The organism is Thermoplasmata archaeon, assembly GCA_038851035.1.
Lineage (GTDB): Archaea > Thermoplasmatota > DTKX01 > VGTL01 > VGTL01 > JAWCLH01.
This window is the reverse complement of record JAWCLH010000019.1, coordinates 1-52948: the sequence shown is the minus strand read 5'-3', so window position 1 is coordinate 52948 and position 52948 is coordinate 1. Positions and strand designations below refer to the sequence as shown.

At 61.6% G+C, this 52948-nt stretch carries 38 protein-coding genes and 2 tRNA genes; 15 read left to right on the top strand and 25 right to left on the bottom strand.

Annotated elements, in window-relative coordinates; all coding sequences use genetic code 11:
• The coding region (locus QW379_07200; protein ID MEM2870188.1) for a DDE-type integrase/transposase/recombinase at positions 1 to 859 on the top strand (859 nt) is incomplete at its 5' end.
• A 408-nt stretch (positions 860 to 1267) separates the two neighbouring features.
• On the opposite strand, the gene QW379_07195 is transcribed toward QW379_07200, so the two are convergent.
• Both QW379_07195 and QW379_07190 read right to left on the bottom strand, forming a co-directional pair.
• Positions 1268 to 1481: transfer RNA gene (locus QW379_07195), tRNA-Trp, on the bottom strand.
• A gap of 340 nt (positions 1482 to 1821) precedes the next feature.
• Positions 1822 to 1923 (bottom strand) — tRNA-Arg (locus QW379_07190).
• 187 nt (positions 1924 to 2110) lie between these two features.
• Here QW379_07190 and QW379_07185 point away from each other — a divergent pair.
• The 4 genes from QW379_07185 to QW379_07170 all read left to right on the top strand — a co-directional run bounded on the left by QW379_07185 (position 2111) and on the right by QW379_07170 (position 5576).
• On the top strand, positions 2111 to 2380 hold the full coding sequence (locus QW379_07185) for a UPF0147 family protein (protein MEM2870187.1): 270 nt from the start codon (positions 2111 to 2113) through the stop codon (positions 2378 to 2380).
• Between the two features lie 11 nt (positions 2381 to 2391).
• Complete coding sequence (locus tag QW379_07180; protein ID MEM2870186.1) at positions 2392 to 3150, top strand: DUF92 domain-containing protein; 759 nt, start codon at positions 2392 to 2394, stop codon at positions 3148 to 3150.
• A 9-nt stretch (positions 3151 to 3159) separates the two neighbouring features.
• The gene (locus QW379_07175; protein ID MEM2870185.1) at positions 3160 to 4386 is read left to right on the top strand and encodes a 2,3-bisphosphoglycerate-independent phosphoglycerate mutase; all 1227 of its coding nucleotides are present in this window, start codon (positions 3160 to 3162) and stop codon (positions 4384 to 4386) included.
• A 158-nt stretch (positions 4387 to 4544) separates the two neighbouring features.
• A complete protein-coding gene (locus QW379_07170; GenBank protein MEM2870184.1) occupies positions 4545 to 5576 on the top strand; it encodes a PD-(D/E)XK nuclease family protein in 1032 nt (343 codons plus the stop codon).
• Positions 5577 to 5617: 41 nt separating this feature from the next.
• On the opposite strand, the gene gcvH is transcribed toward QW379_07170, so the two are convergent.
• On the bottom strand, positions 5618 to 6010 hold the full coding sequence (gene gcvH / locus QW379_07165; protein ID MEM2870183.1) for a glycine cleavage system protein GcvH: 393 nt from the start codon (positions 6008 to 6010) through the stop codon (positions 5618 to 5620).
• 128 nt (positions 6011 to 6138) lie between these two features.
• Between gcvH and QW379_07160 the strand changes: the two genes are divergently transcribed.
• The 3 genes from QW379_07160 (at position 6139) to QW379_07150 (ending at position 9092) form a co-directional block, all read left to right on the top strand.
• Entirely contained in the window at positions 6139 to 7053 is a 915-nt protein-coding gene (locus QW379_07160; GenBank protein ID MEM2870182.1) for a dihydroorotate dehydrogenase, read from the top strand.
• A gap of 1 nt (position 7054) precedes the next feature.
• On the top strand, positions 7055 to 7936 hold the full coding sequence (locus tag QW379_07155) for a dihydroorotate dehydrogenase electron transfer subunit (protein ID MEM2870181.1): 882 nt from the start codon (positions 7055 to 7057) through the stop codon (positions 7934 to 7936).
• Between the two features lie 67 nt (positions 7937 to 8003).
• The gene (locus QW379_07150) at positions 8004 to 9092 is read left to right on the top strand and encodes a DNA methyltransferase (protein ID MEM2870180.1); all 1089 of its coding nucleotides are present in this window, start codon (positions 8004 to 8006) and stop codon (positions 9090 to 9092) included.
• Between the two features lie 126 nt (positions 9093 to 9218).
• Here QW379_07150 and QW379_07145 read toward each other — a convergent pair whose 3' ends face one another.
• From QW379_07145 to QW379_07125, 5 genes are all read right to left on the bottom strand, one after another.
• Positions 9219 to 9575, bottom strand: a complete 357-nt coding sequence (locus QW379_07145; protein ID MEM2870179.1) for a hypothetical protein — start codon at positions 9573 to 9575, stop codon at positions 9219 to 9221.
• A 124-nt stretch (positions 9576 to 9699) separates the two neighbouring features.
• Positions 9700 to 13080, bottom strand: a complete 3381-nt coding sequence (locus tag QW379_07140; GenBank protein ID MEM2870178.1) for a PKD domain-containing protein — start codon at positions 13078 to 13080, stop codon at positions 9700 to 9702.
• 128 nt (positions 13081 to 13208) lie between these two features.
• A complete protein-coding gene (locus tag QW379_07135) occupies positions 13209 to 14612 on the bottom strand; it encodes an HD domain-containing protein (GenBank protein MEM2870177.1) in 1404 nt (467 codons plus the stop codon).
• A gap of 16 nt (positions 14613 to 14628) precedes the next feature.
• Complete coding sequence (locus QW379_07130) at positions 14629 to 16365, bottom strand: tetratricopeptide repeat protein (GenBank protein MEM2870176.1); 1737 nt, start codon at positions 16363 to 16365, stop codon at positions 14629 to 14631.
• Positions 16366 to 16557: 192 nt separating this feature from the next.
• Positions 16558 to 21807: a tetratricopeptide repeat protein gene (locus tag QW379_07125; GenBank protein ID MEM2870175.1), complete on the bottom strand. Its 5250-nt coding sequence runs from the start codon at positions 21805 to 21807 to the stop codon at positions 16558 to 16560.
• Positions 21808 to 21981: 174 nt separating this feature from the next.
• Between QW379_07125 and QW379_07120 the strand changes: the two genes are divergently transcribed.
• On the top strand, positions 21982 to 23463 hold the full coding sequence (locus QW379_07120) for a hypothetical protein (protein MEM2870174.1): 1482 nt from the start codon (positions 21982 to 21984) through the stop codon (positions 23461 to 23463).
• Positions 23464 to 23557: 94 nt separating this feature from the next.
• Here the strand turns inward: QW379_07120 and QW379_07115 are convergent, their stop codons facing one another.
• The 8 genes from QW379_07115 to QW379_07080 all read right to left on the bottom strand — a co-directional run bounded on the left by QW379_07115 (position 23558) and on the right by QW379_07080 (position 30980).
• A complete protein-coding gene (locus tag QW379_07115; protein ID MEM2870173.1) occupies positions 23558 to 24259 on the bottom strand; it encodes a winged helix-turn-helix domain-containing protein in 702 nt (233 codons plus the stop codon).
• A gap of 73 nt (positions 24260 to 24332) precedes the next feature.
• Positions 24333 to 25166, bottom strand: coding sequence for a transcription elongation factor Spt5 (locus QW379_07110; protein ID MEM2870172.1), 834 nt, complete (start codon positions 25164 to 25166; stop codon positions 24333 to 24335).
• A gap of 64 nt (positions 25167 to 25230) precedes the next feature.
• Positions 25231 to 26139: an ATPase domain-containing protein gene (locus QW379_07105; GenBank protein ID MEM2870171.1), complete on the bottom strand. Its 909-nt coding sequence runs from the start codon at positions 26137 to 26139 to the stop codon at positions 25231 to 25233.
• Positions 26140 to 26311: 172 nt separating this feature from the next.
• Positions 26312 to 26884: a PRC-barrel domain-containing protein gene (locus tag QW379_07100; protein MEM2870170.1), complete on the bottom strand. Its 573-nt coding sequence runs from the start codon at positions 26882 to 26884 to the stop codon at positions 26312 to 26314.
• Between the two features lie 395 nt (positions 26885 to 27279).
• On the bottom strand, positions 27280 to 28047 hold the full coding sequence (locus QW379_07095; protein MEM2870169.1) for a DUF2085 domain-containing protein: 768 nt from the start codon (positions 28045 to 28047) through the stop codon (positions 27280 to 27282).
• 85 nt (positions 28048 to 28132) lie between these two features.
• A complete protein-coding gene (locus QW379_07090; GenBank protein ID MEM2870168.1) occupies positions 28133 to 29275 on the bottom strand; it encodes a carboxypeptidase regulatory-like domain-containing protein in 1143 nt (380 codons plus the stop codon).
• Positions 29276 to 29313: 38 nt separating this feature from the next.
• Positions 29314 to 30234, bottom strand: a complete 921-nt coding sequence (locus QW379_07085; protein MEM2870167.1) for a carboxypeptidase-like regulatory domain-containing protein — start codon at positions 30232 to 30234, stop codon at positions 29314 to 29316.
• Between the two features lie 71 nt (positions 30235 to 30305).
• The gene (locus tag QW379_07080) at positions 30306 to 30980 is read right to left on the bottom strand and encodes a DUF120 domain-containing protein (GenBank protein MEM2870166.1); all 675 of its coding nucleotides are present in this window, start codon (positions 30978 to 30980) and stop codon (positions 30306 to 30308) included.
• Positions 30981 to 31079: 99 nt separating this feature from the next.
• Between QW379_07080 and QW379_07075 the strand changes: the two genes are divergently transcribed.
• Positions 31080 to 31847, top strand: coding sequence for a LysE family transporter (locus QW379_07075; GenBank protein MEM2870165.1), 768 nt, complete (start codon positions 31080 to 31082; stop codon positions 31845 to 31847).
• Positions 31848 to 31930: 83 nt separating this feature from the next.
• Here the strand turns inward: QW379_07075 and QW379_07070 are convergent, their stop codons facing one another.
• The 4 genes from QW379_07070 to QW379_07055 all read right to left on the bottom strand — a co-directional run bounded on the left by QW379_07070 (position 31931) and on the right by QW379_07055 (position 38215).
• The gene (locus tag QW379_07070; GenBank protein ID MEM2870164.1) at positions 31931 to 32422 is read right to left on the bottom strand and encodes an NUDIX domain-containing protein; all 492 of its coding nucleotides are present in this window, start codon (positions 32420 to 32422) and stop codon (positions 31931 to 31933) included.
• A 26-nt stretch (positions 32423 to 32448) separates the two neighbouring features.
• Positions 32449 to 33609 carry a hypothetical protein gene (locus QW379_07065; protein ID MEM2870163.1) on the bottom strand — a complete coding sequence of 387 codons (1161 nt, stop codon included), beginning with the start codon at positions 33607 to 33609 and terminating at the stop codon, positions 32449 to 32451.
• A gap of 41 nt (positions 33610 to 33650) precedes the next feature.
• The gene (gene smc / locus QW379_07060) at positions 33651 to 37370 is read right to left on the bottom strand and encodes a chromosome segregation protein SMC (protein ID MEM2870162.1); all 3720 of its coding nucleotides are present in this window, start codon (positions 37368 to 37370) and stop codon (positions 33651 to 33653) included.
• Between the two features lie 209 nt (positions 37371 to 37579).
• The gene (locus tag QW379_07055; protein ID MEM2870161.1) at positions 37580 to 38215 is read right to left on the bottom strand and encodes a hypothetical protein; all 636 of its coding nucleotides are present in this window, start codon (positions 38213 to 38215) and stop codon (positions 37580 to 37582) included.
• 55 nt (positions 38216 to 38270) lie between these two features.
• On the opposite strand from QW379_07055, the gene QW379_07050 reads away from it, so the two are divergent.
• From QW379_07050 to QW379_07040, 3 genes are all read left to right on the top strand, one after another.
• On the top strand, positions 38271 to 39212 hold the full coding sequence (locus QW379_07050; protein MEM2870160.1) for a hypothetical protein: 942 nt from the start codon (positions 38271 to 38273) through the stop codon (positions 39210 to 39212).
• A gap of 139 nt (positions 39213 to 39351) precedes the next feature.
• Positions 39352 to 40191, top strand: coding sequence for a hypothetical protein (locus QW379_07045; protein ID MEM2870159.1), 840 nt, complete (start codon positions 39352 to 39354; stop codon positions 40189 to 40191).
• A gap of 4 nt (positions 40192 to 40195) precedes the next feature.
• A complete protein-coding gene (locus QW379_07040; protein MEM2870158.1) occupies positions 40196 to 40957 on the top strand; it encodes an epoxyqueuosine reductase QueH in 762 nt (253 codons plus the stop codon).
• 83 nt (positions 40958 to 41040) lie between these two features.
• Here the strand turns inward: QW379_07040 and QW379_07035 are convergent, their stop codons facing one another.
• Positions 41041 to 45570, bottom strand: coding sequence for a S8 family serine peptidase (locus tag QW379_07035; GenBank protein ID MEM2870157.1), 4530 nt, complete (start codon positions 45568 to 45570; stop codon positions 41041 to 41043).
• Between the two features lie 255 nt (positions 45571 to 45825).
• Here QW379_07035 and QW379_07030 point away from each other — a divergent pair, with 255 nt between their 5' ends.
• Positions 45826 to 46059, top strand: coding sequence for a hypothetical protein (locus QW379_07030; GenBank protein MEM2870156.1), 234 nt, complete (start codon positions 45826 to 45828; stop codon positions 46057 to 46059).
• 28 nt (positions 46060 to 46087) lie between these two features.
• On the opposite strand, the gene QW379_07025 is transcribed toward QW379_07030, so the two are convergent.
• The 4 genes from QW379_07025 to QW379_07010 all read right to left on the bottom strand — a co-directional run bounded on the left by QW379_07025 (position 46088) and on the right by QW379_07010 (position 50842).
• Complete coding sequence (locus QW379_07025) at positions 46088 to 48328, bottom strand: tandem-95 repeat protein (protein MEM2870155.1); 2241 nt, start codon at positions 48326 to 48328, stop codon at positions 46088 to 46090.
• Between the two features lie 607 nt (positions 48329 to 48935).
• Positions 48936 to 49064, bottom strand: coding sequence for a hypothetical protein (locus QW379_07020; GenBank protein MEM2870154.1), 129 nt, complete (start codon positions 49062 to 49064; stop codon positions 48936 to 48938).
• 111 nt (positions 49065 to 49175) lie between these two features.
• On the bottom strand, positions 49176 to 50312 hold the full coding sequence (locus QW379_07015) for a hypothetical protein (GenBank protein ID MEM2870153.1): 1137 nt from the start codon (positions 50310 to 50312) through the stop codon (positions 49176 to 49178).
• 236 nt (positions 50313 to 50548) lie between these two features.
• Positions 50549 to 50842, bottom strand: a complete 294-nt coding sequence (locus QW379_07010; protein ID MEM2870152.1) for a winged helix-turn-helix domain-containing protein — start codon at positions 50840 to 50842, stop codon at positions 50549 to 50551.
• A 205-nt stretch (positions 50843 to 51047) separates the two neighbouring features.
• Between QW379_07010 and QW379_07005 the strand changes: the two genes are divergently transcribed.
• The coding region (locus tag QW379_07005; GenBank protein ID MEM2870151.1) for a right-handed parallel beta-helix repeat-containing protein at positions 51048 to 52948 on the top strand (1901 nt) is incomplete at its 3' end.

Sequence of the window (52948 nt, the reverse complement as noted above, 5' to 3'; positions counted from 1 at the left end):
CCGCAGGTATAGTGAGAGGGGCGAATATCCATATCCTAAAAAGCCCGGGGCATCCCCTAAGCCAATCACTGATGAAGAGAGGGAATATGTAATGAGGGCAAGAGCCAGGCATCCAGCATCCGGAGCATTCATCCTGGAGAAGGCAATTGAAAGTGAGGAGGGGATAAATATCCCACACAACCGCATTCACAGGATCCTTAAAGAGAATGGACTGGCAAAAGATGAACCCAGGAAGCAGAGACGCCGGAAGTGGGTCCGGTATGAGAGGAAGCACAGCAACTCTCTCTGGCACGCTGACTGGGTAGAGATTGGGGGTGTGTATGTAATTCTTATAGAGGACGACGCTTCAAGGCTGCTGGTGGGGGCCGGCTCATATAAAAATGCCACCGCTCAGAATAGTCTAAGAGCCCTCAAAAAGGCTGTGGCAGCTTATGGCAAGCCCAGGCAGCTCATGACCGACCATGGAACACAATTCACATCCTTACCAAGAGAGAGCTGTGCGGAACCGGGATTGAACATGTTCCAGAAATGGCTCGAGGAGAACGGGATAGAACATGTGAAGGCCAGGGTGAAGCATCCTCAATCCAACGGGAAAGTGGAGAAGGCGGCTGGAACTATTATGAGGCTCATCGGGCACTTCGGGGGGCTTGAGAGGGCAGTGAGCTACTATAACTACAGAAGGCCGCACTGGAGCCTCAGGCTCGAGGAGTGCGAGACGCCGTTCCAGGCGTTCATCAGGAAGATGTGGCCTGCAAAGAGAAGGGCGTTCATCAGGGAGAATATCAAGATGGTTGCCAGATATGCCCCTGCCTATCTATTGGAAGAGGGATTCACGGTAGAGAGGGGGTCCGGGACATGAACTCAAATCAACGAGAGGAACTTAATTCAGGACTCCACACCTCGAAAAGGAACTCCGGGACCGGCGCTATGACTTCCATCCAGAGCCATCGTCCTATGGACATGTGTGGGTGGGCGAACGGACCGGCGAGCCCTGTGGTCGCCAGTATCGCATCACGCTTCCATCGGGCTCAGCGCTAACGCTCCGTTTTCTCATCCGTGACGTGGGGAGAAGCTCCCAGCGCGACTGTGTGCTGGAAATTCTGAACATAGAATCCGGTAACTCCCCGCAAGCCCGCCAGATCGCCGCGGAGCTCAAAAGGCCACTGAAGCAGAAGGGCCTCGACCCCGATATGTACACCGGAGAATGATAGGAGGCCCGTTTTCCGCCCGCGCTTCCTTATCTCAGAAATCCAAGAAGAGAAAAGGGTGGGAGCACTGGGATTTGAACCCAGGTCGACGGGTATCCCCTGCCTCTGGCGGTTTGTCCGGGTCCTCGCTCCAGTTCTTCCGCAGGGGGATGGCCCGGTAGGGATGCATCCGCCCCGCAGCTTACCCGATTCCAGTCATCCCCGGACGCCGGAGGCGTTCGTTGGATTTGCTCTCAACTGGAGCCCGTAAGGATCCCACTACCCCATGCTCCCGCTGTTCGGACGCAATGCTTACTCCTGCTGCCTCTTCTTCTCCCTCTTGCGCCGGCGCATCTTCTTCTTGCGCCACTTCCATCTTTGCTTGCCTCGCTTTTTCCAAGCCCTTGAGCTCCGCTTCATTCGGCAGTCTCCATGCCCTTGCTCCCGTGTAAGGCTGAAGGGCTTTATTAGGCTTATTCACGGGTTGAATGGGCTGCGGAAGGCCATCGGCCAGTTGTTTCGATTCCTCAAATCCAGATACATTTAGGTTTGCTATGGGATGGCGGGCTATCCGGGACTGAGAAATGGGCGCTGCAACGAGAATTTTTGAACGGGCCCGCTACTAAGATATAGTCGGGCCCGTCGGGATTCGAACCCGAGACCCCTGGCTACCCGCGCCCTCCGGAATCCGGGGGCTTAGAAGGCCAGTGCTATATCCTGTCTAAGCTACGGGCCCTTCCTAGCAAGGAACCTCTTCGCCTGTATATATACTCTATCCGCGATGTTGGGGTGATTGGTCCAGAGGCGATGTTGGCGAGGTGCGAGAGGAAAGCGCGCCGGAGCTGTCAGCCCCTCGCACGAAAGGCTTAAAAAGGGGATGGACTCTTAAGGCGGACGAGTGAACGAAAAAGGGAGGGAGGACCTTGGAAGCGGAGCTGAAGGTCAAGCAGATTACGGAGGTGCTGGACCAGCTGGCAGAGGACACCTCCGTTCCGCGCAACATCAGGCGCGGAGCCAAAGAAGCGAAGGACCTCCTGGTCAACCCCAAGGACGCCCTTGATGTGCGGGCCGCGAGCGCCAGCTTCATTTTGGACGAGCTGGCTAATGACCCCAACATCCCCCTGCACGGCCGCACCCTCATCTGGAACATAATCAGCCAGCTCGAGACGGTGAGCAGCCAGAAAAAGACATGAGTGCGGCCTGAATGCCTGTCCCGGACCCGGTTTACCCCGCATTAGTGGTGGCGGTCTGCCTCCTTCTCGCGGGCCTGACCTACCGGAAGAGAGTCCTCGACCTTCACGGCTCCGCTCTCGGTTTTTTCCTCGCGCTCATTATCGGCCTATTCGGGCACCTTTACTGGCTCTTTCTACTTCTTATTTTCCTTATTACATCATTCGTGGCCACGCGGTATAAATATTCTTTAAAAGAGAAGCTTCAAGTGGCTGAGCCCAGAGGTGGAACAAGGGGCTTTGCATCAGTGCTTGCCAACGGCTGGGTCCCGATGGTCGTCGCCCTTCTTAGCTTCGAGAACCCATGGGTCAGCACTTTTCCCAAGGGCGTCGCAGCTATCCTGTTCCTGACCGCCCTTAGCGCTGCAGCCGCGGACACCATCGCCAGCGAGCTCGGGGTCCTCTCGGACAGGGCCTACCTCATAACAAACTTCAGCAGGGTGAAACCCGGGACAAACGGGGGCGTCTCCGCTCTTGGCACGGCCGCCGCACTTGGTGCGGCCGTTTATACATCCGCCATCGGGTGGGTAGTGATCTGGTTCACCGGCGAGCTGGCGGCATTCCCCGTCAGCTACATCCTGATTCCCATCTCCATGGGGTTCATTGGGTGCAACATCGACAGTTTGCTCGGTGCAACCCTCGAGAACCGGGGAAAGTTGAATAAGGACCGGGTCAATATCCTTTCAATTGGAGCCGCCACCCTGATGGCGCTAGCGGTGCTCATGCTGATATGAGGTGCTCCGATGCCGGGAAGAATTCTGATGGTCGTCTGCGACGGACTAGGGGACCGACCGGTGGAGAGCATGGGCAGGAGGACGCCTCTTCAGGCCGCGAGGAAACCCAACCTGAACTGGCTCGCCTCAAGAGGCGCCTGTGGAATTCTAGACATCATTGGACCCGGCGTCAGGCCCGGCAGTGACACTGCCCACCTCGCCCTCTTCGGTCACGATCCCTTCAGGGTTTACACGGGGAGGGGGCCCTTCGAGGCTCTAGGGGTGGGGCTTGAGGTGAGACCGGGCGATGTGGCCTTCCGCTGCAACTTCGCCACCGTCGACGAATCGATGACGGTTCTGGACAGGAGGGCGGGGAGAATACGCGAAGGGACGAAGGAGCTGGCGAGAGCACTGGACGGGTGGGAGCTGGATGGAATTCAGGTGTTTTTTAAAGAGGGTACAGAGCACAGGGGGGTTCTGCTTCTCAGGGGCTCCGGTCTCTCACCGAACGTGTCTGATGCAGACCCACACCGGGAGGGCCTGCGTGTCGAAGAATGTGTTCCAAAATCACCTGAGGCCGCCCTGACCGCGAGGGTTGTCGCCGAATTCGTCCGCCGCTCATACGAACTCCTCAAGAACCATCCCGTTAATAGAGCGAGAGTGGACTCAGGCCTTCCTCCCGCAAATATAGTCCTTCCAAGGGGTGCAGGTGTCGTGCCCCGCCTCCCAACCCTGCATGAGAGATATGGCTTCAGGAGCACTGCCATCGCGGGCGTGGCGCTCGTCAAGGGAATCTGCAGGTTCTCCGGGATGGATGTGTTGGACGTCGGAGGCGCAACGGGCGGGCTTGACACCGACGTCGAGGCCAAGATGAAGGCCGCCCTGAGGGCGATTGACAAAAATGAGCTGGTATTTGTCCACATAAAGGCTCCGGATCTATGCGGCCATGATGGCGACGCCCCAGGAAAGGCCCAGGTGGTCACGCGGATAGACGACGCGTTAGCACTGGTCAGGAGGGAGCTCCCCGGTGATACCGTGGTCGCGATAACCTCCGACCACTCGACGCCAGTTTCGGTCAGGGACCACTCGGCCGACCCCGTGCCCCTACTTATATACGGGCCTGGGGTGAGGAGGGACGCCGTGAGGACATTTGACGAGGTCTCTTGCGCGCGGGGAGGGCTGGGGCGGCTGCTGGGAAGGGATCTACTTCCAATTCTTCTGGATTTAACGGGAAGGGCGGAGAAGTTCGGGGCCTGATGGCGGTCCGGCTCTCGCGTAGGGTCGAAGCGCCGCCTGGACCTATGAGAAATTGATGAGCGGGGGGATTGAAGGGACTGAAATACATATCGCTTATTTTTCACGATGATGTGGGGCTGGGCATAATATTATAACCCCATATAGAAATCAGAAGGCGGATGGTGGAGGAGCCGGAGACCATTTCCGCCAGCGAGCTGGAGAAGTTTGCCTACTGCCACCTGAGTTGGTGGCTCGACAGGCAGGGCCAGAGGGCCGAGGGCGACAGCGTCTCGGTCGGTCAGGAGGAGCACAGGAGGGCGGGCGAGGCATTGGAGGGGGCGAGGAGGGACGAGGCGGAGGCCCGCTCTTCAGAGGTCACGGTGCTCTGGTTCGCGATTGTAGCGACGATTATTGCGATCGTCGGAGTTGCCCTGCTGCCCTTTTCCTATTCCGACGTCTTCGCCAGACTGATGGGGCTGGTAGCGCTGATATGGCTTCTCGCAGCCGCTTATTTTCTCTACCGCTTTGAATCGGTTGAAGTGAAGGAAGAGAGAGCTAGGTACGAGGCCCTAATCATTGTCTTCGCTATGGTCGCCACGGTGATTTCGGTCGCCTCAGTGCCGCTTGCGCTCGTTTCAGACCCCATGATGGGGAGGGTAGCGGAGGTTATTGCGGTCGCCTGGCTGATCGGCGCGTGCATCTTTTTCTACAGATCCCTCTCGCGCAGAACCCGGGCCGCGAGGGTCAGGGAGGCACAAGGCCTCCGCCAGAAAGGGGAGCTCGACTACGTTGACGCCGTATCCGCGGCCCCGGCCAAAGATAAGGATGAGGAGGGCCTACTGTATTCGAAAACCCACGGCCTGAGGGGACGGCCCGACTTGATTCTCATCCAGAATGGAAAAAGAGTTCCGGTGGAGCTGAAGACTGGCCGGACGCCTAGAGGACCGCTCTTCTCCCATATTCTGCAGCTCGGCGCCTACATGCTTCTCGTCGAAGAGACCTACGGCGAGCCCCCGCCGGCGGGTATCATTCGTTATCCCGAGAGGGACGAGAGAATCGAGTACAGCAACGAGCTCAGGATGCTCGTGATTTTCAAGCTTGGCGAGATGAGGGAGAAGCTGAGGACTGGTGAGGTCCACAGGAGCCACAAGAGACCCGGCAAGTGCCGGAGCTGCTCCAGGCGCAGCTGCTGCCCTGAGAGGCTCGTATAAACGTAAATCCACGGAAGCGGACCAGTGGGGGCTGGAGTGGCTCAGTGCTTTGATTCCTGTATTAGTTTTTCATAGGCCGCGGCGTCGAGGAGGCTCTCGAGCTCTTTCATATCCTTGGGCCTGACGACCACGAGCCAGCCGCTTCCATAGGGGGATTTGTTGATGAGTTCAGGAGTTTTGGTCAGCGCCTGGTTGACCTCGACCACCTGTCCGCTGACTGGGGCGTAAAGGTCCGAGGCCGACTTGACCGATTCGACAACTCCCATTTCTTTTCCTTTTACCAATTCCTGCCCAACCTTGGGCAGCTCGACAAAAACAATGTCGCTGAGCTCGCTTTGGGCGAAGTCGGTTATCCCCACCCTAATGAGCTCGCCTTCCAGACGGGCCCATTCGTGGGTAGCGGCGTACCTCAAGTCTCTCGGAACCTCGGACATTTTTCCACATCCGGCTGGGGGCTCTTGCAGCAGCCCGGGCAGGGGCAAAAGGATGGCGGAAGATAAAAGTTTCCTAGGTCTTAGGGATTAAGTCTTTAACCCGGCACGACCTATCTCGAGCGGTACTGATGCCGGAGCTGGATGTCGAAGTAGCCGGGGTGGAGCTTGAGAGCCCATTTGTTCTCGCGTCGGGCGTCTGGGGCGAGAGCGGAGCCTCGCTCGCCCGCGCCCTGAGGGCGGGGGCCGCCGCGGTCGTGACCAAGTCCGTTTGCCTCGAGCCCCGCCCGGGTTATCCAAACCCGACGGTGGTGGAGCTTCCCATTGGCCTCGTGAACGCCATGGGCCTCCCCAACCCGGGCGTTGAGGCGTACGGTGAGGAAATCGCCGAGGCCCTAAAGCCCGGAAAGCCGGTCATCGGCTCGATTTTCGGAAGGAGCCCCTCCGAGTTCTGCGCTGTCGCAAAAAAAATGGAGGGCTTCGGCGTCCATGCTCTCGAGCTGAACTTGAGCTGCCCTCATGTTCGAGGCGCCGGGGCCGAGCTCGGCCGAAGCCCCCTCCTGACCGAGAAGATAACTCGCGCCGTCAAAGGAGCCGTCGAGGTGCCGGTTTTCGTCAAATTGACTCCGAACACCGCCTCCATCGCCTCCCTCGCGAAGGCGGCGGAGCGGGGCGGGGCCGACGGCGTGACTGCAATAAACACCATCCGCGCCATGGTGATAAATCTGGAGCTGTCCCGGCCCGTATTGAGCAACGAATTCGGAGGCCTCAGCGGTCCTGCGATTAAGCCCGTTGGAATCCGCGCGGTCTACGAAATCTTCGAGGCTGTGAGGATACCTATATTCGGCGTTGGCGGGGTCTCTTCGGGCGAGGACGCTGCGGAGTACATCATGGCCGGTGCCCGCGCCGTCCAGGTGGGCACCGCGGTCTACAAGGAGAGGGAGCAGACGTTTAGACAGCTGCGGCGCCACCTATCGCGCCTTATGACCCGCCTCGGGTATGAATCAATAGAGGAGATGGTGGGCCGAGCCCACGGGGGCCGATGACATGTGGAGGACCGCCACTGGCTCGATTCAGGCCTCTCGCAGTGATGGCGGAAACGACAACGGGCGTGGAGTGGCCCGTGGAAAAGGACCGCTGCACGCCGGTAATAGAACAACTCTTAGGGTCGTGAGAATCACCGGAAAGCGCAGGGAGACTCCTCTTGTGACCGTTCTGCGCTACTTTGACTCCTCTCCCGCGTCCCCAGGTCAGTTCGTCATGGTCTGGGTGCCGGGTGTGGATGAGATTCCGATGAGCCTGTGCCACATTGGACCCCTAAAGGGGATTGCCGTCCACGTCAAGGGCGAGGCAACGGAGGCGCTCGCGGGACTCGAGCCTGGCGACAGGGTCGGGATAAGGGGACCCTTGGGCCGCGGGTTCGAGCCACTTCCCGGCAGGGCGCTCGTTATTGCCGGTGGCACGGGCATCGCAGCCCTCTCACCCCTTATAGAGCTTCTTCCGAAAAAGAGGCGACACACTGTTGTCATTGGCGCAAGGACCGCGAGCGAGCTCCTTTTCGTGAAGAGGGTATTGAGCGCGGGTGCAGAGGTCGTGCTCACGACCGAAGACGGCAGTGTGGGAATGAGGGGCATGGCCACGGACGCGGCCGAGGAGCTCCTCCAGAGAGGAGGCTACGCCCGGATATACACCTGCGGGCCCGAGCTGATGATGCGAAGGGTTGCCGAGCTCGGGGCCCAAATGGGAATTCCGGTCCAGCTCTCGCTAGAGCGGTACATGAAATGCGGCATTGGCCTCTGCGACGCGTGCGCTATCAGTGGCCTCCATGTTTGCACGGACGGACCTGTTGTCAGCGGGTGGACCGCTCTCACTCTATCCGAGTTCGGAAAGAGCAGGCGGGACGCTAGCGGCCGAAGGGAGAAGCTGTAGGGCCGGGTTGGGAGATTGGGGAGCGTGGGCGTTCCAATGGGAGGGGGAGGGGATAGTCGTAAAGGCATTGCCGGATGGTCTGGAGGTGTGTTGCCTGAGACTGCTTTTTGAGCTCTCCGGAGAGCATCCGGAGCTGCCGGCTGCGGAGGCGGAGGCGCTCGCGCTGACAGCGAACCCGAGTTGGGTCACTCTTGTGCGAGAGCCCGGCGTCCTCGTGCTCGGTTTCCCTGAGGGGACTAGCTACCCCTGCAGCCGTCTTGCCTACAGCCACGCGGTCCATAAACACCTCTTCAGCTGCGCCATCTCCGAGCTCAAGGAGTGCCTCGCTCGGGCTCTCGAGACGGGTCTCCCAGAGCTTCACGGGGGCGAGACCGTCGCGGTGAGGGTGAGACGGGCAAAAGGCACAAAGCTGGTGGTCCGGGCGCCGGAGATGGAGAGAGACCTAGGGGAGTTATTGCGGAGTCGCTATAGAATTCGCCTCGTGGCTCCTGACCTTTCGCTCCGGGTGCTCCTCTCCACCAGCGCCCACGTCGGGACAACGGTCTGGGAACAGGCGAAGGAGCCCCTGAGAAAAAGAAGGGCCCAGCACCGCTCCTTCTTCTCGCCCATATCCCTTCCCCCAAAGCTCGCGAGGGCAATGGTCAACCTCGCTGCGGTGGCTCCGGGCTCCACAGTCCTCGACCCCTTCTGCGGGACAGGCGGAATTCTGCTCGAAGCGGGCGAGATGGGGATGCGGCTCATTGGGGGAGACCTTGACCCGAGAATGGTCGAGGGGTGCAGGAGGAATCTGGCGCAATTCGGTCTCGGCGCGCTCCGGCTTCAAAATGCAGACGTCGGAGAGCTGGGGGACCTCCTTAGGGGAGAGAGGGTGGACGCTGTGGTAACGGATCCTCCCTATGGAAGGGCTTCCAGCACTCGCGGGGAGGGCCTCCGGGAGGTCTATTCAAGGCTCTTCAAGGTCTCTGAAGAGCTCCTCGCCCCTGGAGGGAGGCTTGTGCTTTCCCTCCCGGACCCATCCCTGGCTCAAACGAGGAGGGGGCTTCGCCTCCTTCATCAATTCCGGTACCCCGTGCATAAGAGTCTTACCAGACATCTGCTGGTATTCGAGAGATGCTGTAGAACAAACAGGCCCGACACGGAGAACGCCCATGACTGATGCTGCACACCCCCGCGCCCATGCGGCCATTGGCCTGATATGAACTGGTGGATAGAAAGCGCGGGCCATTTTAGTGAGGCTGGGGAAGAATTTCGGGGTTAGAGCCCGCCAAAGAGGGTGGAATGGTCATTCCGAAGAGCGCAACGCGCCATCCCCCAGCCCGCCTATTCCTTCGATGTAGGCGCGGGCCTTGTGACCCGCATACTCTGCGATAATCGGTATTCTGCCCTCAGCGGGCCGGAGTCCGACGATACGAACCTGGGAGCTTCTTCTGGGGGTAATGTGCACGAGGTCTCCTCTCTCTGAGCTCCAGCTCGCGTCCACCCACTCCTCGTTGCCGAATATGTCCCTAGCCCTCACACCGAAATAGATGCAGGCATTGACACCTTGAATGAAGCCCTCCTGCTTCTCGGAGAAGTTGAGCATGCCAATACTGTCTCTCTCGAGAACCCTAACTTTAAGCTCCTTGATCGGGCCGAGCATAGGGGCACCCGATTTCTTATCGCTGCGGGAGTTTATAAATCTATTGCAAAATAAATCTAAATGAAGCGTGTGGGGGGCGAAGCTCCCACCCGCCCCTACGGGCCCCGGCTGAAGCTCCTGGGGGCTACGGTCCACCCTTGCCGTGAGCCTTACCGTCCTCCAAGGACCCTTCTCTATTGCGGTCCATACCTCCCCCACCCCCCCCTTCGTCAACCGGTTCTGTCCGGGTCCCTGGGGGCTCCTCGACGAGCTCGGTCTCTGCCTCTGGAAGGCCGGCAAGAGCATCCGGCGTCAGCTCCCTGAATCCCGGCGCCTCATCGTCGTCGAGGAACCTGTCCCTCGGAGAGCTCCGGCGGCCGAGCGACTCATCCAGGAATTCCTCCAGCCCCAGGTCTATCCTGATGGGCTTCATTGCCTCGGCCCTGCGCCGCGCCTCTCTCCTCTCAATTAGCGCCCTACGGGCGAAATAGGCGCTCGCGGCCGAGAAGGTGGTCAGTGCCAGTAGCAGGAGCAGGGGCACGGCGAGACGGGATAGGTCCGCCGGTTCCTGCGCAATGGTCCTTGGCCTCTCCAGAACGGTGAGCTCCACCTCCGCCGTGGCCTCGGCTCTGCCGTCGGAAACTATCAGAATGACCCTGAACTCCCCGGCCCTGGTGTAGGCGTGCTGGACCGCGCGGCCCTCGAGGACCACGCCGTCGCCCAGCTCCCAGCGGAACGTGAGGTTGTCTCCCGGGTCTGGGTCGTAGCTCCTCGAGGCGTCGAAGAGAATTTGCCTGCCCGTCTCCAGCCTCTCGCGGCCCGTGGGCTCCGTGATTATCGCTACTGGGGGCCGGTTCACGTCGACCACCAATACGTTCCATTCGTGGCGCAGCGAGACGACGCCAGCGCTTAGGACGACGGTCACGGTGTGCGCGCCCGCGGATGTGTAGGAGGGCCTATAGAAGAACCTGTTCGTGGTCGCGGCCCTGACCTCGCCGTCCACGAACCATGTGTAGGTCACAGGGAGCGTGGCGTTTACGACCGAGAACTCGACGCTCTCGTTCTCCAATATCGTCACATTTCCGGGCGGCGAGAAATCGGCGCCAAGCTCGGGCATCGGGCCCTGATTGACCACGGTCACGTTAACACTGTGGAAAGCGAGCACACCACCCGTTATCAGGTCCTGCACGAGTCTGGCCTGAATAGTCTGGCTCCCATCAGCAAGGGAGGTTGTGTCGAGCGCGATGCTCCAGTTGCGGAGCCAGCCCTCGCCCGAGACTGTAGCGTACCTCCACAGAGCTTGTCCCGCTCTGACCTGAACGCGGGCCAGAGAACCCCAGCCGTCCCTATTCCAAGCTGTCCCGCAGACATCCACAGTGCCGCTCAGAACGCTGCCATCGGAAGGGGACTCTATCCTTATTCCGACCCTCTCCGCATCCGGCAGGTGGTATCGAATTCCGTTGGAGTAGGCCCACGCTGACCACAGACCGGCCCTGTTCCGGGCCCTTGCGTTGATGTAATAGATTGGGCCGTCCTCCAATGAGAGTCCATCAACAATCACTTCGGGAATACTGGAGCAGATGGTCGGCACAACATCCGTGGCCCCGGGCGATGTGCCGATGGAGACCTCGAATAGCTCGACGCCGGACTCTGGGTCGGAGAAATTGAGCTCGGCCCTGAGCTGGCTGGGGTCGTGGGTGATTTCCCCCTCGTCCCTCACCCACCCTTCGGGCGGAGTCGTGTCGAGCGTGAAGCGGCGGGATGGAGAATATGGGGACCAGTACGCACCGTCGAAGGATCTGGCCCTCCAGAGATATGTCGTTCCCTGGGCGAGGTGTCGGGGTATGACTAGGGTTGCATTCTCGCCCGAGGGATAGGGATGTTCCCCACCAGACCAGCCAGCTCCGGAAGTAGTCTGGTCGAAGCGCTGCCACACGCCGGAGCCCTCGGGCGTCAGCTCAACAGAGTACCAGAGGGGGTCTCCATCTGGGTCTGTGGAGCGGAGGGTGAGGTTCGGGGAGAGGGAAGGGAGGAAGGCACCATCGCCCGGAGAAATGAGGAGCGGCACTTCGGGAGGTGCTCCAATGAAGTACTCCACCGTCAGGTTGCGCAGCACCAAATATCCCTCGCTCGCTGAAGAGAGCCGGAGGGGCACGGTGACCATTCCCTCCCCGTCCGCCGGGGCGGCGGCAATGTAGTCTGCGAGAGCCCGCAAGAAATCGACAATGACCGCACCCCTGAGCTCGCCCCCGGCGCTCCAGAAGGGGGCTCCGCCCCCGAGGGCCAGAGAGACGCCCGACGGGTGCGACCCGGCTGTCAGCGTCAGCGTAACGCAATAGAGCTCGGGTGTCCTAAGGCCTAGGGACGTCATGTCCATACGGAACTGGGCCCTCGTACCCCTCTGCTGGAGCTCGACGCTTGAATTCCAGAGCATCGTCTCCCACGGAGCGCCCGGGTCCGCGCGGAGGCTGAAGACGAAGCCCGTATTGGTGGGAGAGACCGGTCCGTCCCAGCAAACGTGGGCGGAGAGCACGGGGCGGTCAGTGGCGTAGACTGGGGAGAGGAGGGTGCCGTTGAAGGCGTACTGGGTTACTCGGAAGTAGTCGAAGTCCGCCGTGTAGTTTGTGCCCGCGTTCCCGTCGGCCACGAAGAGACCCACCATAACCGGGTCGGCGATGGTTACGTACCACTGGAAGTGGGGGGTCCAGCTGTTGCCGTTGTTCGAGTAGGAGCTCGTGAATGTCCTGTTGTCCTTCTCGAGCCTGAGCCATATCGGGCTGGTGGCGGATATTGAGCGGGTCATGTCGTTCCACATGCTCCCCGCCTCCTTCACGGCCACCTGAACGGTTTTTCCGGTGTTGTTCTGGTACTTCAGGAGAACATAGTTCCCCGCGTCGTGCCTCACGACCAGTCCCGCTTTTTCGTAGTTCTTCGTCGGCGTCGAGACGAGCTTTGTCTCCAGCATGAAGCTGCCATTAAGAACCTGATATACGATGTGGCCGTTGTCCTCATCTCCGTGGAACTGGGTGTTCCGGGCCGAGACCATGTGCAGATGGCCCGCTCGGGTGGAATTGACGTCCCACTCCGGCGGCTCGTTAAACCAGCTCCATTTCGGGTCGAGGCTCGACGCAGAGAACTCGTCCCCCAGCCCCTCCCGCCTTAGAAGCCTGAGGCTGCCCTGGGTGGAGTTTATGTCGAGGTTCCGGAGCTCGCACGCCGCGAAGTCGTCGCGGGAATCAAGGACAATGGTCCGGTTTTCCAGACGGGGCCGGCCCTCGACCGTGACGCAGGCCCTCTGGAGGGAGGCGACCTTTGGAATTCTGATGGACGCGGCCTCGATTTCCCCCGCCGCTGGAAAGTAAGTCTCGACGGAGGAGTTGCCGCCGCTGAAGTTATTCAGTACAACCCTCCCGGCCTCTACAGTCATCCGGAATGGGGCGGAGGGTATGAGAAGCGCGCAAAGGAGCAGCGCTGCGGCCTTCGCCAAGGCGTTCGGGCCCGGCTCTGCCCCTCTCATCGCCCGCATCACAGAACTCACGCGGGCGCCAGTATATTAATCTATTGTCAGGGACGCCTCAAGGCACCCTCACCCCGACTGAGTCGGACCAGCCTCCCGAGAAGGGAGAGGTGCCATCTCGATTCCGAGGCGAGGAATCACTCAAGAGCTGCCCTCGCTGCCCTCGCCACCTCGGACCTAAAGCGCGCGTCGGTCGAGACCATCACTGCCCAGTCCGGAACCCTCCTGAGCTGCAATGCGCGGGCGAGGGGGCTGTGCTTCGAGAGTGGCCTCAAGCGCCCGGTCTCCTCGTCCAGAATCATGATGCCGGTTCTGTGCATCCTCGGCTCCGAGAGAAGTAGCTCTTTCGAGGGAAAGTCCACAATCACGTAGCCCTCGGGCGCTCCTGCCTTTCGGGCGAGCTCGTCCTCGAGCCGGCGCCTCTCGGCCGGTTTTTCGAGCTCCGCAAGGCGCTCCGCCCTCCTCTCGTCCAGCCCCTCGAGGGGGACCGTGTGGGCCCTCTTGAAGAGCCTCCGGTACTTCAACCTCAGGGCGATCTCCCTCTGGAAACCGCCGGAGGCCGCGAGGTGCTGGAGCAGCTCCCAGTCCACCATTCTGGGCACATCCAGCTCCTTCAAATCCTCCATCCTCTCGACCGCGCGGGCGAGCATCATCTCTGCTATTCTGACGGTGTGGTGGAAGTAGACGGATGAGTACATCAGGGCGCGGGCGACGAGAACGCTCTCGACAGCCGCCAGCCCGCTCTTCCTAACCGCGACCCCTCCCTGCCACGGTGCAATCGTCCTTAGGAGGCGTGGGAGGTCAATGACGCCATATGCGACGCCCGTGTAGTGCGAGTCCCTCAAGAGATAGTCGAGCTGGTCCGCGTCTATTGCGCCGTGGAGAATTCCGCCGAGCCAGCCGGGAGGGGCCCGCTTGCCCCTCCGCCCTCTGCCGGCGAATTCTTCCAGAAGGGCCTCGGGTCTGGAGCCGAATTCCGCGGACACCAGCTCCGCCACCAATTCCGCATCCACACCCCTCTCCTGCAGAATCTCGGAAACCCTCCTCCTTCCGGGGAGCTCCTCGCCATCCCTCAGCACGTCGGTCCTGCCGGTGATTATTTCGCGCGTCAGCCTGACGTGGTCGATTCCTGCCGCGTCGTGAAGGACGGTCTCGAGGGTGTGCGAGAAAGGATAGTGTCCCAGGTCGTGGAGCAGGCAGGCGGCTGAGAGCTCCTCGAGCCCCTCCTCCACCCCGAGCTCTTGCGCCATCCTCCTGCCGATGTACCAGCAGCCGAGGGAGTGCTCTAGCCGGGTGTGGTTGGCGCCCGGGAACACGAGGCTGGCGAGCCCTAGCTGGCGAATTCCGTGCAACCGCTGGAGCTCGGCCGACTCGAGGAGCTCGAGAAAGACCCCGCCGATGTCGAGGCTCCCGTGGACAGGGTCGTGGACGGTCTTCATCTCCTCGACACGGGGCTCGGGGTGGCCCTTGGCCCTGTGGCGTGCCCTTTCACGGCCGCCACCAGTGGCCGCTGTACTCCATTCAGCATTCCTGCGCACCATCCAAATTCACCAGTCCTCACCCGCCACCGGCGCCGGTACGACGGCCGGAGGCAGGGACGGAGGGCTCAATGCCATCGAATACCGACTCCGCTCCCCTAGCCCTCTCCCTCTCCTCCTCCGCCCTGCGCGCCGCCCTTATCGCCTCCGCCTTGAGCCTCATCGCGTCTGGGTGGCCGGGCGCTATCGCGAGGGCCCTGTCGCAGGCTCGCACCGCGGCGTCGAACTCGCCCATATCAGTCAGTATCTCGGCCTCGTTGAGCAGGGCGGTCAGGTTGGCGGGGTCCATCTCCAGAATCATGTCGAATATCGCCAGCGCCTTCTTCCGACTCCTGTAGTCCCCGATTCTGGCGAGCAGCCTGCCCTTCCTGAACCAGGGCTCGCTGTAGGCCGGCGGGACGCGCACCTGGGCGTAGGGGTTGTCCGGGTTGTAGATGAGGTGGGAGAAGAGGGTGTGCGCGACGTTTATCGCGGCGTCGTATTGCTGGAGGGCCTCATTGAGTTGCCCACGCGCGGCGTAGGCATCGCCCCAGCTCAGGGCCCTCTCTAGCTCCTCGAACTGTTTGTTCCTTTGGGATTTGACCAGAAAGGCGATGCCCATCACCGCGCCCCCGGTGAGGCCGACAGTCTGGTGGAACCATTCCGGAGCAATGAGCACCGGCGCGAAGAGCTGGACCAGCGCGAAAATCGGGGGAAGAACGAGAATTATTGTTCCGTTCCGCCAGATTCCGAAATAGCCCATCCTCTCCCTCGAGCCCTGAATTCCCCACGCCACAACCATCAGTCCGATTAGCATTATCATCGGGTTGATGAGGCCAGCCGGTCCGTAGGTCGTCCAGGAGGGTGAGTAGTAGCCCAGCGGGAATATGTTGAGGACCTCGTGAATCGGCACGAGGAGGAAGATGAAAAGCCCAATGAGCGTCCTGTCGACCCTCTTTCTTTCATAGTCCGACATCTCGCTCGAGCCCGCGCTGTAGTGCGCCTGCGCCCTGCCGAGGACATAAAGAATAATAACAAGGTTGGCGAGAGACATTCCGAGGTTGATGTAGAAATCCGTCCAGAGCTGGGGCACCGCCCAGACCACTACGTCTGCGATCCCGAGGCCGATAAGAATCTCGCTGCCGAGCACCATGAACCTCTCCCTCGCGGCCCTCTTCTCGTCGGGCGGGCGGGGCGCGGGAGGGACCACAGGAATGGTCTTCGCGGGCGGTGGCGCCGGCGCCGGCCGTGCGAGCGTCTGCGGCGGGGGCGCGGGGACAGGCGGCGGAGGAGGCCGGGACGCGGGGCCGGCGGGCGGGATAGGGGCCGGGGGGACGCGCTCCACCGGAGGCGCTGGCGGAGGCGTCGCGGGTGGAGGAGTGAGAGGGGCGGGCGGGGGAGGCGCTGGCTCTCGCGTAGGAGGGGGCGCGAGGGGGAGGGAGGCGAGCAGCTTCTGCGCGGCCGAAGGCGGCGGGGGGGTCCTTGCCTCGCCGGGGAATCTGAGCTCGAAGCCGCAGTGTGCGCATCGGACATCCTTCAATCCCACCGGAGCATCGCACCGCGGGCACCTCGGGACTGGCCCGGCGGGGCGCTCGGGCTCCTCGTCCTCGAACTCCTCGCCGGAATCGCCGGGCCTCCCCGCGCCCGTGGGCTGGAAGGCGCCGCCGAGGCTCATCCCGCAGGCGGGGCATCTGGCTGTTCCAGGAGCAAGAACTGCCCCGCAGCCCGGGCAGCTCAGCGGGGAGGGGACCTCCCTCTCGAGCTCTGGTCCGCGCAATTAAAAAGCACCTTCCTCTCTAAAAAGCGCCCATCGGCTGTCTTGGCTTCCCGCCCCTCGTGACGGGTTTGTAAAACTTCGCAACCTCCCGACCGGGCAGCTCTTCAACTCCTCCCGCCTCCGCGGCGATTTTTCCAATTACGGCAGTAAAAGAGTTTCAGGATATATATAGATATTTAAATTTGGCCGCGCTCACCGGCTCGCCGGCCCGCGCCCGCATCTTTTCCGATGGTTTTTCCTCCCGCATCCCGGCCGCCGGGGAGACACATTTCTGGATTCCCCTATGAAACGCCCTCTGCGCCACCCAGCTCTCCTCAACAGCGCGAACAATATCATGCTTCCTGCGACGGGCGCGAGAATCTCCCCGAACTCGGGTATCATGGTGTAGTCCAAGAGTTTGTTTGCGCCCGGCGCGCGATCGTACCTGCGCCACTTGTTGTTGCTGTAATACCAGGTGTCGGCATAGACGCTGGTCGTGTTGCCCGGCCCGAGAAGGTTTCCGTATATCGAGGACTTGGACACATAGAACATCACCGAGTCGTTCTGCTGGTCGAACCAGTAGCCGTACATCGTCCCGTCAAGGGTCGAGTTGCCGGTGTTGGTCTCGTTCACCGTCCAGGAGTCACCCCTGTCAGGCGTGCCGCTGCCGGTGTAGCTGCTCAACGAGGAGCTGAATGAAGGCGTAGCGGTGCTCGTGCACCTCAGCGAGACCCTATACCACATGTCGTAGTTGTTGTTGCTCGAGTCATTGGTCTTGAAGTAGAAGTTCCACTCGTCGTTGATATAGAGCGTGGCGAGGTCCTCGAGATTTATTTTGAAATAGATGTAATTTGAGTCGTCGTACATCCAGAGAGAGAGGATGTCAATGTCCTTGAAGCTCGCGCCCTTGTTGTCGCTGTCGTTGGTCAGCCAGGTCCAGCTCGATGGCCAGCCCCCCGATGGGCCCCGGCCCGGGTCGCGCAAGCCGCTCTCGAACTCCGCCGGGACGAGCTGGCAGGGCGAGGGGAGGGCGACGACGAGCCAGCCCTCCTCGGCCTCCCACCCTCCCCGGCCGCGGCCCGGAGCGATCGCAGCGAGCTCCGATGCGAGCGGAAAATCACCGGACACCGAGATGGCGGTCGACTCGACTCTCTCCGGCCGCTCGAGAGATAGACCGAGCGTTCTCCCTGACACCGCTGCTGCCGATAGCTCCACCGCGACGAAAAGGAGAAGCGTCCGCCCCTCCGGAATCAGGAGGGGGGCATGCGAGATGAGGTAGCGGCCGTCGGCGAAAGTCGCCTCCCCACCGAGCACAAGCTCGTCGGCTCCGGTGAACTCGCCGTCGTGGTCCGTGTCCGCGAAGAGGTGGGCGCGGGGGGCGTCCAGGCCCGACGCCGTGCCGAGCAGCGACGGCTCCAGCGAGGTCAGAACGACGTCGCCGCCGGAAGCTGTCATCGTGAGGGCCAGAGCCGGCCAGACCGCGCCAGCTGTGACGGCCGGAGGCAGGATGCTCCTGCCGCTGATGTCCAGCGCGCCGCCACGGCCGCGCGAGGGCTCGGTGTAGTCCCTCCGGTCCGTCCAGTCCGTGGTGTAGAGAACCGCGTCCACTTGCGAGGGGGGAATGCCGAGGAGCCCGAACGTGACCTGCGTCTCCAGACGGCAACCGTCCGCTCCGGCGGGGACGGGCCCGATCTGCTCCCAGCCTCCGGAGGCGTTCGCCCTGTGGCACTCCGCGCTTGTCACCCTCCCCTCCCTGCCCCGTACCTGAATGCAGAAATCAGCCCCGATTCCTCCCCAGATTTGAACTCCCGTGCGCGGGTTTCGGTCCGCGTCTATCAGGACCGCGGCGGTGTCCTCCCCAGTGACGACCGGCAGGGGGAGGGGAACCGGTGGTGGTCCGGGTTGCACCGGCGAGGGCTTCCCGGGCCTGCCCCTGGCCAAGGCCGGAATCGCATTACCGCCCAGCATCTCCCCCTCGACGTCCATGTAGAAAGAGAGGGAGCGGCTGTCCGAGGCGAAGGCATAGTGCAGGATGTCGATGTCCGGAGGGAGGGCGTCGTCAGTGTCGTTAAGGATGGTGACGTGGGCCCAGTCGCTGAAGAAGCCATCAATGGTTATTCCCGGGGAATGAGAGATGACGAAGCCCAGCGAGCCACCCCCTCTGATGGTGGCGGCCCCCCTCCCGAGTAATGCTCCGTCCATCGCGGGAATTCTCGCCCCGACTGGCGAGCCGAGCCCGGCATCCGGCCGCAAGAGGCCTGAGACGAGGAGTTCGATTTCTTTTCCCGGCGTGACTACGAGAGGGTCGGGGAGCCACACCTGCCACCCCCCGCTGGTCGGGGCGGCGGTTGCGAGCGGCGGCTCGCCACCGTCCACGACGCCGTTGCGGTTTGTGTCGAGGTGAATGGTCAGGCTCAAGAGAGCCGTCGGTCGGTCCCGGGAGGTGCCGAGTGGTTCGAGCAAGAGCGCACAGAGTGGCACTTCGGCTACGAGCGCGCGGAGGCTGGCCCTCAGAATCGGCAGGGGCTCGCAGGTCGAGTTCACGACCTCCGGCACGAGTCCACTCTGTTCGACTAAAAGCGCTCCTCCCTCGCTCCCGAGCACGAGGTCCGAGACATCCCTATGGCCCTTCCCGTCGTCCAGTTCAGCAACACACAGATAGGTCCTGCCCTCGATGAGGCCTAGGTCCGAGAGGGCCGCCCCGAGCTCGGCGCTGCGGCCCCTCGCGGCGGCGCTAGCGCTCCCGATAAGGTTCCAGCCATTCCAGTCGAGCCTGGGGCGGCTGGCGTTGAAGGCCCGCAGCTCGGTTCCGCGGACGGTGTTGTTGTACCCCCAGGCCTCGATGAGTCTGTCGGCGCCGATGCCCGCTATCAAGTAGCCGGTGCGCGATGAAGAATCGGCGTCTATGAAGACTCGCAGAACGTCCACACCGTCCGGAGGCCCATCGAGAATTCTGCCCACGACATCCACTCGGAAAAAGGCTCTGCCCAGCTCCACAACAGTACTCACGTTCAGGATGTTGAGCCGCGGCTCGGCGACCATGTCCTCGAAGCTGTCGGGAAGGGACGGGATGCCGAGCCAGTCGGAGAAATCGCCATTGATTTCTATTCCCACTGGCCTCATCAGAATCATGGCGGCGAAGGGGAGGGCGAGGATGAGCGCAGCCGCGGCGAGCACAGTCGCGGCCAGCCTCATGTTTCTCCGGGCCCTCCTACTCCGGAGACGAGCTGCGTAGGGACCCGGGGCCTCTGGTGGAACTCCGTTGATGAGGCCCTGGCGGCCCGAAGGCCCTCTCCCGTTGATTATGCCCTTCCCGTTGATGAGGCCGCGGCCGTTTATCGCGCCTCTTCCATTGATGACGCCACGGCCATTAATGATGCCGCGCCCATTCGTCAGCCCGCGGCCGTTTATGCCGCTCCTTCCGTTGCTCAGGCTGCGCCCCGCTCCGATTCCGACTCCCGGAACACGGCCGTTGGTCAGCCCAAGGCCATTTGTCAGGCCCTTCTCCCTCATCGATGGACGTCTGGCCGGAGGCCGCGCGACATCACGAGAGACCAGCGGCCTCTCAACTAGCTCGAATTCGATGGGGCCGGGTTCCTCCACCTCCCTACCCACCTCGGCCACCGGGGCCCCGGCTCCTTCTGGCTCTCCCTTGGCGGGCACTGCCGCAAGCGACTCCGTCTGAAGCCCGGGGACAGCGGGCTCCTCCGTCTCCAGACCTTCGCGGAGCTCCGGCACGGCCTCGGGCAAGGCTTCCGCCTCCACTGCCACCAGCTCTTCCGGTGGGAGCGCCTCCGGGGGCTGGACCTCGACCGGCGGGGGCGGGGAGACCGCGGGAGCGCCGGCTTCGAGGCCGAGCCTGACCAGCTCCTCTGGCGTCAGGGGCGCGGCCTCGGGTAAGGGAGCCTCTCTCCTCCACTTCTCTGCCTCCGCGATGATCAGCATCTCGCGCAGCTCGGCGATTCTCTCGAGCTTTTCCAGAGATGGTCTGAGGGCGAGGGCGGCGTCCGCCGCCTCCAGTGCCTCCCTCCAGCGGCCCATTTCGAAGAGAATCTCCGAGCGCAGGCCCAGAGCCCTCTCATATCTAGGGTTGAGCGAAAGCGCCCTCTCGCAGGCCTCGAGGGCCTTATCGCGCTCCCCGAGCATTTTATGGGCGTTCGCCTTCTCGAGCCAGACCCTTGGGGAGCCGGCATCGAGAGAGGCGGCCTTATCGAGACGCTCCAGCGCCTCCCGAAATCTTCCGGTGCGGAGGAAGGCAGTGCCGAGCGTCAGCAGCGCCTGGGAGGTCTCACCAAGAGCGAGAGCTTTCTCCGCCGCCTGAACCGTGAGCTCGGGCCTGCCGGCGAGGTAGTGCGCCTCCGCCGCCTCCTGCAGAAGGGCGGAGTTGGCCGGGTTGAGTTCCGTGGCTTTAGTAAAAGCTGCGGAGGCCTCCTGATATCTCTTCATCCCGAGGTAGCATTGCCCGAGCGCCCTCCAGACCTCCCATCTCCCGGCGCTGTTCTCTGAGGCCTTTGAGTAGCATAGTAGCGCCTCCCTCTCATCGCCCTTATCCATGAGAAGGGCACCGAGCTCGAGCCAGGACCGCCAGTGGCGGGGGTTGTGCTCCGTGACCTTTCTGAGAAACTCGATGGCCTCTTGGAAACGTCCCCTCTCGAGCGAGAGTGCGGCCCTTTCATACCAGGCCTCCCAGTAGTCGGGCCGTATCTCGACAGCCTTGGCGAGGGCAGTCTCGGCCTCGTCGTATCTCTTCATGCGGAGGAGGGCGCTGCCTATCGCGTGCCAGGTGTGCTCATTATCGAGCTGAATTCTCAGCGCCGACTCGAAGCAAATAATTGCCTCCTCGTTCCGGCCCATCGCCAGTAGGGCGTGCCCCGCCGCCGCCCAGGCCCTCTCGAAGTTGGGCTTCAGGGATATCGCCCGGTCGTAGGAGTCCATCGCCTCGGTGTGCCGTCCGAGCTCGCGAAGGACGTTGCCCCTGTGATACCAAAGGTTCTCATCGTCCGGGTTGAGCTCCACGGCCTTCTCAAAGCACTCCAGAGCCTCGGCGTGCCTGCCCTCTCGATGCAGTACCAGACCCTTGTTGTTCAGGGCTTCGAAAGAGGGGCGGATGGAGAGGGAGCGGTCGTAGGCCTCAAGGGCTTTTTGCAGATGACCGGAGTTGTAATAGATGTCACCTTGCACTATCCAGGCCTTCCAGTCCCTCTCGTCTTTCTTTATCTCAAGCTCCTCTCCCACCGGCTCCGGTAGGGGCTCAGGGGGAGGGGGCACGGGGGCGGGGCCTGGAGGGCGTGTGATGCCCGAAACGCCCTCTCTGGAGCCTCCGCACAGACTGCAGGGGGCAATTTCGTCCTTGAGTGGGTTACCGCAGAAGGGGCACTTGCCAATGTCAACTCTGGAGACACGGCTCCAACGAGCCTTGAAATCGCGGACCAACCCCTTCTTTTTCTCCGGGTCCCCTGCCATGATGTTTCTAAAATTTTATAAAATATTCGATATATAATATTTAAATTGTAAAATCGAATATTAATCTAACAATTTTTAACATAAATATAATAAATTTAGAAGTAAAGCGCCCTCTCCTGCGCCATATCTATATACCTTAACAACATACGGTTTTGCGGAGGCAGGGGTGATAGCGTGGACCAGAGATGGGGCAGGTACTCCCGGCCCGAAGATAGCGCTCAGGAATCCGGTGGAATGGAGGACCTCAGGGCGATAATGTCCAGCGTCAGGGGCGACCCGGGCTATCCCAAACCGGAGGCCCAGCAAGCTCCGCCCACGAGAAGAATTCGGAGAGATGAGTACACACCTCCTGCTACGGGCGCCCAGCCCTATCGAGCCGTCCAGCCCACGGCCACCCAGAGCTGGAGGGCACCGGCGACGCCCGACCCCCACGAGCTCAGGAGAATCGCCACCGAGCTCCAGGCCCAGAAAGAGGCACTGGATAGAAAGGCGGCGGAGCTCAGGGAGAAGGAAGCGGCGCTGAAGAAGGGCGCAGACCTCCTCTCCCAGCGAATTGGCTCACTGAAGCAAAGAGAAGAGGCTCTTAAGGCGCGGGAGGGGGAGCTTAAGAGAGTCGCAGGGGAACTAGAGAAAAAGGCCCGGCTTCTAGCGGAGAGGGAGGCTGCGGCGGCGGGCTTTGAGGCGAAAGAGGGTGAGCTAGCCAGGAGGGAGGCCAGGGTCGCCGCCGCGGAGAGCGAGCTCCGACTTAGGGAGCAGAATGTTCTGGCGATGGAAATGGACATCAAGGAGTGCCCCTACTGCAATGTCAGGTACGACCTTGAGGGCGTCCGGGAGCTGCTCGACGAGATGAGGGACTATGGCCTCGATGTCTCGGCCCTAGAGAAGAGGTACAGCGAGGCCCTCCAGCATCTTAAGAGAGCTGCCCCGGAGATGGCGCTCGATTCCACGCAGAGGCTCATCAAGGACCTCAAGGAGCTGAGGGATGAGGTGGTGGCGAAAGGGGTAAGGTATTTAGTCTCCAGCACTTCGGGAACGATAAGCCGCGCAAAAGCCGCTGGAGTGGACGTCGGTGAGGCAGAGGCTCTGCTCGCGCGGGCGAAGCGCGCACTCGAGGAAAAAGACTACCGCACGGCCGACTATCTCGCAAAAGAAGCGGAGTATCTGGCGAGGACCATTTCCAAGCAGATCAGCAGCGCGCCATCGCCCGAGCAACTCGCCCCCTTGCCGGCGACCGCCCCGCCCCAGCCCTCGCCGTCCCCTCCCGCGCAGGGTCCGGCATGGGAGCCGACGCCTGCCCAAGAGCAGCCGAAGTACGAGCCCGTGGCTCCCTCGGAGGGGCCGCTCTATCTGCCGGTCCAGCAGGAGCAGCCCCAGTACGACCAGTCCCAGTACACGGCCCCCGGCCCAGAGCAACCCCAGCCCGAGCAGTACCAGACGCCGGCCCCCGAGCAAACGCAGTACCAACCCTATCAGGCCCCGGCCCCCGAGCAGCCAGAGTATCCGGCGCCGGCCCCTCCTCCGGCGAGGGAGGCCCCGGCAGGCCCGAGGAAGTACAGCTGTGGCAGCTGTGGTGCGATGTTCCAAGTTAAGGTCGCCCAGAGACCTGTGAAGGCTGCTTGCCCGAAGTGCGGGAGCGTGCAGATTCTGAGAGATTGATGGCCCGCGGGGAGAAAAACCGACCCCCTGACGGGAACGTGTGGGCGCACCGGGAAGAATTCCACCGAACTTTTAAGTTTTGGAGAGAAAACCCCTACACAGCTTTCTCGAAATAATAGGGGTTCCGGAGAATGTCAAGGGCCTCGCTCCGTGAGCCGATCCTGACCCTGAATTCGAACTCGCCGGGCTCGCGAACGGAGAGTTCCGGGGCGAGGCCCTCTTCCTCCAGACGTACCAGAAGCAGATGCCTGTAGCGCCTAGCTCGCCTCTCGAACGCCTCGCGCCTCTGCTTCAGGTGCGCGGATGGATAGTAGCGCCTATATCTCCCGTCCCTGAGGACCTCGAGGGCCCCTCCGCTGACCAGCCGGCGCAGGGTATAGGCGCTGCACCGTGCCTCTGCGGTGAGCTCTTCCTGCGTCATTCCGGGTCTCTCCAGAGCCGCCCGCACTGCGCGCTTCCTCCCTTCCGCGTTCACGATGGCCAGAAGGCGGACGTCCTCCTCCTCAAGCACGCCCGCTGGATAGTAAGCGACCCGACCGGCCAGGCGATTCCGGGCGATGAGACCCCTCGCAATCATCCTCCTAAGGTGCCAGAGCACGGTGGGCGCCCCCATACCCAGCGCACGAGAGAGGTCCCTGACGGTTAAGCAGGGGGAGTTGCAGAGAATATGAAAAAGCCGCAGGCGAGTGGGGTTCATCAGGAGGGAATCGTTCGCGGGCGGGGGCCGGACACCACCCGGAGAAGCACCTAGCGCGCGTCTGAGCGCTGGACCCACCCCGCCTCCGTTTCCCAGCATCGCCTCCTCTAATCACCGGTGCTTTAAAAAATCTATCGGAGGAGCAGGGGAGGGCAGGACGATTCGGAGGAGCTCAGCCCGGTGCTGACTTTCTAAGCTGGTCCAGCTTCACATTCACCGTTAGGGGCACGATCGCGTTCACGAGCTCTATCGCTACCTCCTCCGGGCCTATCCTCTTGATTCGTCCTTGCTCGCCCTTTAGATCCCCCTTGATTACATCGACCAGATCCCCCTCCTTCAGCTCCTCAGCCGGGTGCTCAGGCATCAGGAACTTTCTTATCTCTTCTGGGGAGGCCTGGCCGATCACCCCGCGCGCATGCCGAATTCCGCTCGTTAGGGATATCAGCTCGTTCTCGTCCATCGCCTCCACGAATATGTAGCCCCGGAGCTTCGGAGTGCTGATTACCTTGCCTACCTTCACCGCGCGGTTGCTCCGGGACCGCGCCTGAATCGACTCCGCCACCTCCTCCTCCTTGCCGAAAGATGTCTTCAGGGTGAAGACCTTCATCGAGGGCGGGGAGCCCGTTTTTTGGAAGGTCTTCGCAGCCTCGATGGCCTTCTGCCAGCTCCCGAAGTGTGTCTGGGCGGCTGTGTAGAGTGACTTGTTGAGCCTGGTGATTCCCCTGAAACCCTCGCCCTTCGTGCTCAGGATTTTGAGTATCTCCGTCAGAATCTGCTCCTTGCTCCACTTCGGCGGCGGGGTGAGCCGGGCGCTGCTGTAGTCAAGGCCGGCGGCCCTGACGGCGTTCTCCCAGCACCCGAACCTGTGCCGGGCTGCCATCAGAAGCCTATTGTCCTCCCGCCGGACGCGCTCGAGGTTTATGCTGCCTGTGGTGCTGAGCTCCCTGATTTTCTGGATAACGAGCTCGTCCGTCCACCTCATTTGCTTCTGGCCTTTCTTCGTCATGTTCCGCTCGGCGGCACTATTGCGTCGCCATATTTATTGTTTGTGGTTCTCGCCCGCGGCTCCTCTACTCCTGACCAAGCTCCTGCAGGAGCAGCGAGACCACCCTTGAGAGCTCCACGCCCTCGGCGCTCTCCTGCGCGGCGCACTCTATCATCCTGTCCAGCGCCCTCCAGGTCCTCTCAGGAACCATCTCGAACTTCTCCCTCGGTAGCGCTGCGATTTTCTTTCTGAAGTATTCCCGCGCGGACTCAGCGGTCACCCTCTCGGAGGGCCGAGCCGGCGGCGGGCCATCGGGCTCGACCACGAGTCCCGCGCCTTTAATGATCCGGTAGGGGTGGGAGCGGTGACTGTGCCGGCTGCTCCTGCACTTGACAATCTTGAGCATCCGGCTCGCCTCTCCCTCCCTCGCCACATACCTGAGATGAATCACGGCGTCGGATATGTAGAGGGGAATGATGGTCTCCGGTGTGGACAGGTCCCCGGCGGTGCCATGCTCTTCGAGGGTGCAGAGCACGGTCCCCATCTTCTTCACCTCGCGCATCATGAAAGATACGAGGTCCCTTTGCTCGTACCTGGTCTGCGAGGACCATAGCACCGGCGTCAGGGGGTCCACGACAATTCTGGCACCGGAGCCTCTCCACTCCCGGACGAAGTCCGCCAGCTCCCTCTTTATGAATTCGGTGAACTGTTTCCCAGTGGCGTCTATGAAGACCATCCTCTCCTCCTTCATGTAGTCCCTCAGGTCCCCCCACCCCATCTCTTCCGCTTCGTTGAGCAGCTGCTCAGGGGGCTCGTCGAGAGTGATGTAGATTCCCTCCTGCCCGGTCTGGAGGCCCCAGTGGAGGAACTGGGTGGCGAAAATCGTCTTCCCGGCCCCCGAGGAACCGACGACGACCGTGACGGAGTTCTCGTTGATTCCTCCGTCCAGGAGGGGGTTCAGGCCAAGTATCCCGCTCTTTATTTTGCGCGCCACGCTTATGTTGATTCTCTTGTCCGTATATATCTATCTATCTCTCTCTGCCCCTCACAGTCCATCCAATAACCGGCAGACTCCCCCGGCACCCCGCTCTCGGACGGCCCCATCCCGGTCGCATCCGGAAGAGCGGGTGCGCCCTCGCCGGCCGAGCGGGGGAGCTCCGGGGTGCTCAGTGCGCCTTCACGGTCGAGGTCTCGAGAATTCTGCTCAGGCCTTCGTAGTCGGTGTCAAGCATCACGTAGTCCTTGATGCTCTTCACATGGACCATCGATAGGCTGAGGGTACCTTTGCCCAGTATCGGCTTCTTCGCTTTCAAAGCATCCAGAACGTCACGCGGAACGGTTATGTGGAGGGATGGCATCTTCCATGTGTAGGGCTCGAAAGCAATGTCGTCGACCTTTCCGAGAATCTTGCCCTCTGTGCTCACAACCTTCATACCCATGAAGCTCGAGACCCTCCTCACGCCCTCCTGGGTCTTCATGTGGGCTCCGAGCTCCGATACAGGCTGGTTGAGGAGAACCTTGTCCCCGATGGACTTGATTATGTCTAGGCCCACATCGAGCTTCAGCGCGGAGAGCAGCGGGGTCTGCTTCCCCATCGAGCGCGCCACCTCTTTGTCCAGCTTGATGGTGAAGCCCTTGATGGACCATTTATCATCAATTGTGATGTCATCGACGTGCCCGATCGCCCTCCCATCCGAGCTCAGCACCTCCATTTTCTTTATTTCGGATAAGCAGACCATAGGGACGCACCCCTACAGTTAACTGAAGAATGAATTTATTTAACTAACTGGGAAATTTTATATAAAAGAAACGACAGGACACGCCCAGCCGATGGAGCGCGTAATCCGCTCCGCGGCTGCGCGTCTGGGGAGCGGCTCGCTTGCCTCCTAGGCCGGGGGCTGGCATCAAGTATTATAGCCCGGCCACCGATACAGCCCCAATGGCAGGGCCACCTCTGGGCGCGATGGTCAGGGGATTGCTAGTCGCTCTAGGAGTTCTGGCCCTCTCGCTTCTCCTCCTTCTCGCGGCGCCCATCGGTACTGTTCTCCTCTTCACGCTTGCGCCATTCGCGGCCGGCTACATGGGAGCCCTAAAAGGTGGTACCCTCACGCCCCGGGCCGGCCTTCTTGTGGGGCTATTTGCGGGGCTCTTCTGGAGCGGGGTCGAGCTCTCGCTCCTTATTATTATCCTGGGAGCGTACCTCGGCGGCGTTGCCACCCTCGAGCCCGTCGGGCTTGGAATTCTCGCCCTCATCACCACATCGAACGTTGTCTTCTGCATCCTGGGGGCGCGGAGGGGCTCTATTGACGCCGCCCAGTCCCGCCGCCCTCCTCCCCAGCCTCTCCCCCAGAAAGCTCTCGAGAACGAAGAAGATGTAGCCGAGCGCAATGCCCGTGACCCCGCCCGCCAGAGCGCCCGTGACGATGCGCACGGGGTTTGTACTCTCCCAGAGGCCGAGGAGCTGCCCTCCGCCGTCGAGACCGAGCGGCCCGAGGCCGAGGAGAATCTGCCAGAGCCTGAGCTCCACGACGAAATATAGCGAGAGAGCGGTGCCCAGCGCGAGCCCCAGGAAGATTCCGGTGCAGCGGGCGCAGTAGGGCATTTGGTTGCCGTTGATGAAAATGGACCGGTCGGCCCTTTGGTGGCAGTTCACGTCCCCGCTCTCGTAAATCGCCTTAGCGAGAGGGTTCATGTGAGCCGTGAGCTCGCCGTTATCGATGACACCGACCGAGCCCGAGAGACCCGTCACCGAGCCCGGGGGCAGCGAGAGGGGTGCTAGGACGTTCAGCAGTGCCCAGATGAGGGTGATTGCGGCGGGAATAAGAACCAGTGGGTGGAAGCCTTTCTGGACCGTGCCACTGCTCAGCCGCGAGAGCCATCTCCAGAATTCCCGGCTCATCATTCCCTCACCCCGCCTCCAAATCCCTCCGGAGCCGCTGGCCCCACAACTCCCGCCGGGCTGTCCTCAAAATCACTCCGCAATTGGCTCACTTCCCTGCTCTGAATGGATGGCCGCACTCCGGACACTTCGGCTCTTGGACGCATGCGAAATGCATTCTCCGGCCGCAAACGCACTTGATGTACCTCTGGCCAGGATGGATTTCCTTAATGCAGACGCAGCAGAGCGCTCTTTCCTGACTGATTCGCCTCCTCCCAATTGCATATCGCGCAACGCGCCCCCGGATTTCTTCCGCGCAAGTCTCTCTCTCCCCCCCTTCGCCTCCCTCCATCGGCGAGGGCGCGGGAGCGGGCATTTTTGTCTGCCCGGGAGGGGGGGTAGCTCCCGTGGCGCTGGCCTTCTCTCCGCTCCCCGCCCTCCACCTCTGGTTGGTGAGCATTACGGGCCCGGGCGCGCCCGCGGGGCGTCTTGCTCGCCTGAGCCAGCGACAGCCCGTGATATGAAGAGCGAGCGCAACCGTTCCGAAGGCCGCGAGGGCGCTCCCTACACCAAACCCCAGGGAGGGAATCGATGCTGCGCCGAGCGCAAGCGCGAGCCTTCCCGGTCTCCTTCCGAGGGACAGCAGCGCCGCCGCAAGCGCGCAGACGGAGCACGAAAGGAGCAGCGGCACCGTCCAAAGTAGGGAGGCCACGGGCTCAGAGAAGCTCTCGCCCAATGCCTCGTCCAAGTAGAAGTCTGCACCCCCGTACTCCAGCGTAAAGTCCATGGACTTCAGCAGGCTGGGCCTCAGGTCCACTCTGACGGACATCCTATTATAGCCCGGCGCCGTGGCCTCGACGCGGTGGACTCCCGGGGGAATTCCCTTAATGACGTACCACCCGCTCTCGTCCGTCAGGGCCGACAGGGATGCGTCGGTGACTATGACCGTGGCGCAGACGATGGGGCGGCCGGCGGTGTCTCGGACCTCGCCGGAGAGCTCGCATGTCCCAGAGACGTGGGTCCCGTCGGGCGTCGACACGCCCGCGATTCCGATTATGGCGTACGCAGCGTTCAAGACTCCAAGGACGAAGGAGGCGAGGAAGAGGAACGATGCGACCCTTTTCAGCGCGGGAGGTCCCCGGCCTCTCCCTCCTTCCCTGGCCGGCGGTCTGTGGGGAGCCTCACCCCCATCCGTTTCCCTCTGCGAGGCACAATCTCCTGACTGCCCGCACGGGAGCCCTGCGTCACCCACGCGCTTCCGCCGGGTTGCTCCCGACCCGACATCCTTCCTCAGCCGAACTCACCCCTCGAGAATATCAGCAGTGCGATCGCGGTTAGGCAGAGAACGGTGGCGATTGGAAAGGGTGGGAGCGCGAGACCGACCATGGCCCCTGTCAGCGCAATGGTGTATCGTTTGCGCCTCATGGCGGAAAAAGCCCCCCCCAGCACGACGGCGCTGAAGACCAGAGTAAGGGCCCCGCATGTATATAAGGAGCTGACTTGCTGGGGATGCTCGTCAACCACCTCCGTTCCATTGCCCTCCTTGAGCTTGAGCGAGAGCTTCACGGGCGCTTCATATACGAGGGTGATAAACCTGAGTTTCTTGTAGCCGTCAGCCTCCACAACAACCTCTTGCCTGCCGGTCGGCACACCGGAAAGCCTGAAGTATCCAGTCTCGTTCGACACGCTCCTCAATTCGAGAACGCACACGGTAGCGTTCTGAATTCCCCCGCCGCTCTCATTCTTGATCTCCCCGGTGAGCTCGCCATGGGAGCCGAGAAGCCACGGGAGGTGGGGCGCTCCGATGTACCTCCCGGAGGTCACAAAACCCGCGGAAGCCGCAATTAAAAGGAGAACCCCAGCGATGGCCGGTTTGAGGCTCCTCTTCGCTCCCCCCCTCCTCGGCAGCTCGTGGGAGGCCATTAGCTCCCTCGGGCGTCCGGGGCTGGCGGGCGGACTCACTCCGGCGGCGGCCCCCCTCTCCGAGCCACACCCGCGAGGCTCGTCCTGCTCAACCACGGTGGAGGGGCTGCCCTCCCCACCCTCTAGCTCTTTGGTTACGGCGCCCGCTCTAGCGCCGCATGGCCTACCCCCTTCTCGGAAGCTTGTTATGCCACCCTCTCCATCACGCTCCTTGGAACCTACCGCCTCCCTTCCAGACTCCCGACCGCCCTCCCGCCTCGGGTCCCTGCTCGCCCCCCTCTCCTTCACAGCGTCTCCTTCACCGCCCGCCCCCTCCGCGCGCGCTCCGGCCCGCCCGCCGCCTCCGCAGCCATTCCAGGTCAGAGAATCACCTCCACCCTGACACTGTCGCCGTCCCTCAGGCCCAGCACGTCCCTGATTTTCTTCTCGCAGATCACCTCTATCATGTCGCTATAGTGGCTGCGGTGGGGAATCACGACCGCGCAGTAGAGGTTTCGAATTCTGGCGCGGAACATGCGACCATTTCCAAAGGTCCTTCCATCCCTCGTGAAGCCTTCCAGCGTTATTCCGGGCGACTCCTTCAGTATCATTAACTTAGCTAGCTCCTGGCCGCTGACGCGAAGGTTGAGGGTGCCCGGGTAGGGCTTCATCCCTAGCTTCTGGCGGAACTGGGCTTGGTAGGCCTCCTGCCCCACATAGTACCCGCCCTCCCCGAAGCCGCTGGTCACCTGTCCTGTAATCAGAAGCCTGCCGGCGCCTTCGAATATCTTCAGGTAGTCGGAGTGCTCCCTGCGCAGTGCCCCGATTCCCTTTGGCGTCAGCTGGAGCGCCTGTTTGCGCGGCCCCATCCTGCGCGTGACCAGACCCTCTTCGACGAGTTGTATAATCTTGTTGGAGGCGGACTGCTGGCTCATCCCTAGCCTTTTCGCGAGCTCGCCGGATGTTATCATCACCGTCCCGGTGATGCCGCCGAGAAGCGCCAGCTCCTTTAGAATTCTGATGAGCTCTGGCTGGACAGACTCGGGCTCCGCCATCGGTATACCTACCACTTCTTTGGTATATCTTGATTTTGGTCGGCACGGCAGGCGCGGCACCCCGCAAACTTGATTATGGGCGGAGCGATAGCAAACCCGATGAGCCCCGCGGGTGGGGTGGTGGAGTTCCTAGCCACAGCCGCGGCCGTCTCGGTCACGGGGGCTATGATGCCGGGCCCCGTGACGGCTGCGGCCGCAAGCGGCGGCCTGCTCGACAGATGGGGCGGTGTGCATGTCGCCCTCGGCCACGGCCTAGTCGAGTTCCCCACGATTGCGGCTGTGGCTCTGGGGCTCGGCTCGTTCCTCGGCGACCCGCGAGCGGCTTTAGCACTAGGCCTTGCTGGTGGCACCGCGCTGCTGGTTATGGGCGCCGCCTCCCTTCTCTCCCTGAGGGGGATGGGCTCGGCGAAGCTTCGTCACGGGGCGAATCAGCGGGAGAGAGGCGTAGGGAGAGGCTGGGACCATAGAGCTGTCGCGCTGGACCGAGGGGCCGCTCCCGATGGAAGCCACCCGGGGCCCCAGTCTGGAGGCTGGAGGAGGGGCGCGCGCCTCGCGGGCAACCACGTCGTCATGGGCGCCGTAACCACAGCCTCCAATCCTTACTACTTCCTGTGGTGGGCGACGCTGGGCGCGGCCCTCGTGTTCACGGCCCTCAGCTTCGGGCCCGCGGTGCTCGGGGCCTTCGCTCTCCTCCACTGGTCCGTGGACCTCGGCTGGGACGCCCTCATCGGCCTTGCTTCATTTAAGGGCGGCCGACTTAGGGGCGGAGAGCTCCAGCGGGGAATCGCCGGTGTCTGCGGCGCGATGATGGTCGCTTTCGGTATATGGTTCGTCGCAACCGCCGCCAGCGGAATACCGTGTCTCTGAGAAGGCACGCCCCTGAGCGCCCGATTGTGGAGACCCTAGCCGGCCACGAAGGCGAGAGGAAAGGGCGGAGAAGGGGCGGGAGCTCAGAGGCCCCGGGCCCTCGCGATGGCGAGGAGCTGCTCGTACTCCTCCCTCGGAAAGGCGAGTCCCTCCCGGGGGAGCTCGCGCAGGAATCGTATCTCCTTTACGTCGGGGTCCTGGGGCATCCCCCTTCTCTTCCCCAGCCTACCTAGGAAGAACTGGCCCCTGCCCGACGGTAGTCTCTCGACGATGGCTACCTCGTAGCCCGTCTCCTCCAGGAACTCGCGCGCCGCCGCCTCCTCCGGAACTTCGCCCTCCCTTATCTCTCCGCCTGGGAATTCCCACCCCCTCTTGTGGTTGAAGACCAAGATGAATTTCGGGGGCTTGGGCGGTTTCGGGGCTTTGGACTCGGCTCTCCGCAGGAGACGGTCTCTTTTCCTACCCTCACCCCGGGGCTTTCTACGGAGAAGGAGCCGGGGCTCCCGGAAGGCGAGCACACAGACAAAACCCCCGCCATCCACGCCCGCCACCGGCTCGTGTGGCGCACCCTGCATACTGGCTTGAACCGCTCTGGAGGTATTCAATTTTTGCCCTGCCCCTCCGGGGTTTCCTCGCTCCCTCCCGCCCCGTTCTCCCCCGATGGCGGGGGCGCGGGACCCTCCACCGCAGAACTCGACGAGGCCTTAACCCGAGCCGCGCCACCCTGCGCATGCCCAGACCTTGGCCCACCGCTCCCGGCCTTTTTCGCCCTGCGCCCCCTTCTCTTTTTCTCGTCCCAGACCTCCTTCCTTGCAGGGTGAGTTATTGCCTGGAGTTTCTCGAGGTCCAGCCCACCCTCGCCGACCTTCTCCACATAAACCTCACCCCGCGGGAAGTCCTCCTGCCATACCCTGACCTGATTCATGTAGGCCAAGAAGAGGACCGAGACGAAGGCCGTCAGCCTGTCCTCGTCGCACTGCCTGGGGCACAGCCGGCTCAGCGGTATTTTGCCGGAGAGGGGTTCGATTCTGCTCCAGACGGCGCTGATGTCGTCCTGCAGGTCCTCCCTGTGAATCATTCTATTCACTCTGAGGGCCTTCTGGCTCTCCCAGAGCTGCCTCTGCTTCTTCCTCTCCTCGGCCAGCGCCCTCTGGAGCTCGGCCTCCCTCCGGGCCTCCTCGAACGCCCCGATGAGCTCGTAGAGCGTCACTGGCCTAGTCCCTTTCCTCCACACGCTCTCCTGAATCGGCGGCTCCGGGCTCCCGAGCACGGCGGCGGTGAAGTCGTAGGAGGCGTCGGAGGCGAGCCACTCGGGGCTCCCGCCGGCCCAAGAGTCCTGCGGGGCTGTGTCGGGCTTCGGCTGGTTGCTCGCGAGAACCTCGTCCGACTGGAGTTTCAGCACCGACCAAGCCATGAACATCAGCCTGCCCGCGGTGACGAAGTCTATGTCGGGCTCGCTCTTTATTCTCTCCATATAGAGCTTGGAGAACTTGAGCAGGTCGACGTCCCATGGGTTGAGGTGGTTCTGAATCACTAGCTCGAAGGTGAGAGCGATCGACTTGTCGAACGGGTCCTTTATTGGTAGGTGCTCACCCCTCTCGAGCTTCTGGACAAGCTCCATATACTCGCTGAGCTTCTGCCCGCTGTCCTCTTCACTAATGATGGATTTGTAGAAAATCAGGTGGTTGATCACCTGCTCCCCGGTGTCGTAGCCCTCGTACCTCTCCGGCCCCACGTACCCGGGAACGTATGGGCTCTCCACAGCCTCTGTCGGTCCGCCGCCTCCGTTTCTTAGCCTTCCGTTCAGTCTCCCATCCTCCCAGAGCCCGTCAGCTCACTTCCCCCACCCGGAGGGGCCAGCGGGCGGCCAGAACCCCCCTCCTCAGCTATCCGAATGCTGCCATCCTCTCCGACGTCCCCCACCTTTATATTACCGATGATGTCGCTGATGCCGTTGCCCTGCATCGTCACGCCGTACCGGTAGTCCGCGTTGGCGAGCGTGACCTTTCTCAGAGTTATCTGGACGAACTGGGCCATCTTTGAATTCTTCTTTATCATCAGGGCCACGTTCTCGGCGTTGACCGCGTCCAGGAACATGTCGACCTCGTCGAGAAGGTAGAAGGGCGAGGGCTGGTACTGCTGAATCGCGAATATCAGCGATAGCGCGGTCAGGCTCTTCTCCCCACCTGAGAGGGACTCGAGTCTCTGGGCCTTCTTGTCCTTCGGCTGGGCCCGGATAATCAGCCCGCCCTCGAACGGGTTCTCCGGGTTCTCCAGAATAAGCTCGGCGCTTCCACCGCCGGAGAGCTCCTTGTATATCTCGCCGAAGTTCTTGTTTATGGCGTTGAAGACCTTGCTCAGCCCGTACTTCTTCTTGCTGTTGAGCTCCTCTACTAGCTTGAGGAGGTTCTCCCTCTGGCTCCGGAGCTGCTCGAGCTCAGCCGAAAGATCCGCGCAGCGCTTCGCCTGCTTCTCGTATTCTTCCAAGGCAAGCATGTTGACCGGCTCCAGCGCCTGCATCCCCGCCTCGAGCTCTTTGACGGCTCCCTCCAGCTCGGCGAGAGGGGGGAGCTTCCCCTTGACCTTCAGCTCTTTCTCCCCAATCTCGGCCATGATTTCGGCGTGCCTGTCCTCAAGCAGCCTGAGCTTCGACCTGAGCGATATGATCAGGTCCCCGTGGGTCTCGAGCCTCCCGTTCAGCTTCTCGAGCTGGGTCTCGAGGTCCGTCTTGAGCTTGTAGGCCTGGTCCCTCCTAGCCTGCCACTCTCTGAGCTCCCTCGAGGTCTTCTGCTCTGCCTCCATGAGAACGTTGAGCTGGTCGCCGGCCTTCGCCGCCACCTCTTTGGACCTCACTATCGAGGACTCGCACTCCTTTATCTCCGCCGCCGTCGCCGCCGCCGCCCTCTTCAGCTCCTCCTGCCTCTGAGCCAAGAGCTGGAGCTTGGCGGCGGAGGTCTGCAGGGCCGCCTCCCTGTCGCGTATGTCGTTACCGAGCTTCAGGAGCGTCTCCTGGAGCTTCTTGATTTTGGCCGCGAGCTGCTGCGGCGTGGCGGTGGCGAGGCTCTTTGTCATCTCGTCCCTCTGCTTCGTCAGCGCCTCCAGCGCAGCTTCTACCTCGCCCAGCCTCTGCTGAACCCTCTCCACACCTCTCTTCGCCTCGTCCATCTCCTTCAGCTTCGCCTCCCTCTCCTTCTTCAGCTGGTCTCTAGTGCCCGCGCACTCCTTCCGCCTGAACTCAAGCGCCGCCGCCTTCATCTCGACCTCGCTCTGCCTGCTGTGGGCCTCCGCCAGCTCCCTCTCCATCTGGGTCAGGGCCTCCCTGAGCTTCTGGAGCCTCTGAGACACCTTGTCCGAGGCCTCGACCGCCTCCTTCAGCTCCTGTCCGACCCTCCTCAGCTCACTCTCCGAGGGCGCCCCGAACTTGACCAATGCCTGCTCGGGCGTTCCCCCGACCATCGCCCCGGAGGGCTCGGCCAGCTCTCCCTCAAGCGTGACCAGCCTGACGCCGCCCATAAGCCTGCGGAGGGCGTCTAGGTCCTTCACCACGATGGTGTCGCCGAACACGAACCAAAACGCGGCCCTGTACTGCTCCTTGAACTTGACCAGGTCCATCGCGTAGCCCAGGGAGGATGGGTCCTTGACGGCCATCAGCGCTTTCCCGCCTGGCCTGCCGAGAATCATCTTGTTTAGTGGGAGGAATATCGCCCTCCCGATTTTCTTCTGCTTCAGGTAGTTTATCGCCCTCGCGGCCGCCTCGTCGTCGTCCACGACGATGGACTGCATCCTCCCTCCCGCGGCCACGGTCAGAGCGGTCTCGTGCTCGGGCTTCACGGACGCGAGCTCCGCGACGGTACCGTGAATTCCCTTCAGCTCGCCCCTGTCGCGCGCATCGAGAATCGCCTCGACCGCCGCGTTGTAGCCCTTCTGCACGCTCGCGGCGGCCGCCGCCTCGGCCTTGAGCTGCTCCCACCTCCGCCTGAGCTCCCTCACCTTCGTCTCCAGCTCCGCGCCCGTCCTTAGCAGCTTCGCCTCCTCCTCCTTCGCGGCCTGGTACTCCGATTGGATGTCCCTCTTTGAGCCACTCGAGTTCCTCGCCTCCGCCCTCAGGTTCTTCAGGTCGAAGTCAATGTCACTGAGCTGGAACTCGTACTTCTTTATGCTCTCCTCGAGCTGGGCGATGTCCTGCGCGAGCCTGTTGACCCTGTCCTCGGCCCTCTCCTTCTCCAGCAGGAGCCGCCCCCGCTCCTGCTCCTTCTCGTCGAACTCCTTCCGGCGGAGGATGAGCTCCCTCTGGAGCTTCATCGCTCTCGTGTCGGACCGGGCGACCGCGTCCTGAGCCTCCTTCAGCTCGCCGGCCGTGGCCTTCTCCCTCTCCCTGAGCTCCTCCAGCTCCGACGATAGACGGGCTGCCTCCGCCTTCCCAGCCTCAATCTCCTTCTCCAGCGCCTTCAGGTCCTGCGCCGTGACCGCACTGGCCTCCTTCAACTGCCGAATTCTCTCCCTGGCGGTCTCGGAGGCGTCCTTCGCCCTCATCACCTCGAGGCGTAGCTCGTCGATTTTCCTGCGGAGCTCCTGCGCGTCCGCCCCCCCCGCCTCGGCGATTCTGTTCTCTAGCGCCTCGACCTCGCTTTTTGCGGAGGCGATTCTCTTTTGGAGCTCCTCGACCTGCCGGCCAATCTCGGCCTGCTCCTTCTGGAGGTCCTGAATCTGCCCATTGAGCGAGGCCATCTCCTCCTCGACGTCCTGCTTCCTCCTGAACAGAATCTGAACCTTCAGCTCGTCCCTTTTGTCCCTCAGCTCCCTGTACTTCAGCGCCGAGTCCCTCTCCCTCTGGAGCTGGGAGACCTGTCTCTTGACCTCGTCTAGAAGGGTCTCGATGGTGCCAAGATTCTCCTCCGTGGCAGCCCTCTTCTCCTCCGCCTTCTTTATGTCCTCGTCGTACTGGGTTATTCCGGCGATGTCGTCGAGGATCCTGCGCCTCTCCAGATTGCTCATAAGAACGATTCTGTTGATGTCGCCCTGCTGGACAAGGTTGTAACCATCGGCGCTGATGCGCGCGTGGGCGAGGAGGCTGTCGAACTCGTTGAGCGAGGAGGCCCTCTCGTTAACATAGAAGTAGCTGTAGTACCCGGGCCCAGCGGAGCCCCCCTGACCCTGCGCCCCATCCCCACCCTCCGTGTGCTTTCTCTCAGTCCTGTGGGAGGCGAGCCTGACGACCCTGCAAAGCCTAACCTCGTCCTCGTCCACCGGAATGGTCCTGTCCTTGTTGTCAAATGTGAGGACGACCCGGCAGAAGGTCGCGGGCTTCTTGTCCTTTCCACCGTCGAAAATCAAATCGGTGAGCTTGCCGACCCGCAAGGCCTTAGAACTCTTGGGCCCGAGCACAAAGAGGATGGCATCTGCTATGTTGGACTTCCCGGAGCCGTTCGGGCCCGTTATTGCCGTGTACCCGGGCATGAAGGGTATGTGCAGCTTCCTTCCGAACGACTTGAAGTTCTCTAGGTAGATGTCCTTAAGGTGCATGGGCGCTTCGCTTCCCTATGCCCCTTTCCCCACGGCAGCGCCGCAGCCCACATATCGTCGAGGGGAGCATTAAAGCTTTCGGGAGGGGCGGGAGCGGCCCCCTCCACTGCGTTACCCGCGGTGCCCGTGACGAGTCCGGAGGGGACCTGACGATGAAAAACCTCCCCCCAACAGGAGGGCCCTCGGTGACAGCAAGTGGTGAGTGGAACTCAACTCATCAGAGCCCTTCCAAGAATTGCCCTACACGCCGGGCAGAACGATGCGGACTTTAAATCGCTGTCTGCGAGCGTGCGGGACAGGAACATCACGCACTCCCTTCGCCTGCAGTGCTCGAGGCCTAGGTTGTGGCCGAGCTCGTGCAGGCACTCCTTCACCGCCCTGGAGACCATCCTCTCCCTGTCGCCCGACTGGAGCCTCGCCAGAGACACAAGGCTCAACCTTCCGCCCAGCTCGGCCATCCCGCCGGTGAAGCTCATCCCGGGCTCGTAGACATCGGCGTCCGTGAGGACGAGGAGCCTCGACTGAAATCCCCCCAGCCCCTCGAGGAGCTCGCGGGCAAAGCGCAGGATGTGGGAACACTGGTACTGCCTCCTGACCGGGTTGTACATCTCCGGTAAAAGGGGGCGCGGGGGAAGGGGGATGAGGTCCACGCCCGCGGCCCGAATTCCTAAGGCAAGAGCCTCGAGCTCGCTAGAATCGATGGCGAAGGGGAGCCGGTGAGAGGGGCGGTCTGAGGAGCTCGCGCTCCCCGTCCGACCCGTGGTGGTTCCACCGGGCGCGGGGAACGTGAGTCTCGCGAGTCCCTCCCGGGTCAGCATAGGCAGAAGATATACCCTCAGGGCCATTAAAGGGGTATCAGGTGTGAAAGGATTTAATACGTTCCAGAGCCCTATCATCATCATGGCCTCCCGGTGGCTGCCCAGGGAATTCGCCTACGATACAAGGGGCTTCAGGAAGAGCCTTAGGCTCTACGCCGCTGGGGTGATAGTACTGGGCGGAATCGGCCTCCTTCTCCTCAGGATTTCCGAGCGGCTGCTTCTGCCCGCCGTCCTCATCCTTGTGGGGGCCGTCGCCCTCTTCGCCCTTATGCTGGCCGGCCCCCTTCCACCCGTCGCAACAAAGCACCAGGTTACCTCGGCCGCGGCCGTGCTCAGGCAGGGTTGGTTCTTCGCACTGACGATACCATTCAAAAAAATCGCCTCCATCAGAGTCGTGGGGGAGCTTCCCGGGAAAACCGGCGTCAGGCTCAGCCGCCGCGATGCCACCCTTCAGGTGCTCTCGAGCGGCCGGGGGGTGGTCAGAATCGACCTCACGGAGCCCATAACCGTCAGGCGTGTCAAAGTTGACCGCGTCCTGCTCGACGCTGAGGACCCGGAGGGCTTCGTCGCTTGCGTTAGGGAGAGGATGGGAGAGGCCCCGGGTGTTGCTGGGCCGGACTCTCTGGAGGTCTCCCGACCCCCAGGCCCGCGAGAGCCGCTGGGAGGAGAGGGACCCGTCGCCAGAAGGGTCCGGCTTAGCAAGAGGGCTTCAGGAGGGGATATAGGAAGCCGTGAGGCGCCGGGGCCTGTGGTTTCTGGCTCAGCTCGAGAGCTCCCTGTGGCGCTCGATACAGGGCGCCGGGAAGGCCTCGACGCAAACCGCGCCGGGGCTGCGGCGGACCGCACTCCGAGCGCAGACGCGGGAGCGGCCGAGACCGGGGACGAAGAGGTTCAGGAAATCGTCGTCGAGCCCGCGTGGATGGGAGAGGGTACGCAAGTGGAGACGCGAGTGATAAAGGTCAGGGGTCCTAAGCGCAGCAGAAGAGCCAGGGAGGGCGAACGCGAATTCCGCGAGCGAGCCTGAATCCCACTATTGTTGTGGCGTTGCGTAAAAATGTAAGGAATAGTACCGGAGGAGATTCGACAGGACTCGGTGGCCACTCGAATATCTCCACCGCAAATGCTTTCTTTGCACCTGCGCATCCGCACACCAGCCAGAGGACATGCCCGACCTCCTCGCCGCAATGGCTGCCGCACTCCTTTTAGGAACGCTCAGGGGCCTCTCCGTGTGCCTGCTGGTCTGTGCGCCCGGTATGATACCCGTCATAATAGGAGAGGGCGCCGGGCCCCTCCGCTCCCTAAGGCTCGGCCTACTGCTCTCCCTGCCCAGAATTCTGGTCCTGACCGCCCTCGGCGCCGTCCTGGGGCTCCTGAGCTTCGGACTCGCCAGCGCGGCCCCGGCCCGCGCCCTCCTCTCCGGCGTGAGCGTCATTGCCTATTTTCTGATTGGGGTCCTGCTCCTCCTGACCGGCCTTCGAATTCTCACTCGGGCGGATGCCTGCGGGAGCGGGGGAGGGGGAGGGCGCGTAGAGAGCTCGCGACCGCAAAGCCCCCAGCGGGGAAGGGGAGCTTGGGGCAAGCGCGGGCGCTCGTTCCTCCTCCACATCCTCTCATCTCACGCCGCCGCAACCTATCCGGGGGGAATGAGCGCCGAGAGGCTCTTCCTGATATGGGGCGCGCTCCTCAGCCTAGCGTGCCTTGCGGAGCTCGGCATCCTCGAGGCCGCGGCACTCAGCGCCCTCGCGGGCGCCTCCTCGCCCGGACCCGCCCCCTCCGCGGGCCTCGGGGCCATGATGATGCTCCTTTTTTCCCTCGGGGCCTCCACGCCCGTCCTGCTCGCCGCCGCGGCGGGGGGGGCTCTTGTCAGGGGGCTGAGTGGGAGGGCGCTGCTGCTAAAGCTACGAGACGTCAGCGCGGTGCTGATGGTCTTGGTGGGGATTTACTTCATCGGCCTCGAGCTCTTCACGGGCGCGAGGATGGCCCTGCAGGGGGCGGGCTGGTGATGCGATGAGGAGGCTTGTGCTGCACGTGTGCTGCGGGCCGTGCTCGACGGAGGTGGTTGAGAGACTGAGGCCTGATTACGAGCTCACGCTCTTCTTCTACAACCCGAACATCTACCCTAAAGAGGAGCACGACCGGAGGCTCGCCGAGGCGGAAAGGTACGCCCTGCACAAGGGGCTTACGCTCGTCAAGGGCGACTGGTCCCACGAGGAGTGGCTGAGGGCCGTCAGGGGACTGGAGGCTGAGCCGGAGGGCGGGAGGCGATGCGAGAGGTGCTTCGAGCTCCGCCTGCGCGCCACGGCGCGGCTCGCGAGCGAGCTTGGGGCGGAGCTATTCACCACGACCCTGACCGTCAGCCCCCACAAGAATGCTGCCATGGTCAATGCCGCTGGGAGAAAGGCGGCGGAGGATATCGCCATGGAGCCCGGCCCCGGAGCGCGCGGTGCCGTGGCCCCGCTGGGAACTAATGGAGTGGGGACGGGAGCTCTGGAGGGAGAGGGCGGAGCCGCGAGTGGTATGTACATGGGTTCTGGAGGGACAAACGGAGCCTGTAGGGAGGGAGCGCCTCCGGAAAGAATTGGTGCGGCCCCGCGCTTCCTCGCGGCCGACTTCAAGAAGAGGGACGGCTTCCTGAGGAGCTGCAGGCTCGCGCGGGAGGCCGGGATGCGCAGGCAGAGCTACTGCGGCTGCGAGTTCTCGATGGCCGGGAGGAGGAGGCGAGTGGGGGGCGACCCCGGCTCACGCCCAGCGCCCGGGGAGTCCGGCTGAGCAGAGACCCCTCGCCCGTGTGGAGGGAGCACAAAGGAATTCCGATTCAGGGGGCGGATGAAAAACGTCTCGCCGCCCGCACCTCAGCGCCTCTCGACAACCTCGACCCCCGGTTCCGGCTCCTGTTTCTCACCGCCGCGCTCCTCTCGGTGGGGGGCGGGGCGGAACGGGGGCCGCCTCCTCGCCGGAGCGCCAGCGTCGGCGGGCGGTTTTTTCGGGGCCGGGCCGCGGCCGGAAGGCCGCTTGGGAGTCAGCAGGTACCAGAAACCGATGAGGCCTGAGATGACCAGAGCCACCGCGCCGAGCCTGAGCGGGAGCTCTCCAGAGGAGGTGTTGGTCTGATTGATTAAATGAGGCGGAGGAGGGGGCGGCGGAGGAGGGGGCGGTGGCTGAATGGCGGCAACTTCGATTTCCACGCTGGCCTGGCTCAAGGCGCCCGCCTTATCGATAACCGTCAGCGTGACAAGATGCGCTCCCGGGGGAAGGAGGGCCTCGAGCTCGATTCCGTGGCCGATCAGTCCCGACAGGTTCGACTCCCAAGTGTAGTTGAGGGTGTCGCCCCACCGGATATCCGGGTCTGTGGTGCCGTAGGCCGAGAAGGTTATCGGGGTCTCGTTGTCGTACCACCCGCCGGGGTAGGGCGAGTCGATGAGGGCGGATGGCGGGTCGTTTACATTGAGAATTCTGAAGCTCAGATTCAGCGCCGCCTGCGCCTGGCCGTCCCTGACCACGACCCTGACGAGCCTGGTCCCGACGTCACCGTTGCCCGGCGTGAAGGAGAGGGTGTCGCTGCGCGGCGAGGTGAATCTGACGAGAGAATCGTTGGTGGAGAAGTAGAGCTCGTCTCCCTCGAATTTGATGTCGGGGTCTTCGGCTCGCACGCCGGCGGCGAAGGCCTCGCCCTGACTCACCTCGAAAACCATCCCGTCCTCCGCCGCCCTCCCGCCCACGGAAACTATCACCGGCGGGTCGTTGACCGGTCTGACGGTGACTGTGACGAAGTGGTCCGTGCTCAGGCCGGAGGCGTCCGTGGCGCGGAAGTCCACGGAGTCAACTCCGTTCCAGTCCTGCCTCGGGGTCAGGGTCACGTTTCCATCTGGGGATATTTTGACGGTCACGTCCGCGCCCGAGCCCTCTCCATGGGTCGGGCTGGAGAAGCTCATCGGCCCCTCGTCCTCGAAGACCTTCAGGAGGCTCAGGGAGGTTGAGTCCGGCACGTCCTCAGTCATCGAGAGGGCGCGGGGTGCGAAGGGCCGGACCCTCGGGGGTCGGTCGAGGTCGAGAACGAGCTGGGGCGCGGCCCATTCCATTCCTCCGGACGCTCCAGTGAGGAACTCGATGTAGCTCGTCGAGCCCGCCGCGGGCCCCCTGATTCTGATGCACACGCCGCCCTCCACCGCCTGCCTGCAAATGAGCCTGCGCAGGGGCTCGCCGAGCTCCAGCGTGAGCCACTCGCCAGCCCTCAGCGCCCCCGCGCCGAAGCTCCTCCCGACCTCGGCCTCCGCTACGGCCTGTTTTAGCTCCGAGCAAGTCGGGCGCCTCACGCCGTCGAAGAGCCCGAGGGCCTCGGACGAGAGGAGCTCGACGGAGAAGAGGCTGCTGGAAAGCGCCGGGTCCGTATCCGCCGGCATAAGCCGGAGCCACGCCCCTGTAACAATGACGCCATCCGGGAAACCGGGCGTGTCGAAGCGGACCCCGCCGAGCCTGAGCCATCCCTCGTAGATTCCGACCGATATCCTCTCCTCCGCGAAGCGGCCCCCGCTCTCGCCCTCCTGCGCCCAGCCCGCCATCCCCGGCATCGGCCTGAAGGTCAGGTCGTGCGTTCTAAAAGTCAGATGGCTGCCGTTGAAGTCCTGGAGGACCCTGTTCCCGCATACGTCCTCGAGCTCGAGGTCGAGGGTGTAGGCGGTCCCGGGGCGGAGGCCGTCGATGAGAATCGAGTGCCTGAAGGAGGACTCGGGCCCCGGCGCCTCGAGCACCCCTCCATCGCTCCGGCAGATCGCGATTGCGCTCGAGACCTCGTCCGTCTCTACCCTGAGCAGCGCGCTCGAGTTCGTTAGGTTGGTCAGCTCAAATGAGAGGAGACGGGGGGGCGAGCCGTCAACGAGCGCGCCCGCCCAGCACTGGCCCGGAGGGCTGGCGTCCCTGTACTCGACCATCACGGTGTCCCCGTCCGACACCTGAAGGACGCCATCGGCGGCCGGTGCACCTGGGGCGATTCTGAGCGTCCCCTCGAAGCTCCCGCTCCGGCCAAGCTCGACCAGCTCCAGCGCCTCGGGCGCGCTCTCGGTACCGCTCGACGCATAGACCCTCGCGGAGCCGAGGCCCGCGAGGTCCCTGTCAATGAGCCGGACGCGCAGGGAGGCCTCCGGGGGGACCCTCTCCTTGTCTAGCGCAAGCTCCCCGATGGACGGGTCGAAGAGGCCCCCTGTGGCGGCGAGGGCATAGCGCTGCCTGCCGCCTGCGCCCACGCTGAGGGCGGTCACGTTGATTGCGTAGTGCCCCGGTATGGGGCTCGGGAGGAAAACGGCTTCGATGGTGTTCACGGCGTCCGCGCCCTCGGAGGGAACGGAGGAGCCGTTGACAATCTGGTTCCCCCTGTAGACCCTCCCGTCGGGCGCGGTGACTTCGAGGTTCAGGTCGTTGACGAGGCCCGCGCCCGGCCAGTCGGCCCAGGAGAGCACAACCCTGAGCGGCGAGCTTGAATTCACGCCGATGTGGTGCGTCCTTGTCTCGCCCGTGGCGAGGCCGTCGTTGATACGCGATTCATTATAATAATCCTGAACCCAGAGGCGATGCGTCCTCCCGTCGCCCTCGAGATAGAGGGCGTTGAGGAGCCTGATTTTCCCCCAGCCCTGCGAGAAGTCGGGCGCGCTCGCCTCGACGTACTTCCCACCGAGCTGATCCCAGCACGATAGAACGAGTACCGCCCTCCTGAGCTGTCCCGAGGGCATGAAACCCGCGGAGGAGCCCCTGACCCCTCCGGGATAGAAGCCGTCCCTGAAGTACTGCTCGACGATCGCCCCGGCCCCCCCGGCGACGGGCGTCGCCATGCTGGTCCCGTGCATGGTCCTGTAGCCCGAGTTCATGCTGTAGCGGGTCGAGTCGGACGAAGCGGAAACCAGGCTCTGGCCCGGCGCGACGAGCGTGGGCGCTATCAGGCCCTGCGGCGTCGGCCCGTGGGCGCTGAATGAGGCCAGGTCCGTAGTGTTGCCGTTGACGGCCGCGCCGACGGCGACGATGTTCTTCGCCGTGGCGGGTTCGAGCACGCTGCCGGGCTCGGGGCCGCTGTTGCCCGCGGCGACGAAGACGAGGAAGTCGGGGTGGTCCCAGAGGAACTGGTCGATTCTCTGCGCGCGTAGGGAATACTCCCTCCTGTTGTCGCCCCAGCTGTCGCTGTGAGAGGTCGCGCCATGGGCGTATGCGTCTCCCAGAATTCCGCGAATCAGCGGGGGTGCCCAAGAGCCATTTGCGTCCACGATGTCGTAGAAAGCGATTCTCGCGCCGTAGGCGATGCCGTCGTAGGTGTCGTAGCGGCCCGGGCTCTCGATGCTGTCGCCCGCGAGCGTCCCGGCGACGTGGGTCCCGTGGCCGAGCTGGTCCCAGTCGTCCACTGATGTGTTGTAGCAGACTATCTTCCTGTGCGTGGGGCCCGGCACCCCCTGCTCGCTCGTATTGTTCCTGAAGCAGATGTGGTCGTAGTCTATGCCCGAGTCCGCGAGGCCTATTATTATTCCCTGCCCCGTGAGACCCGCGTCCCAGTAGGGGGTTGGGATGGTCTCGTTGTCGAAGCTCTGGACCACCCACCGAGCAACATCGTTCCTCGGCTCCACGGGGTCCCAAGGCTCGAGCGCCCACAAACCGGGGAGGCCGAGAATTTCGATGGCTGTCTCGCGAGGCGCCTCGAGCATTGCCGACAACCACCACTCCGTCCCGGTGTCGAGCTCGACTGCCCGTCCCCCCGAGGCTTGCACCATCTCCAGTGCCCTCGCGAAATCGTTCCGCGCCTCCCTGAAGAACGCAACCTCGAACCTGACGAAGTCATCGCCGGGGAGGGGGTGGAGCAGTTTGTGCTCCGGTCTCAACTCCCCCAGCCAGCGGACGAACGGCATGGAGGCGAGGCGCTCCACTTCATCGCGCTCCGCCCTGATTATGAAGTTGTAGTGACTCAGGGCCTCTAGAATCTCCACGCCCGCGTTGCGGATTTGAGAGAGCCAAGAGGCCTTCACGGGCCCCTTGAGCTTCAAGACCAGATAGAACGGTCCATCGCCCTCGAGCCTCAGCTCCCCCAGCCCCTTCCCCCTCAGCTCTGAGGGGCCGAGCGTGAATTCCGCGCCCGGCAGGACCACATCGTCCCGGCCGTGGATCGCGAAAAAATGAATTCCGGCCTCCCTGAGCACGGCCCGGTCACCATCCGACGCTTCCATTGTCACGAAGGAGGCGTAGACCTCATCGGCGCGCAGGCCGAGATGGCGCAGCTCGCGCTCCCCGGCCATGACGCAGATGTAGGCCCTCTCCACCTCCCTGCCCGCCTCCGGCGGACCCGCGGACGCGGAGAACAGGGGCTGGGCCGACAGCGCCGCCACCAGCAGGAGGATCGAGAGAGGGCGCATGATGTTTTGTTATCAGATTATCTGGTATATATTCGGATTGGTAGGGTGGTGTAACATGTTGCCGGCACCGGCTGAGGGAGGCTCTCCGGCGGTGCGGGCGCCCGGGACAGCGCGATTGGTCAGTAGCAGAAAACGATATACGTCGGGCAGACGTCAGGGGCGGCGGAATTCGCTCCTCCCAGCGCAGAAGTCATCCACATGAGCCTGTTCTATTCCGGATAAAAACTAAATATTTCTCCCGCCCATTAAAACACAATGCCCCCCGCGGCCCCCCGCTCCCCCTGCTTCCTCACCGTAAATATGTTAATCAACCGGCCCGGGTTCGGCCCCGATCGGACCCGGACGCGAACCGTAGCCTCACTCGTTCTGACCGCGCTCCTTCTCCTCCCCGGCCCGCTGTCCGCCAACCCCGCGCGCGCCGACCCCCCGCCCTTCGGAATCGGCGACTGGGTGGTGACTGGGAGACGGACGAGGGAGGAAGCAGCCTAGGACGTGACTCTCCCAACGACCTGCCTTTTCATGGCAGGTTCTTTCTGTATAACAATATTATAGAAATGCCAGCCCCGGCCAGAAGGGTCGAACCCTCGAAACCCGGAGCTCCCCCGCCACCCGTTGTACCCGAGTCCTTGACCACGATGGTAACGGTCTGAATCACGCTGCTCTTCCCGTCGCTGACCTCGAGGGTCACGGTCTGGGTCCCCTTCGGCAGCCTGTTGGTCGAGAAGGTGGGGCCCCTGCCGAGCTCCGCGCCCGTCTGGTCCCTCCAGACAAAGGTCAGGTTGTCTCCATCTTCGTCGGAGCCCTCGGCGCTGAAGCTGATGTAGGCCCCCTTCTTGAAACTGGACATGTTGGTCGGCGTCTTTATGTAGGCCGTGGGCGGCCTGTTGACTTCTGTAACAGTGATGTTCCATTCGAAGCTTATGGTCGTGTGGCCGTCGGTCACGTCCACCCTGAGCGAGTAGGTCCTGCCGCCCATGTTGTAGTCCGTGGCGAAGATGTAGGTGAACCCCCTGGCGGTCTTGTCCTTCGCACCATCAAGATACCACGAGTAGCTCAGCTCCGGAGTATCAATATCGCTCGCGGCCACGCTGAAGGTCTTCTTCTGGTTCTCGCTCATTTCAACATTCGTGTCCTCAGGAGTCACCTTGGTGAAGTATGGGGGGTCGTCCTCGGGCTCCACCCTGACCGTCATGTTCAGCGTCGCCCGGAGCCCTGCCCTGTCCTTGGCGGTCATTATTAGTCTCTCCTCATAGGGGCTCCCGGGAACATACTCCTCGCTCCCGGCGTCGAATATGATGCGCCCATCCCGCGCTATACTGACCGTGACCTTCTTCTGGCCCGTGATGCAGTAGGTGAGGGCGTCGTCGGAGTAGTCCTCCATGATGTCTGGGTCGGTGAAAAGGTCGGCCACGTTTGTCTGGTCGTCGCGACCGCCCTCGTGGAGAATGACCGTGTAGGGGTCGGGAATCGTCGGCTTGACCACGGGCGGATGGTTGACATGCGTGATATTAACATAAAATCTGGTCGACGCAGGAACTGTACCTTCGTGGCCGTCTGTGCATGTGAGCTCGAGCAGGAAGCTACCATAGAAGAACTCCGCCGGGCCGAACTTGTACCAGTTGCTCGCCTTCTCATAGACCATTGGCAGGCTCATATTGGCTGGGTGGGTCTCGGAACTCAGGACGGTGCAGGTGTAGGTGAAGTTGGCGGGCGGGTCATCATCATCGAGGAAGATGGTGGCGAGGTTGGAGGTGTAGCCAACGGCGTGCTCCTGAATTACGATGTCGGGCTGGGGGGTCGAGAGATAGGGCTGGTCATTCACAGGGAGGACCGTCACGTTGGTTGTGCCGTAGCATATGAGGTTCCCCGGGCCGCTGTCCTTCACCTGGAACTTCACCGTCTCCCTGCCGTACCAATTCTTCTCCGGTGTGAAGGTTACTTTCCCGGTCACGCGGTCCACCACGGGCTTCGTCTTGTAGCCCGAGCCGAACAGAGTGTAGGTCAGGTTGTCCCCGTCCGGGTCCATGAAGTAGTTTGACAGTATGAGGTCGCTGTTGCTCGTGTCCTCGAGCATCTGAATCTCGGGGAGGGTCCCGTTGAGCCGGGGCGGGTCGTTAGGGAGAGATACTGTAAGTTTGTACCAGCCACGTCCGGGAACGAAGTTAGTTTCCCCCCACGCATAGCAATATAGCGCTCTGATGAGAATAAAAACCGTTCCGGCATGCGGGATATTCACATCACTCAAGAGCAGGTTCTGATTCCCGACGTTCGGGGTCAGACCTGTGATGAAATTCAATTCCTCATCATAAACCGAGAGGCCCAGGCTCGTTCCATATTCATAAGCATTGAGAACGAAGCTGAGATATATACTACTGATGGTTTTTGGAGTTCTCATCTCCACCTTCCACCAGTCCACACCGTCCACGCCTTGATCCACAAATTCGAGTTGCGGGGACGGGTCCTGTATCAGAACGGCACCGGACGGGGCATTGTTGTTGTCCATTGGCTCTCCATCGAATTCGACCTTCAGAATATATGTGCCATTGCCCTGCGCAGCTGTTATGAATATGTAGATCGCTCCACCACAGCCATTAAAACGAACCTCCTGAATACATCCAGCTGTGTTAACGTATGACGCGTTCCTCAGCCACCAATTTATCCCCATCCATTGATTAAAAATGTATAGATAGAAAATTCCTGTGGCGGGGCATTTGAGCCTGGCTCTCATCTGCTGGTTCTCTGCCGGAGGATTCACCATTCTATAGACGATTTTTATGCTAGGTGCATTTGTATCTAAACTGCCGAGGACTTCACCTGCTGTATAGACCACCGGGTCTTTTATTGTTACACTGAGCAAATATCTGCCGGGCTGGGTACGTATTTCACCCTGAGAGGTGGTGTTGACATATACTCTTATGTAGACCGTTTGTGGAGCGCTCGAGTTCCACCACTGCACGGAAATGGCCGATTCCCATCTTTGGCTGGTATTCCCGAAATCTAAGGGAATAAAATTACCGTAATATAATCCGAGATGAAAATTAAATTCACCGGTGTCGCTCTCATTATAGTCGATCAGGTAGAGACTGGCGTTCAGGATTTTTTCATATGGAACATTGATTTTATACCAATCCGTCTGGTCTGAGGATGGATTTATCAGCAGACTCCCCTCAATTATCTCTTCGCTCGAAATGGGCATTGCCTGATTGAGTTGGTCATTTGGTTCAGCCTCGATGGTACGGCGGAGACCGGCCGACCGGGAAGTTGATGTGGGTGCAAGGGCCTCCAAAGATTCTAAAGAGAGCAGGAAAATGAAAAGAATGGTCAATAAACGCAATAATTGGGAGTGATCTCTTGGTTTCACAGAATCAACCCTTCAATAAATCCAAAAGCATAGCACTGTATTCATCTCCAAAGTTCGTCAATTCATTTCCTTTTTCAATAGCCCTCTGCAATTTATGAACATTTATATTGTTTGACTTTCCTACAGGCGACATTCCGTTACTCCCTCCCTTTATGATATATGTTAATTCTATTAAAAGTATATAAATTTACCGAATAAAGTAAAAATTTTAATATTAATAATTAATTGGAAAATTATTATATCGTTATGCTTCAAAGTCGTATAAATGAATCTCTGCCCATTGAGGAAACCATGGCGGAAATTGCCCGGCTCCAACGGTAAAGCGTTCTGTATACCATAGCTGAACATCTTCATCAATAAGGTTTTCATTGTTCACATAATTTGTTGGATACTGTGAATATTCATTCTGATGGGCAGCCAAGCACCAGACCCATGACATTGTATGGCCATCTGGAGTCTCTCTCAGGCTTACATATCTTGGAACGGGATTCGCTGGCGGAGGTGGAATTATCGCCGTTGGATTTTCAATTCGCGCAATGCGGCCATTAGGACCACCCTGAACCGGTGCAATGGGTCCTGCCTCGATATTCTGTTGAGCCCATGCGACCCCATTCCATAATGAAATATTGTTACTTGATGTATCATAAACATCGGCATCAATTAAATAAGAATATTCAATATAATCTATTTTATCGACCGTGCCATCAGGCATTTGATGCCAATATTCTTCACCAGGATCCTCATCCCCATCCCCATTAAAATCATAATATGGATGTAGCGTCTCTGATATCATTACCCGAATAAAGCCGGCTCTTCCCGGTGGTGGTCCATTTTGACCATGAAATTCCATTCGGTATCGATAACAAAACTCAATAAATCCATCTCCATCGAAGTCAAGGTCGAACCAAGCTTCAAAAGTCGTTGGATTGCCCTCGTTGAAACCATTGTAATTGCCTTGGCCATTACATGGACATCCATTAAACATTATTTTATTGACAGGTGTTCCCCCCTGCTGAGGTTTGTCATCATGAGGATAAAGCTTTATCTGTCCATTATTCCAATTCAGCATTTTGATACTTATCCATGGAATGGTTAATTCTTTAATATAGTAATTATAATTTATATCTCCTCTGGCATTATCCCTGTATTCAAGGTCCCAAATGGTAATTCCATTAATATGAGTACCTGTTGTTACATCATTCTGTGTATATACACAGGCCCAATTCCCTTTCCAAAAAGGATCCACGGGAAACCCAGGATTCGCTGGCCAAGACCCATTATCAGCCCCGGGGCCCACACCTATTGATAGTATTCCTGCCAGCGACACTATGAATACAATTCCACTCACCCCCGCTATTTTCCCCCATCTCATTCCTCTCACCCCTGCAGACCGTTCAATTAAATCATAATGTACGAACTCGAATATATAGCTCGCTCACCTTCGATACTTATTCGGAATAAGTACCGATGATACTTATCTTCGGTAAGTACCGGGGATATGTATCCGGGATAATTACTAGCGATACATATCTTCGACATATATCGTATATATCAGCAACACACGAAGCGTCTGGCGCAGATGCATTAAGAAATGACCCGAGGTAATTTACCACCCATTCAAGAACCCTTCCGGAAAAGATTACTGCACTCCGAAAGAGCGTGATAGACCCTTACTCCGAGCTCTGTGATTTTGATAACGTCTTGCCCTTTCTCATTCTTTTTAATTATTAATAATCCGGCTTTTTGAAGCAGCTCGATATAGATGCTGCACCTTCTGTAATTCATCCTCACCGCCATCGCCAGCTGCGTCCTACCCCACTCCCTACTGGAGCCCCAGAGAGCGTTCAGGAACCGCTCCACGATATTCAGGTCCGGCGTCTTGGGAATCCGGCCTTTGCCACCTTCAGTCATTCATCCCTCCTATTGAAGTCTGAAGAGTTCGCTTCTCTCTCCATAAATGTAATCTATATTATTCTATTTTTTTTTTTTCGGAAAAAAACTAAATATTTCCATCGCCCATTAAAATACAATGCCCCCCGCGGTCCCCCGCTCCCCACGTTCCCCCGCAGTAAATATATTATTCAGCGGACCCGCGCCCGGGGCCAATCGGACCCGGATGCGCACCGGTGCCCCGCTCCTTCTGACCGCCCTCATTCTCCTCCCCAGCCTGCTGTCCGCCCACCCCGCGCGCGCCGACCCCCCGCCCTTCGGAATCGGCGACTGGGTGGTGACGGGGAGCGAGGCGCTCGAGAACCGGACCCTCCTGCTCGACGGGAACCTGACCGTGGAGAGCGGCGGCTCTCTGACCATCTCCAATTCGACCCTGATTCTCTATTGCGAATTTGCTGAGGAGCACGGAATTCGCGTCATGCCGGGCGGCTCTCTGCGCGTTATCGAGGGCTCCGTGGTCTCCTCCTTCGACGAGCTCAGGCCCTTTACATTCGTGATAGAGCGGGGCGCGGCCGCCGAGCTCAGGAACTCGACCTTCATCGCCTGCGGCGCGTTGAGGGCCGGCATCGAGCTCCAATCTGACCGCGTTGTGGTCGCCGGCTGCACCTTCACGGGCTCGCACTGCGGAATCACCGTCGCCGCGCCCGCCGCCATCTCGTCCTCCAGATTCATCAACAACTATCTCGGGGCCTATGTAATCCGCAGCTCCGCGACCTTCATGTGTTGCAGCTTCGAGCAAAACGGATACGCGGTCTTCTCGGACCGCGCGAGCGGCGAGCTCGGCTTCTGCACGACCCTGAGCTCGTGCAATCTCGTCAACAACTCCGTCGGAGTCTGGTCGCTCAACTCGAGCTGCCTGATTTCCTCGAGCGCGTTCGTCGGGAGCATCGCCGTGGCGGTCTATGCGGAAGCCGATATCTACTTCGGCCCCTCCAATATAACTCTGGAGGACTGCGTGTTCGAGGGCAACGGCATCGGCATAGCCCACTCGCCGGACTTCGGAAACCACAACCTCACTATCATCAACTGCGACTTCCTGAACAGCACGAGGTTCGGAATCGACTGGTTCAACAGGCCCTACCGCGACCCCTGCCTCCCGAATTCGACGCGGTGGATGGTGTCGCGGGAGAGCAGGGTCGTGAACTCCGAGCTCCGGCTCCACGGGAACGTAACCATCGAGGCCGGAGGGTGCCTCTCCCTCGAGGGAAGCCGCCTCTCGCTCGAGTGCAGGATGCCCGGCGAGGACGGAATCGACGTCCTCCCCGGCGGCCGCCTGGAGCTCCGGGGCGGCTCCGGCATCCGGGCCTGGAACACCTCCTTCCCCCACCGCCTGCGCTGCCATCCCGGTTCCGCGTTCACGATGAGCGGCTCGCTCCTGCGCGACTGCGGCTGGAACATCTCCGACCCGGGCGCCTCCGGGCCGCTCCTCGAGACCTCCGACTTCGCGATCCTCTCGTCCACGGTGGACTTCTGCCCGGCGGCCCTCGTCCTGAAGAGCTCCCGGGGCGGCCCCGTGGAGGGCTCCCGCCTGCGCGGCCTGAACACCTCCCTCGTCCTCAACGCATCCTCCCTCCTCATCCGCAACTCCACGCTTGAGACCGCCGGAGGCCTCACGGCCTCCCTGAACGGCGCCTCGCTGCTCGAGTGCCTCAACTCGACGCTCGACAGGACGGGTCTGGAGTTCCTCGACGGAACCAGCCGCGTCAACATCAGCTGGTATCTGGATGTGCAGGCCCTCTGGACGGACGGGAGGTTCCTGCCCGGCGCCGATGTGGTGGTCCGGGATGCCAGGGGCGGTGAAGTCGCGCGGGAAAGGACCGGTCCCGACGGATGGGTTCGCGGGCTCGTCCTGCGCGAGGCGAGCATCACTGCAGACGGGATGGAGCTCTTCACACCCCACGACGTCAACTGCTCTCTGGGGAATCTGTACAACGAGACAGAAATAGAAATGACCTCAAGCCGCTCCCTCGTGCTCGCGCTCTCCGACCGCACCGCGCCCCTCGTGTGCATCACGCACCCGGCCACGGGCTCGTTCCTCTCCTCCGGGCTCGTCAGGCTGGAGGGTGC

Excerpts from the sequence above, each read along its gene's own strand:
- QW379_07045 (MEM2870159.1), top strand. The coding sequence starts at position 39,352 with ATGCCCGACCTCCTCGCCGCAATGGCTGCCGCACTCCTTTTAGGAACG.
- QW379_07145 (MEM2870179.1), bottom strand. The coding sequence starts at position 9,575 with ATGCTCGGCCCGATCAAGGAGCTTAAAGTTAGGGTTCTCGAGAGAGAC.
- QW379_07115 (MEM2870173.1), bottom strand. The coding sequence starts at position 24,259 with ATGCTGGGAAACGGAGGCGGGGTGGGTCCAGCGCTCAGACGCGCGCTA.
- QW379_07030 (MEM2870156.1), top strand. The coding sequence starts at position 45,826 with ATGCCCCCCGCGGCCCCCCGCTCCCCCTGCTTCCTCACCGTAAATATG.
- QW379_07020 (MEM2870154.1), bottom strand. The coding sequence starts at position 49,064 with ATGTCGCCTGTAGGAAAGTCAAACAATATAAATGTTCATAAATTGCAG.
- QW379_07170 (MEM2870184.1), top strand. The coding sequence starts at position 4,545 with ATGGTGGAGGAGCCGGAGACCATTTCCGCCAGCGAGCTGGAGAAGTTT.
- smc (MEM2870162.1), bottom strand. The coding sequence starts at position 37,370 with ATGCACCTTAAGGACATCTACCTAGAGAACTTCAAGTCGTTCGGAAGG.
- QW379_07055 (MEM2870161.1), bottom strand. The coding sequence starts at position 38,215 with ATGGCCCTGAGGGTATATCTTCTGCCTATGCTGACCCGGGAGGGACTC.
- QW379_07070 (MEM2870164.1), bottom strand. The coding sequence starts at position 32,422 with ATGCAGGGTGCGCCACACGAGCCGGTGGCGGGCGTGGATGGCGGGGGT.
- QW379_07175 (MEM2870185.1), top strand. The coding sequence starts at position 3,160 with ATGCCGGGAAGAATTCTGATGGTCGTCTGCGACGGACTAGGGGACCGA.
- QW379_07135 (MEM2870177.1), bottom strand. The coding sequence starts at position 14,612 with ATGGTGCGCAGGAATGCTGAATGGAGTACAGCGGCCACTGGTGGCGGC.
- QW379_07035 (MEM2870157.1), bottom strand. The coding sequence starts at position 45,570 with ATGCGCCCTCTCTCGATCCTCCTGCTGGTGGCGGCGCTGTCGGCCCAG.
- QW379_07125 (MEM2870175.1), bottom strand. The coding sequence starts at position 21,807 with ATGGCAGGGGACCCGGAGAAAAAGAAGGGGTTGGTCCGCGATTTCAAG.
- QW379_07110 (MEM2870172.1), bottom strand. The coding sequence starts at position 25,166 with ATGACGAAGAAAGGCCAGAAGCAAATGAGGTGGACGGACGAGCTCGTT.
- QW379_07180 (MEM2870186.1), top strand. The coding sequence starts at position 2,392 with ATGCCTGTCCCGGACCCGGTTTACCCCGCATTAGTGGTGGCGGTCTGC.
- QW379_07040 (MEM2870158.1), top strand. The coding sequence starts at position 40,196 with ATGAGGAGGCTTGTGCTGCACGTGTGCTGCGGGCCGTGCTCGACGGAG.
- QW379_07095 (MEM2870169.1), bottom strand. The coding sequence starts at position 28,047 with ATGATGAGCCGGGAATTCTGGAGATGGCTCTCGCGGCTGAGCAGTGGC.
- gcvH (MEM2870183.1), bottom strand. The coding sequence starts at position 6,010 with ATGTCCGAGGTTCCGAGAGACTTGAGGTACGCCGCTACCCACGAATGG.
- QW379_07155 (MEM2870181.1), top strand. The coding sequence starts at position 7,055 with ATGTGGAGGACCGCCACTGGCTCGATTCAGGCCTCTCGCAGTGATGGC.
- QW379_07010 (MEM2870152.1), bottom strand. The coding sequence starts at position 50,842 with ATGACTGAAGGTGGCAAAGGCCGGATTCCCAAGACGCCGGACCTGAAT.
- QW379_07075 (MEM2870165.1), top strand. The coding sequence starts at position 31,080 with ATGAGCCCCGCGGGTGGGGTGGTGGAGTTCCTAGCCACAGCCGCGGCC.
- QW379_07140 (MEM2870178.1), bottom strand. The coding sequence starts at position 13,080 with ATGCGGGCGATGAGAGGGGCAGAGCCGGGCCCGAACGCCTTGGCGAAG.
- QW379_07080 (MEM2870166.1), bottom strand. The coding sequence starts at position 30,980 with ATGGCGGAGCCCGAGTCTGTCCAGCCAGAGCTCATCAGAATTCTAAAG.
- QW379_07025 (MEM2870155.1), bottom strand. The coding sequence starts at position 48,328 with ATGGTGAATCCTCCGGCAGAGAACCAGCAGATGAGAGCCAGGCTCAAA.
- QW379_07160 (MEM2870182.1), top strand. The coding sequence starts at position 6,139 with ATGCCGGAGCTGGATGTCGAAGTAGCCGGGGTGGAGCTTGAGAGCCCA.
- QW379_07050 (MEM2870160.1), top strand. The coding sequence starts at position 38,271 with ATGGCCTCCCGGTGGCTGCCCAGGGAATTCGCCTACGATACAAGGGGC.
- QW379_07100 (MEM2870170.1), bottom strand. The coding sequence starts at position 26,884 with ATGGTCTGCTTATCCGAAATAAAGAAAATGGAGGTGCTGAGCTCGGAT.